The organism is Catenulispora pinistramenti, assembly GCF_018274385.1.
Lineage (GTDB): Bacteria > Actinomycetota > Actinomycetes > Streptomycetales > Catenulisporaceae > Catenulispora > Catenulispora pinistramenti.
In genome coordinates, this window is record NZ_JAAFYZ010000036.1 from 1 (window position 1) to 57,671 (window position 57,671).

Here is a 57,671-nt window from a genome sequence, read left to right on the forward strand (position 1 = left end):
AAGTTCGCGCCATACGAAACCGCCGCCTACCTGCATGTCCGCCGCGCGCGGACTTTACCCCCGGACACCGGTGCTGTACCCCCCGGGCTGACGACGCGACCGAGGGGAACGGACCGCACCACCTCACAGGCCGCCGCCGCTGAGACTGACCCGGCCACCCTGGGGAACCGCGCTAGTTTCCCTGAGGTTGCCGAGGCCCGCCGGAGGCCCGGCTCTTCACCACAGCCCTTGACCTTGACCTTCAGCTCTTGATCTTGCTTGTGGCTCTTGCTCTTGATCTGGCCTGTGCTGTTGATCTTGCTTGTGCCCTTGCTCTGACTTGCTGGAGTTGAAGAGGCCTGAGGTGGGGCGGGGTTGTGAACGCGCGAACCGGCAGCCGACAAACACACCCGCCGACCCGAACCCCGAACCGGCTCAACTATGACCGAAGGCCGTAAAAGGCATTTGAAACCCACAGACCAACCGTAACCCGGCTCGCAAACTGCAACCCCAAGAAAAGACCCGAACCCGAACACCCCAAACCGACCCTCTACCGCACTACCTCATCCCGCCAGCAATCCAGCGAAACCGCCACGCCGACAGCAACCTCCGCCCAGGCCGAGTCATCACCAGGGTAAACGTTGCCTGACACGACAGTAGCTGGTCACCTTCATCCAGCCGCCGGGTGACCTCCTCCACCAGTGTGGCGACCGGGTCGGCGCCGGCTCCGCCGCTCATCCGGGGGGGTGTAGAGCAGTTCCCGGGCCTGCTGGGCCTCGGCGGCGGCCTCGTGCGCGCCGGCCCGGGCCACGAGAGTCTGCGCGATCAGCGGGTTCGCCCCGACCTCGCGGGCGAGGCGGACCGCGGTCTCGGCATGCGTCGCCGCCGTCTCCGGTCTGCCCACTGCCATGTCCGCCTCTACCAGCGCCAGCAGGGAGCGGCAGTGCGCTACGTGATCGTTGGTGACTTCGGCCAGTGTCAGCGCTTCGAGCAGGGCGCGCATCGCCGCTTCGCCGTCCCCGCGGCGCAGGTCCACGGTCGCCAGTCCGATCATGCCGTAGCACTCGCCGACCTGGTCTCCGGTCGTTCGTGTCGCCGTGAGCACATTCGTGTACGCCCGCGCGGCGCGATCGAGTTCCCCGGCCCTGATGCGCAGTTCGCCGATCTGCTTCTGCACCTGTGCGCCGACTCGGTGGTTGCCGGTGCGCTCGCAAATCTCCTCGGCGCGCTCCAGAACGTGGGCGGCCGCGCCGTCGTCTCCGCGGTCCAGGTGCACCTGCGCCAGGCTGTACAGGACATGTGCCTCGGCGATCTGGTCGCTGACGACCTCGAAGACTGCCAGCGCCTCCTCCCAGCGTTCCACCGCCTCGGCCAGCTTGCCACCGCGCCGGTCGAGGACGGCCATGTTGCGCAGAACCAGAGCCGCCCCGTGGTCCTCGTCCAGCTTTCGGTAGAGGGCGAGAGCTTGCTGGAAATGCCGCATCGCAGGGGTATTCTGCTGCTCGAACATGAACAGCGAGCCGAGCGAGTAGCGGATCGCCGCTTCGCCCCGCTGGTCCCGCGCGCGGCATACCGCCCGCAGTGCCGCCTCGTGCGTCTCGCGCCAGTCCGCGAAGTACGAGCGCGTCTCGTAGAGCGCCACGCAGCTGATCGCGAGTTCCCAGGCGTGCTCCGCCAACCCGGCGGCCGCGGCTTGCCGCACCGTTGTGGACAGGCAGTGACGCTCCTGCTCATACCAGGCCAGTGGATCGTGCAGCAGGCGGTCGACCAGTGGGTGGGGCAGCGCCCAGCGCGCGGCGCCACTGGTCGGCAGGAGATAGTCGCCCGAGTATTCGCGGATATGTGCCTCGCGGGCCAGGAAGACCAGTGCCCCGGTCAGCCGCTCCAGCGCCTCATACCGGTCTTCGGGGCCCTCCTCCATCACGAGCCGCTCGCGGGCGAACGGGCGCACGATGTCGTAGAAGCGGTACCTGATTGGTGCCGCGTCGGACGTCCGCTCGGTGTCGATGAGATAGGCCTCGGCCAGCTCTTCCATGAGCTCCTGCGCGTAATGCACGTCCGTTTGCAGCAGCGGGGCGGCGACCCAGGAGGCGAAACTGGGGCTGTCGGAGATGGCCAGGAGCCGGAGAAGGCGACGCGCGTCGGGAGAGAGCGTGTCGTAGGTGAGAGCGATACTCGCGCGCAGGCCCAGTCCACCGTGGTCGAGCTCTTCGAGCCGGCGTGAGCTGTCCCGGAGCCGCTCGACCTGGTCGGCGACGGCCCGGTGCGGGCGGTCGGCCAGCCGGGCGGCGGCGATCCGAAGCGCGAGCGGCAGGTTCTCGCACAGGTCGCACAGCTGGTGGACCGCCTCCGGTTCGGCATCGATCCGCTGTGCACCCAGGATGCGCGTGAGCAGTTCGACCGCCGTGTCCTCGCTCATCGCCGGCACTTCGTGCCGACTGGTCGCGGGAATCCCGGTGAGCCGGCGACGGCTGGTGACCAGCACGGAGCATTTCGGATTGCCGGGCAGCAGTTGCATCACCTGCTGCTCGGACCCGGCGTCGTCGAGCACGATCAGTACCCGGCGGTCGCCGAGCAGGTTGCGGTACAGCTCGGCGCGCTGCTCCAGGTCCTCTGGAATCGAGGAGCTGTCGACCCCGAGCAGGCGCAGGAAGCGCTCGAGGACGTTGGCCGGGTTGACCTGGCGGTTGCCGGAGCGCAGCCGGGCGAACAGCTGTCCGTCCGGGTACGAGGCGGCCAGCTGGTGCGCGGCCTGCACCGCCAGCGCCGTCTTGCCGACGCCGCCGCGCCCGTACACGATGCGCACCGAACTGGCAGGCGGTGTGCCGGTCCCGACCAACGCCTCCAGCAGGATGCGACGACCGGTGAAGTCGGGCACCGCGGCGGGCAGCATCCGTGGCACGGCTACCCCCGGCTGCTCCGGTCGCGAGGCCGCAGGCTGTGGCTGGGTGACGCGCCGGTAGGCGGTGGCGGGCCCGGATAGAGCGGCCGGGTCCCGATGCGCGTTGGATCGCTGCATATGATCGTTGTTCAGGATGGCCAGGTGGAGCCGCTGCAGCTCGGGGCCCGGCTCGATACCGAGCTGATCGATCAGAGTGGCGCGCGTGCCGCGGTAGACCTCCAGCGCCTCGGCCCGGCGGCCCGCGTTGTGCAGGGCGGTGATCAGCAGGGCTTGGAGGTGTTCGCGCAGCGGGTACTCGCGGGTGAGGCTGATCAGTTCGCCGATCGTCTGCTGCCGCGGCTCGGCACGTAGTTCGGCCTCGACGCGCTCCTCGACGGCCGCTATCCGCAGCTCCTCGAGGTTCACCACAGCACGTTGGATCAGCGGGCTGTCGATCCCGGACAGCGCGCTGCCACGCCACATCGCCAGAGCCCTGTCGTACTCCTCGACGGCCCGCGCGTCCTCGCCGACGGCGGCCAGCCGCCGTGCCTGGGCGACGGCGGTCTCGAAGTCGCGAGAGTCGAGCGTGTCCTCGCCCAGCCGCAGGACGTACCCCGGAGACTGGGTGCTGATAAGGTTCCGCCCGCTGGCGGCGGACACCCGGTGCCGGATGGACGAGACGCAGATCTGCACCTGATTACGGGCGGTGCGCGGCGGGTCTTCGTCCCAGAGAGCCTCGAACAGCCGGTTGACCGGGACGATGCTGTCCTGTTCGAGCAACAATGCGGACAACAGGGTTGCCTGCCTCGGGCCGCCGATGTTCACGGGTCGCCCCTCGTGGAGGACTTCGAGAGGGCCGAGTACGCGGAACTCCACCATCGTCAGGCCGATCGAGGTCTGTGGCAGCGGACACGAGTGCGTCGAACCGCGAGTGCTTCCACATGCGCTGCCGGGATGATCAGCCCGAACCGCTCCGGAGCGGACGTTTTCGAAGTCATGCGGTCAGCTTGGCGACGGCCGTTCCCAATCCGACCCCGTTCCGTTCCCGCGCCCTGGTACCTGGCGGAACGCAGCGGGAACGACACATCGGACAACCTGTAGAGGAACTCGCCGAGACTGTCAGGCCTCGTCGATGAGCCGCGCGAGGTCGGCCACGGTCGGGTGGTCGAAGAAGAGGCCGAGCGGAACTTCGACGCCCAGGGCGCTGCGGATACGCGAAATCATCCTGCTGGCCTGGAGTGAGTGGCCACCCAGGTCGAAGAAGTCATCTTCGCGGCCGATGTCCGACACGGCCATCACCTCGCGCCAGATGGCTATGAGGGTCTGCTCAGTCCGGATGCTCTGGCTTGTGTTCGTGTCCCCGAGCTCGGTTGCACGTGCCGTGAGGCCGTCGGTGCCCGTGTGGCCGTCGCCGGCGCCCAGGGCGGCCAGAGCCCGGCGGTCCACCTTGCCGTTCAAGCTGAGCGGAAGGGCTTCGACGATGACGAGACGGTCCGGGATGAGGTGGCTCGGGAGCCGTTGGCGGAGGCGTTCGCGGATTTCGGCGATCTGCGCACGGGGATCAGCCCGCGGGAGGTTGAGGCGGTCGAGGCGGTCGAGGCGGTCGAGGCGGTCGAGGCGGCCGCCGGCCCCGTCGAGCACCACGTAGGCCGCCAACACGGCGTCGTCCGTCGACGTCGCGATGAGGGCGAGCGCCGCCTGGCGCACCACGGGATCCGCGCGCAGAGCCTCCTCGATCTCGCCGGGTTCCACCCGATAGCCGCGCTTCTTGATCTGTCCGTCGAGGCGGCCGAGGAAGTCGATCGACCCGTCCGGCAGGTACATCGCGAGGTCCTGTGTGGCATAGAGCCGGCTGCCGGGAGGCCCCGGAGCCGGGATGGTCCGCTGGGCTGTCAATTTCTTGTCATTGAGGTAGCCGCGGAAGATCCCCGGACCACCGGCATAGAGCATCCCGGGAGTTCCGACGGCTGCGGGGCGCAGGTCCTTGTCGAGGACTTCGACCCGGGTGCCGCGGATCGGTTTGCCGATCGGGATCCGCTCGTGCCCGGTGTCCTCGAGGGTGATGTGATGGCAGGCGGTGAACGTCGTCATTTCCGTCGGCCCGTACCCGTTGATCAGGCGGCAGTGCGGATGGGCCTGGATGAAGCGCCGTGCCTGCCGGGGCGAGACCACGTCTCCGCCGGTGATCAGCTGGGTGAGTCCGCCGAGGTCATCGAGGCATTCATCAACCATGAGGTTGAACAGACCCGAAGTCAGGAAGGCGCAATTGATGCCGTGCCGGACGAGGTATCGGCCCAGTTCGAGCGCGGAGAACGGTCCGGGCGGGCCGATCACCAGCCGACCGCCGTTGGCCAGGGCGCCCCAGATCTCGAAGGTGGCCGCGTCGAAGGACACCGACGCGATGTTCGCCATGACGACATCCGCGTCGAGCTGTACGTAGTCGGGTTCGTGCACCAGGCGGGTGACTCCGGCGTGCCGGATCGCCGCGGCTTTGGGTGTGCCGGTGGAGCCCGAGGTGAACATGATGTAAGCCAGCGAGTCACCGCAGGTGCCCGCCACCGCCGGATGTGGCTCCCGCGCCGACGCCCGGTCCGGGCCCGCCGCGCCGACTCCCCGCGTCGCACAGTCCTGGTCGCGGCAGTCCACGATCTCGACTTCCGCACCGGTGTCCGGCACGCGAGCGGCGAACTCCGAGCTCGTGACGACGGTTTCGACGCCCGCCGCGTCGAGCATCAGACGAAGGCGTGGGTCGGGATAGCTCGGGTCCAGCGGAACGTAGCAGCCGCCCGCCTTCAACACGGCGAGCGCTGACAGGGCGAAGTCCTCTGAGCGCTCCAGAAGCACTCCGACCGCTGTGTCCGGCCCGACACCGCTGCGGACCAGGCGCGTGGCAAGCCGCTCGGCGCGCGCGTCGAGTTCGCCGTAGCTCAAGTCGCCCTGCGGGCCGGTCAGCGCGACCCGATCGGGGAACGCGGTCGCATGGGCCGCGAACATTTCGTGCACGCACGGCTCGACCGAGGACGAGATGCGGTTGCCGGCGGAATTCCGGGGTCTCACCGAGATCCCTCCTTTCAGGGGGCGGTTCGGACGATCGGCGCAGTCGTGGTGATCACGTCGTCGAGGAGGAAGTCCAGCCTGGGATCGGCGCCGAGCCATGCCTTGGTCAGGCCGGCGTGGTCGGGCTCGGAGGCGGGGCTTTCGGCGGGATCGTCTTCTCCTGGCCATGGGCAGCCCGCCACCCATGGAGCGGCGGACAAGCACGCGAGCTGATATCCGAGGTCTGCCAGCCGTCTGCGGGATGCCGCGCATGAGATGTCGGCCAGGGTCAGGACCCACTCGCGGTCTTGCCGGGCAAGCTCCGCCGCGTGGCCCAGTACCACTGACATTCCGAGCAGTTCCCCGCCGATCCGGCCGATCAGGGCGACCAGCCGCTGCTGTCCGAACACCTCCTGCGGCGACCGGTCGCGGGTGACCTCTGCGCAGATCCGGGCCAGCACGCGAGCGCGGCGCTGGAGGTAACGCAGGTGCGCTCGGCAGGCATCGTCCAGCTCGGGTGCCTCGCTGTTCTCCGGCTCGTCCACGGTGTCGGGGCCGAACGGTCGGGCCCCGAAGTGACAGGCGGTCAGTGCCGCCTGCGCCGACCACCGGTCGATCATGAAATCGACTCCGCCGGCGACCCGAAGAGCTCTGGCGTCGCGGAAGAAGCGCTCCACCGGCAATGGCTCCGCTCCGCGCCCTGCCTTGCTTGCGGCGGTCTCATAACCCTCGGCGCCCAGGAGCGAGACGGTTCGGTCCACCGCCCGCCAGCATCCGGCGGACGCCAGATTCTTCGCGGCGGTCAGGTCCGGCTCGTCCTCGGCGTCGCGCCATGCCTGGAGCGCCCAGGTGCTGATGCTGTCGATCGCGAAGACGTCGGCCGCGGTCTCGGCCACGAGTCGCCGGATCTCGTCGTATTCACCGAGCCCTCGGCCGTCGATCACCCGGCGGTTCACGAAGCTGCGGGACCAGTGAAGGCACATCTTCGCGGTGGCGAGCGAACACGAACCGATCACCAGCAGTCGGCCCAGGGAGGCGAGCTGCCCCAGTTCGCGGGGGATGAACGACGCGGCAGCCTCTCCGCCTTGAGCCTCATCGGAGTGGGGCACGGCGCGGTCGGGCCGCATGCGCCAGCCGTCCTCATCGGTGTCCATGAGATGGAAGTCGGGCACGCGGACACGGCCGAGCAGCACTCTTCCGATCGGCGAACCGTGCAGGCCCATGAATTCCTGTCGTTGTACGGTGAATCCCGGCGTGTCGGCCTCGACGAAGAACAGTCGTACGGCTTCGGACCCATCGGGCTCGGCCAGGGTCGCTGAGACATCCATGATGCGCGCGGCCACACCGTTTCCAATGAAGACCTTTTCACCGGTGATCTCGTAGGCGGCACCGTCGTCCACGGGTACTGCCCGGGTCTCGCGGCGCTGGTTCGCAGTCCCGATTGCCTCCGCGTCGGCGCCCGCGGAGACGATGCCCTCGGCTACCCGCCGTCCGATCATGGAACGCAGCGGACCCTCTGGCAGCAGCGGCAGGTAAGTGCCGGAGCCGAAAGCGTTCGTGAGACCCACGTAGTAGGCCAACGCCAGGCTCCGACTCGCCGCCGTCTCGATCACGCGGAACGCGGTCAACGGCTCAAGGCCGAGTCCGCCCGCTGCGCTGTCCACCGTCATCGCCAGTAGTCCGGATGCGCGCAGCCCGTCGGTGAAAGCCGCGGGCAGCGTGCCCTCGCGTTCGAGCGCCTCCGGATCGATGTGCTCCATGACCAGTGCGGCGGTCTGGTTCACCGCCGCGTCGCCCCGTTCGCGTTCGCCTTCGGTCTGCCGCGGGAACGCGCTCAGCCTCGCCCAGGGCACCTCACCTTTGAAGACGGCGTGCAACGCACTGACGGAGGACCTCGGCGAGCGAGGCGAAGAACTCATCGGGTTGCTCCCTGAAGTAGAAGTGGTCTCCCTCGAACATCCGAAACTCGAAAGGACCGGCGGTGTATTCGTTCCAGGCCGCGAGCGAAGCGGGCGGATCGCTGTCCTGCGAGCCGCCGAGGACCGTGACGGGGAGGTTCAGCGGCAGCGGCGGCCGTGCCGGGAAGCTCCTGACCACCTCGAGGTCGGCCCGCAGCGCACCGAACAGCAGAGCCCTGACCTCGGGGTCGGGGTCGATGTGCGATGGGCCGCAGTCGCGCGCTATGGCGGCGGCGAGCGCGTCGTCGTCGAGGTCCGCCGCCGATGCCGGCCGGGTGAGCAGGTGCGGGGCGGGCGAGGCCGAGAGCACGAGGGCTTCGGGTAGTGGCAGTTCGCGTCTGACCAGTTCGGCGGCCGTCTCGTAGGCGAGCAGCGCGCCGAGGCTGTGCCCGAACAGCACAAAGGGCTCCCCGAATTCGACCCCGTCGACGACGGCGCCGACCAGGTCCGGCAACTCGGTGAACGGCGGTTCGGCCAGCCGGCTTCCGCGGCCGGGCAGTTGCACGCCCCACACCTCGGCCTCGGGCAGGCGCTGGGACCACCGCATGTACTCCCCCGGCATGCCCCCGCTGTGGGGGAAGCAGTACATCCTGACCGCGGCGAACGGATTGTGCGTGGCGCACAGCCCCCAGCGGGGCCCGGCCGTGCCGGAGAAGGCCGTCACGTTCCCGCCTCCCGCACCACTCGCGCGAGCCGGGCGACGGTGGGAGCCGCGAGGACCTCGCGCACGCTGATCTGGGCCCCGATGAGCTCACGGGCCGCCACGCACAACCTGTTCGCGGTCAGCGAGTCGCCGCCGAGCTCGAAGAAGTGGTCGTGCCGACCGGCCCGGTCGATGCCGGTCAGCCGGGCGAACAAGCCCGCGAGCGCCTCCTCGGTCTCGCCGACGGGCGCCTCGTAGGTGCCGTCGTCCTCCCGGTGCGCGACGACGAGTGAGGCTGCTTCCTCCATGCCCGCGGCCGTCGTTCCCGCCGCCGAGGGCGGTGACACCATGCCCGATCCGGCGGACTCGGCTCCCTTCGGCAGCCGGAACACCTGCCGCTGGAAGGGATATGTCGGCAGCGGGATCCGCAGCCGCTGCTCGCCGCTGTGCACCGCCGTCCAATCGACGCTGACTCCGTGCTGCCATAGCCTGCCCAGGCCCGTCAACATCGCCGTCGACCCGCCCAGCCCGACGGCGGCGTGTGGCAGGGACTGCACGAGGACCTGGTCCCGCCCGCACATGGGGTTTCGCCGAACCAGCGAGCCGAGCGTGTGGCCCGGGCCGATCTCCAGCAACACGGCACCGTCCTGCGCGGACAGCAGCGTCTCGAGCGCCGCGTCGAAGCGGACGGTGCGGCGCAAATGCCGGGTCCAGTACTGGGGCGAGCAGGCCAGTTCGGCGGTCATCGGCAGGCCGGTGCGGTCCGAGATCCACGGTAGCCGTGGCGCGCGCGGCCCGACCTGCGCGACGGCCTTCTCGAAGCTCCAGAGCCCGGGCTCGACCAGCCGGGAGTGCGCAGCGGTGGTGATACGCAGCAGCCTTACATCGTGGCCCTGAAGGGTGAGCTGGTCGGTGAACCGCCGCACGGCTTCCCGAGGACCGGAGACGACACACTGTCGTGGCCCGTTGACCGCGGCGATGTCGAGTTCCGGTGGGAGCACGGTCGCGAGCTCGTCCTCGGAGAGCTGTACGGCCGCCATCGCGCCGGCCGGCGTGCGTTCGAACAGCGCGCCGCGGGCCGAGACCAGATGAATCGCCTCAGCGGGGTCGAACACGCCGGCCGCGGTCGCGGCCGCGTACGCGCCGAGGCTGTGGCCGAGGACCGCCTTCGGGCTCACGCCCCACGAACGCCACAGCTCAGTGAGCGCGTACTGCACGGCGAACACGGCTATCTGCGCCATGTGCGTGCCGTTGAGCCGCTCGGACGCCGCGGCGTGCTCAGCAGAACCGACGGGAGCAGCCGGGTACAAGGACTCACGAAGGTCGATGCCGGTTTCCTCGAACGCCGCTCGTACGCACTCCCCGAGCGCTCGGCGAAACACCGGTTCGTGCTCGTAAAGGTCCCGTCCCATACCGACGTACTGGCCGCCCTGCCCGGGATAGAGGAAGATCACCGGGCTCGTGCTACCGCCGTGCCGGACGACGGGGAACGCCTCGGGTGCCGCGTCGGTCAGGGCGCTGATCGCCTCCTGCCGGTCGCGCGCGACGACGAAGCCGCGTAGGGGGAACTCGGCGCGCCCGGTCTGCAGCGTCCAAGCCACGTCCTGCAACGGCTCCGCGCTGCCGTCCAAAGCCGTGGCGAGGCCGGTGGCGGCCTCGCCGAGTGCGGCGCGGGTGCGTGCGGACAGGGGAAGCAGCTGGTAGGGCCGGCCGGGATCGTGCGGTGCGGCCGGCGGGGCCTGTTCGAGCACGACATGGGCGTTGGTACCGCCGATGCCGAGCGAGTTCACCGAGGCCCGCCGGGGCTGTGCACCGCGCCGCCAGGGCTGCGCCCGGCCGTCGACGACGAACGGCGTGCGGTCGAGGTCGAGCTCCGGATTGGGCGTGGTGTAGTGCGCGGTGCCGGGGATCAATCCGGTCTCGACGGCGAGTATCGCCTTGATCAGCCCCAGGACTCCGGAGGCCGCGTCGGTGTGCCCGATGTTGCCTTTGACCGAGCCCAGCACGCACGATGCCGGACCGGCCGCGCTGCCGAACACCTTGGCCAGAGCCGCGACCTCGATGGGGTCGCCGACCGCGGTGCCGGTGCCGTGCGCCTCGACGTAACCGATCGAGGCCGGATCGACGCCCGCCACTGACAGCGCAGCTTGCACCGCTGCGCTCTGGCCGCGCACGCTCGGGGTCGTGAAGCCCGCCTTGCCCGATCCGTCGTTGTTGACCGCCGAGCCGCGGATCACCGCGCGTACCCGGTCTCCGTCGGCCACGGCGTCGTCGTAGCGCTTGAGGACGACGATGCCGGCGCCCTCGCTGGAGACGGTCCCGTCGGCTGCCGCGTCGAACGGCCGGCACCGGCCGGACGGCGAGAGCACGCTGTCCTCGCCCTCCGGCGCCGGCTGGATCGTCACCCCGCCGGCCAACGCGAGATCGCATTCGCCGGCGATCAACGCCTGTACGGCGGTGTGGACCGCGACGAGCGAGGTGGAGCACGCGGTCTGTACGGTCACCGCGGGCCCGGTCAGCCCGAGCTTGTAGGAAACCCGGCTCGTAAGGAATGCCGCGCCGGTCGACAAGCGCATTTGCCAGCGGGTGACGCCGGGCAGACGTACCGCGTTCCCCTCCAGAGCCAGCAGGTGGTCGCTGTCGCCGCTGCCACCGAACACGCCGATCGGGCCGGGGTGGCGCGCCGGGTCGTAGCCGGCATTCTCCAGTGCCTCCCACGAGCATTCCAGGAAGACCCGGTGCTGAGGATCGAGCATCACCGCCTCGAGCGGGGAATAGCCGAAGAAGGCCGCATCGAACGCGTCGGCTCCCTGGAGCAGACCACGCGCGCTGCCGGGGCCCTCGTGCGGCGCACGGGTGATCGAGTCGGCCCCGGAGGTCACCAACTTCCAGAAGCCCTCCACGTCCGGCGCGCCGGGGGTCCGCCCGGCCATGCCGATGACGGCGACGAAGCCGCCGGTGTCGGCTGCCTCGTCCTGATGCGAAACACTCTCAGGCTCTGCGATCGTCGTCATGATGCCGGTCCTTCAAGTCGGACTGCGGGCGGGAGCTCGGGCAACGGTGCCTTCGTGAGGGACGGTAGGCCGGAGAAGGCCAGCGGCAGGATCGACACGGCGCACACGGCCGCCGCGACCCACATCACCGCGCGCAGTCCGAGCGGGGCGACCAGCACAGCGCCGAGCGTCGCACCGATCGGCACCGCACCCCAGGAGATGAAGCGCAGCGTCGCGTTCATCCGGCCGAGCAGATGGGCCGCGGTGACGGTCTGGCAGAGCGTGGTCTGCACGACGTTGAACATCACCACGCCGATGTAGACCACGAACAGGCCGATCGCGAACACCGCGCCGTCGCCGGAGATCGGGATGATGACCGCGCCGACGGTGAACAGCGCCACGCCGACCAGTAGCGCCGGGCCGGTGCCCAGCCGCTGCTCGACCTTGGCGCCGGCCATCGCGCCGACGAGGCCGCCGAGGCTGCCGACGGCGAGTACCAGACCGACCGCGGCAGAGCCCAGACGCAGCGTCTGCACCCCGAGAGGAACCTGGAGCGCGAGCACGATCGCGAAGGCGAGGTCCGCAGCGCCCGCACACAGCGCCAACGGACGCAGCAGTGGATGCTGGAACACGAAGTGCACGCCTTCGGCGATGTCCCTGCGCAGGCTCAGCCTTTCGACACGCTTCGCCGGCGCGCCCTGGACCCGGATACGGGACAGGAAGAGCGCGGAAATGATGTACGTCCCGACGTTCACACCGATCGCGGCGGTCGCGGTGGACACCTGGGCCATCAAGCCGCCGAGGCCCGGGCCGGAGAACTGCGCGAACGCCCGTGAGCCCTCGATCTTCCCGTTGCCGTCGGCCAGGTGCTCCCGCCCGATCAGAGCCGGCAGATACGACATCTGCGCCACGTCGAAGAACAGCGTGCCGAGGCCGATGACGAACGCGACGACGAACAGCTGCGGGAGCCCGAGCACTCCGGCCGAGTGTGCGATCGGTATGGACAGCACGGCCAGCGCCCGCACCAGATCGCACGCGAGGAGTGTCCCGCGGCGCGGCAGTCGCTCAACCCAGGCGCCGACGGGCAGGCCCAGCAGCAGGGAAGGCAAGAACTCGGCTGCGGACAGCAGGCTCACCTCCTCGACCGAGGCGTGCAGCACGATCAGGGCGATCAGCGGAAAGGCGAGCACGGTGACCTGAGTGCCGATCAGGCTCACCGTCATGGCCGCCCAGAGCGAGCGGAAGTCCCGGTGCCGCCACAGGCTGTTTTCCGCCATGTCAACTTTGTCATCGAACATGGGGGCCTTCTCCAGATGGCTTCGTCTTCGTGTGTTCTGTCCGGTCGTTCGCGGGTCTGGGTGTTGAGACGGTGCGGCTGTGACGCCTGCGGCTCAGGCGCACCCGGCCGGCCTCGCGCGCGGCGATCTCGGAGGAAGCTCCAGGCGCTGCCGCGACTGGAGCGAAGGCGTCGCCATCCCCGTCGAGGTGCGCGGCCAGTGCCGCCACCGTCGGGTACTCGTACAGCGCGACGAGCGGCAGCCTTCGGCTCAGCGACGCGGCGATCCGTTGATGCACAGCGGCCAGCCCCAGGGACGTGGCGCCGAGATCGAAGAAGTTCTCGTGGATGCCGACCTGCCGGCACGCGAGCACCGAACCCCAGATCTCGACGAGATACCGCTGCGTCGGCGTGCTCGGCGGTGTGCCGGCGGTCGGGGGCTCGGCGGCGGGCGGGTCCGGCAGTGCGCGACGGTCCACTTTCCCGCTCGCCGCGCGGGGGAGTTCCGTGACGGGGACGAAAGCCGAGGGCACGAGATAGGCAGGAAGCCGGGCCGCGAGGTGCGCGCGCAGATCGAGTGGCACCGCACTTCCAGTCCTCGGCACCACATACCCGACGAGCCGCGGCGCGCCGCCCGGCCCCGGCTTGGCGGCGACGACAGCCTGCGCGACGCCGGGGTGCAGGCAGATCGCCGCCTCGACCGCGCCGGGCTCGATCCGATAGCCGCGGATCTTGATCTGGTCGTCGCTGCGGCCGAGCACTTCGATCGTGCCGTCCCGGCCGCGCCGCGCGATGTCCCCGGTGCGGTGCATTCGGGCGCCGGGAACCTGGGCGTAGGGGTCGGGCAGGAACCGCGCCGCCGTCGAATCGGGTCGGCCGAGGTATCCCCGGGCGAGCCCGGCGCCTCCGATGAACAACTCGCCGATCACTCCGGGGGGAGTCTGACCGAGGTGGGTGTCGAGAACGTACGCGCGGACGCCCGGCAGCGGCGTGCCCACCGGAACGAAATCCTGCGCGAAGGCGGTGCCCGCGTCATAGGTCAAGGCGGTGATGGCGGTCTCGGTCAGGCCGTAAGCGTTGATCGCCCGCACCCCGGTGCGAGCGGACCAGCTGGCCAGCGCTCCCGGGTCGACGCGCTCGCTGCCGACCACGAGCAGCCGCAGCGAGTCGGGGACTTCGGCGCCGCTCTCGATGACCCGCACCCACTGCTGCCAGTAACTCGCCGGAAGGTTCACCACGGTGACCGCTGCTGCCTTGAGGACCGCACCCAGCTCCTCCGGGGAGGGCACCGGTTCGGGCGCGAGCACCACACAGCCGCCCGCGGCCCAGGTCGGATACAGCTCCTCGGCCGCGACGTCGAAACCGATGGTGGCGAATTGCAGGACCCGGTCGTCCGGGCCGAGGTCGAAGCGGCCGCGCGCCGCTTCGGCATGGTTGGCGAGCGCGCTGTGCGGCACAGCCACGCCTTTCGGCTCCCCGGTGGACCCCGAGGTGGGGATGACGTACGCGAGATCTTCCGCCGCCGGCCGACCGGACACCGCACTAGCGGGGCCCGGGCGGGTTGTTCCCCGGCTCTCCCGGGGCCCGCGATCGACTGTCAGAACCCTTATATCGCAGGCTTCGGCGAGTCGGGCGGCCGTGCGCGCGTCCGCGAGACCTACGCGCGCTCCCGCCATCTCGATGACCTGAGAGTGCTGCCGCGTCGGATGGTTCGGGTCGAGCGGCAGGTATGCCGCGCCCGCCTTGAGGACGCCGAGCAGGGCGGCGACCAGATCCAGGCCTCGGGGCAGCAGGATCGCGACGGTATCGCCGGGCACGACCCCGGCCTGCGCGAGTTGCGCCGCGACCGTGCTCGCGGCCTCCTCGAGCTCCGCGTAGCAGACGCTGCGTTCCGCCACGAACAGGGCCGGGGCGCTCGGACGGGCGCGCGCGTGTCGGGCCACCCACTCGTGGACGAACACCGGCTTCTCGGTCTTCCCCGCTGATTCCCCTCGTTCGGCGTTCCACCGCTCGACGGCGTCGCATCTCTCGTCCTCGGTGAGCAGCGGGAGGCGGTGCAGGGGCGTGTCGGCGTCCGCGAGACCGGCGGTGAGCAGAGCCTGGAAGCGTTGCGCGAGGCGCGCCACGGTCTCGGCGTCGTACAACGCGGTCGCGTAGGTGATGTGCAGATCGAAGTCGTCCGAGCCGGGCGAGCGCACGATCATGACATCGAGGTCGAACTTGGCGGCGTCCGGGAGCAGCGTCAGCAGCCGAGCTTGCAGGCCTTGCAGCCGCGGTTCGGCCAGCGGCCGCGGCTCGAAGGTCAACATCGTCTGCACCAACGGGGTCGTCGCCGGGTCGTGGTCGATCCCCAGGGCATCGACCAGCGACTCGAAAGGCGTGTCCGCATGCCCGGCGGCGTTCAGAGTCTCCGAGCGCACCCGGTGAAGCAGCTCTCGAAACGACCCCGATCCATCGCATGCGACGCGTAGCGGCACGGTGTTGACGAAGAAGCCGATCAGCGGCTCGTACTCCATGGCTGAGCGCTCGGATACCGGCGTGCCCAGCAACAGCTCATCCATGCCGGCCAGCTTGCCGACCAGCGCCGCGTACGCCGTGGCCATGACCATGAACGGCGTGGCCCTGCTCCGGCGCGCGAGCTCGCCCGCCGCGCGCACAAGCTGAGCCGGGAGGCGGGCGGTATGGGTCGCTCCGGCCCAGGATCGCCGGGCCGGTGCCGGCCGGGTGGGCAGCGTGAGCTTCGTCGGCGCGTCGGCAAGGTGCTCGCGCCACCACGCCACGCCGCGATCGAGTCCGACACGGCTGCTCTGCCGGGCCGCGAAATCCGCGAACTGCGCGGGCAACGCCGGGAGCTCGCCGCCCGCGTACAACGCGGCGAGTTCGTCGAACAGCAGGTGTATCGACGGTCCGTCGCAGATGATGTGGTGCAGGAAGATTCCGAGAATGTGCTCCTGGTCGTCCAGCTTCACGACGCCGGTGCGAAACAGGGGCCCCACTGCCAGATCGAAGGGCTCCTCCGCCCACCCGCGCAACACGCGCATCGCCGCCGGCATCCGGTCCCCTGGCGGCAGAGCGCGAACATCGTGATGCAGCATCGGCACGTCGGCAGCCGTCTGTACAACGGGGCGCGGTATACCGCCAGGGGCCGGGAAAACGGTTCGCAGCACCGCGTGGCGTGCGGCGATACCCGTGAGCGCGCTACGCAGGCGCACCACATCCAGCGGGCCGATCAGGTGCACAGCGAACGGCACGTTGTACAACGAAGAGCCCGGATGTACTCGATCGAGAAGCCACACTGCCCGCTGTGCGGACGTCGCGACCGGCGCCGGGGACTGGACAGGTGCTTCACTTTGCGCGATAACCGACATCTGCTGGCTCCTGATTCGCTGCACAGCCTCAGTGATGGTTAGTCAGGACGGGGTACGAGGTTCGCCGTGTAGACGATGAACGAGCTGGGGGAGATCAGTAGTGACAGGTGCAAGGGCTCTGAGGAGCCCATCACGCTGAGCTCCACGCTCGCGGCTGTAAGGCTCGGTATGACGCCCGCGATCACGTAGTAGGCCGCCAGATCGGCTTCGATCTGGTAGAGACGGGACCACGAGGCCGGCTCTACGACGAATCGCAGGAAGCCGTTGGAGTCGGTGCGCCCCTCGTATGACTCGTCCGGGCAGTTCTCGATCCGGCGCCGGAGGCGGACCCCCAGATCGGCCGCCGGCGTGCACATCGCGCCATCACAAATGTGCACAGAGATCGCCATCTTGCCATGCGAGTCTGGGTCTTTATGGATGGCGTCCCCCTGTCTACGGTAAGGATATCGATGTCCTGGGCGAACAGATTCCTGATCGTTGTGCCCATACTCCTGTCCTGTCATTGGACGCAGTCGCCACCACCGGGACTCGTTGGTGTGGACCCGTGCGCAAGTCGCTGCGCTGACGCTATGCGCGGGTCCTTTTCAAACGATTTTTGTCGGCTTCCGCCGTGCTCAGCGCCGTGTGCGCAGTCACTCTTCGGTGTGAGGAGCGACTGGTCAGTGCCACGGTGCAACGGATCCACGCGACACTGGGCACGGTGTTGAACGCTGTGAGCGTGGGCCGCCGGTGAGCATGAGTAGCTCGCAGCCTGCGGTTTCGGCCGGATCCCCGGCTACGTGTATCCGTGGTAACGCCGGAGGAATGAAAGGGGAGAGGTCTCCAGCAACATCAAACGCAACAGAGCACACACAACCTTCGAACAGGGGAAACTCATGGTGCGTTCGACTGTTTCTGCCGCCCGACTCCTCGCCGCCCTCGCCGCGCTGACGGTCATCGCCGCCACGGCAGTGACCGCCCACGATGTGCCGCCTGTGCACCCGGCCTCCACACACATTGTGATCGCCTCCAATTCCTCGGACGACCCGCCTCCCTCCCGCGTGGCGACGCAGGGTTCCTAAACACCGAACTCCGACACCCGCACGCGGCCTGAACGTAGGAAACAAACCCACATGGTCACCGAGAAGCCAGAAGCCCACGAACTGTGGCTCACCGAATATCCCTCCGCCACACTGAAACCCGAAAACCTCGCCGTGGTGGAAACCCGGATACCAAACCTGGGCCCCGGAATGGCCCTGATCCAAAACCTGTACCTCACACCCGACCCCGAACTCACCGTCCGCCGCGTCCGCACCTGGCCACTGCGCACCGCACTCAAAGCCGGACCGGCCGTCGGCCTGGTCATCGCCTCCCGCGACGCCAAGCTCCCCAAAGGCACACTCGTCCGACACGAAGGAGGCTGGGGCACCTACACAGTCCTAGGCCACGGCCAATACGACCTCTGCACCACCAGCGAACACATCCCACCCCAGGCCTACCTCGGCGTCCTCGGCCAACCCGGACTACTAGCCTGCGCAGGCGTCTGGGAACTCGCCGACGTCAGAGCCGGAGAAACCGTCCTCATCACACCAGCCACCGGCCCATTCGGCACCGCCGCCGCCAGACTGGCAAGACTACGCGGAGCAGCCCGCATCATCGGCTGCCAAAACACGACCACCGGCACCGGCGAACCCGCCGTGGACTTCGACATCGTCATTCACCACCAGCCCGCCGACCTCAGCAAACGCCTACTCGCCGCCGCACCACGCGGCATCCACGCCGCAATCCTCGGCGCAGCACCAAACCTGTTCGTCGATGTACTGGGCGCCATCGCCGAACGGGGCCGAGTGGCCTGGACCGCCGACACCGGGATACCAGCCGAGGCGATGACCGACGGCCACCTGCCCGCCGCCGGCCTCGCGACGATCCTCCAACGCGGCATCCGCGTCATCGGCTACCGGGCCTCCCACTTCCAACATCTACGAGACCGCGTAGAGGGACTACTAGCACCCGAACTCACAGCAGGACGACTGACGACGGGCCCTGCCACCCGCCGACACCTCGCCGACCTCCCCGAGGAACTGGCGAACACCGCCAACGGCTCGCCGCACAGAACCGACATCTACCAAATCGCCGTTCCATAACGCGCCATCGTCAAGCCATCGCCAAGCCGTCGCTGTCATCGTGCGTCTCGCACGGCCGCCGAAACGCGGTACCGGTCGAAGATCGCGTCTGCGGCGGCGCGGTACGTTCGCTCCAAGCCGTGATCGTCGCAGCATGCTGCCAGGGCGACCAGCGCCGTGGCCTCGCCCAGTGCGTATCTGCTGTTATGGGCGAGGTTTCGTGCAGTGGTGTGACATTCCAGAGCTGTGCGCGTCTCGCCCAGATGGCGGTAAACCCTGCCCAGCGTGTTGAGCGCATCAGTCCGTAGCGCCGGAGCAGTCTTGCCCTCGGCTACCGCGGTGCCGGCCTGTTCCGCGTACAGTGCGGCAGTCGCGGCCTGTCCGATCTCCATGTACGCCTCCGCGAGATTCGCCAGGACGAGAGCGGTCCGAGGCGTCACCTCGCGTTGCGTTCCTATGAGGCCGCGGGCCTTGGAGAGTACGGACACGGCCTCTTTGGCACGACCGCAGCCTACGAGCGCTTTGCCGAGGTTCGCCAGCGCCATGATCTGAGGCTCGCTTTCCCGGTCGGTGACGCACAGTTCGGCGGCGCGCGTCGCCTGCGATACCGCCCCTTCGAAGGCGGCGAGAGCCAGGAGCGTGCTGCTCAGGCTGATGCGCGCCGCGATCTCTTCTCGGACCCGGCCCAGCTCGGCCGACAGAGTGATCGCACGGTGCAGATGAGCGGCTGCGGACTCGTTGTCGCCGAGGGTGTGCTGGAAGGCTCCGAGCCGGCCGAGGCAGACCGCCTGGCCGAGCCGGTCGTCGCATTGCTCCGCGAGAGTGAGCGCCTCGGCCAGCAACACCGTTCCCTCCTCCGCCTGACCGTCCTTCCACAGCGCTATGGCCAGGTTGACCAGTGCGTTGCTCAGCAGCGGCAGGCTTCCCAGCGCCCGGCAGGCTTCTTCGGCGAGCTTGGCTGTTTTCAGGAGCAGGGTTCCATGGTCTCGAATGTGCAGATAGTGCGCGAGGTTGCGGGAGATGTGCGCGACGTGCGCGTGCAGTCCACGTTCCGACGCGGTACGGATAAGAGGGTGCGCGTTCCTGTATTCGGCATCGAACCAGGCGATGGCCGCGGCCTGGTCGGCCGGAGCGGGCGCGGGACCGGTGTATACCGGGGCTCGTTCCCGGTATTGGTTCCGGCCGGGAAAAGCGATGTCGGACGCCTGACCCGAGGCCACCGAGAAGTAGGACAGCAGCGACTCCGTGGCTTGGTCTATCTGTTCGGCGTCCGAGACTCCGTCCACGTCCATGTATTGGATGGCGTACGCGCGCACGAGGTCATGGATGCCGAAGCGGCCTCCGGGAAGCACTTCGAGCAGATGGCGGTCGAGCAGGAGTTCCAGGACCTCCTCGGTCTCGATCTCGTTACGGCCGAGCAGTGCGCAGGCCGCGGGCACCCCGACGCTTCCTCCGGGGTACAGGCTGAGCAGCCGCAGAGCCCTGCGATACTCGGGCTTCAAGGCCTGGTCGGAGCTGCGGATACTTGCGGTGACGCTGCGCTCGCCGGTGCTCAGCGTGTCGAGCCTGCGGGTCTCGTCCGCGAGTCGCTGGGTCAGCCACGCGATCGAGCGGTGCTCCCGGTTCACCAGCCGGGCCGCGCTTATGCGCAGGGCCAGGGGCAGATTCCCGCATAATCGGGCGAGCTCCGCGGCCGCTGCCGGCTCCGCGGCGACCCGGTCGCGCCCCAGGACCCGTTCGAGCAGCTCGATGCTCTCGTCAGGCTCGAACACATCGAGCCGGATGCTGGAGGCGCCGTCGAGCCCGGAAATCCGATCGCGGCTGGTGACGAGCACCAGGCTGCCCGGACAGTTGGGGATGAGGGCCGCCGCGTCCTGGCTCAGCGCGGCGTTGTCGATCAGCACCAGCAGCGGGGCCGAGGAGGTGGCCGTGCGCCAGGCGGCGGTACGCGCGGCCTGACTGTCCGGAATGTTCTTCTCCGGGATTCCCAGGGCGTTCAGAGCCACGCCCAGCGCGGTGTGCGCGTCGAGGGGATCGGCACCCGGGGTGTAGCTCTTGAAGTCGATGTAGATCTCACCGCCCTGATAATTTCCACGGAGGCGGTGTGCGGCGTGGATCGCCAACGTGGACTTGCCGCTGCCTCCCATTCCCTCGATCACCAGCACCCGGACAAGGGGCTGAACCGTGTCGCCGGCACCAGACATGGAATATATCTTTTGAAGAGCCGCGGTGCGTCCAGCGAAATCCGGTAGCACGTAAGGAATCGTGTTGGGCACCTGTGCGGCGAGCGTGGGCTGCGCAGACGGCGGGGCGGCGGCGTCGTGTCCGCCCGCGGACATCGTCGGTGTCTCCGTGGCCTGAGGATCATCGAGCAGGATGCGTTGGTAGAGAGAGGCGAGGCTGGGCCCCGGATCGACCCCGTAGGCCTCGCCGAGAAGCCGGCGGATGCTGTGGTACTCGTCGAGTGCTTCAGCGCGGCTGCCGCTGAAGTAGAGGGCGAGCATCAACTGCTCTCGGAGCCGCTCACGCAAGGGGTAGTCCGCCACGCTGTTGCGCAGTTCACCGACCAGACTGTTCAGCCGCCCGAACCCGGCCCCGAGCTGCAGCTCGTAGTACTTCTCCAGGGCTGAGACCCGGAGTTCCTCCAGGGCCGTGCTGGCCGCCGCGATGACCAGCCCGCCGTCGCCGGCGAGCAGTGGCCCGCGCCACAGTCGCAGCGCCCGGTCGAGATGGAACAGGGCCGGGTTGCTCGCGGAGGGCTCGTCCGGCCGTCCGGCCGGCTCCCGGGCCTGCTGCAACTCCGCGTGGAACTCGACCAGGTCCAGCCCGGTGGCGCCGAGCGTCAGCCGGTAGCCGGGGCCGGCGGTGGTCAGCTTCGCGGCCAGCGTGGGGATACGCCTGCGCAGGTCGGAGACCATCTTGCGGACTTGGTGGTGTGCCGTGTCGGGGCCGCCGTCGTCCCAGATCGTCTCGACCAGCCGGGAGACCGGTACGACCCGTTCGTGGTTGAGCAGAAGGTATACGGCAAGTCGCTCCTGAAGCGGCCCCCGCAATGGTATTTCAGCCCCGCGGAACAGACACTCGAACGAGCCGAGGATATTGAAGGCCAACTCTCCGGGGCCGTCACCTGCCGTCATCCTTCCCCCTCGAATTCAGTTGGCCTCGCCTCAGGGTGAGGCGGCATCGATTGTTTTCAGGAGTCGAATAAGCATGGGGAACGGGGCATTGCTCAGAGGACTCCGAGCCGCTGTCTGCCGACGGCGAACAGGTGCGAAGCCGGACGCGGCAAAAGGGGGCCGACGGACCACGTTCGGCTGGTGCAAGTCACAATAAGGGGAGAACGTCGACAGCGGAGTTTCTCATCGGCTGCCAGGGAGCGCCAAGGCGTGGCGTCGTTTGTGCCGACAACATCGGAAGCGGCGCAGCCGAGGTAACCCGATCGGAGATCATGGCAAGACTATCGATGTTTCTCGGGCGGGTCCACATCCCTAAAGATATGGATATTCGCTGGGAACCGTAGTCGGTGCTGCTCAACTGCCCTCCGTTGGCTCATCGTTGTTGAGCCCCAGCTCAGGAACCCGCGGCCGATCGATTGCCGTGGCCCTCAGATCCCCGCGTCCGGTCTCGATCGGTCCTCGGCCCGGCGGCGCGGCCGCGTCTCGCGTCGGAGTCGGAGTCGGAAGGCCCGCGACGCGATGCGGTACCGGCGCGGGCAGGTGTTCTTCCCGTTGCATTCCCGCCGGGCAACAGAGCGCGGGACCGCTACGGAGTCGGAATAGTAACCACCGTCGCCAAGCTGACCCGCATGATCTCGAAAACACAGGTTCCGGAGCGGACCGAGCAGGTGACCCCGGCGGCGCCGGTCAAGCTGGCGGACCCCGCTCCGTCGACACAACGCCGTGAAACGGATCCGGCCCAGCGTTATCTCGCGATTCTGAATGACCCGCTGTATTCCTGTCTGGTCGGCCTGCAGGATCTGGTGAGTTACGAGACGGCGCTGTTCTGGCGCGCGCGACAGGTCCGGACGCTGCATCTGCCCATCACCACCGGCTCGATCTCCTCTCCGATGGGCCTGGGCAGTGACTCGTCGCCCGTGAAGATCGACATGTTCGGGGTGCCCACCTATCTCGCCGACTCCATGCAGTTCATGCTGGAGTACGGGTGCCGCTTGACCGGCGACGGTTGCTACTACGTCATGCCCAGCTTCCGGGGCGAGCAGGCTGACGCCACTCACCTGAGCCAGTTCTTCCACAGCGAGGCCGAGATCCCCGGCGGCCTCGACGAGGTGATCGCGGTGGCCGACGAATACGTCCGCCACCTGGCCGCCGCCGTGCTGGAGCACCTGCCCGCCGAAGTCGCCGCGTCGGCCGGCGGCACCGATCACATCGAGCAGTTCCTCGCCTCCCCGAGCGCGTGCATGACCTTCGAAGAGGCCTTGCACGCTCTGGACGGCGACCCGACGTGCTTTCAGACCCATGAGGGCTGGCGCACGATCACGCGCTCGGGCGAGCGACGCCTCATCGAGCTGTACGGCCCCGGCGTCTGGCTGACCCACCACGACCAGCTTTCGGTGCCCTTCTACCAGGCCGTCGACGACACCGGCGAGCAGGCGCTCAACGCCGACCTGCTGCTCGGGCCGGGGGAGGTGATCGGTTGCGGCGAGCGGCACACGCTGGCCTCGGACGTGCGCACGGCGCTGCGCGCTCATTCGGTGCCCGAGTCCGACTACCAGTGGTACGTCGACATGAAGGACCACCGCCCGTTGCACACCAGCGGCTTCGGCATGGGCGTCGAGCGCTTCCTCATGTGGGTGTTGCGTCGCTCGGACATCAGGGACCTGCAACTGGTCGAGCGCTACAACGGCCAGATCACCGTCCCCTGAGCCGGAAGCGGAGACGGAACCCGTGATCTACATGTCCGATCACGCACCTGTGGGCTCTCCACAGGTGCGCCACATCGAGAAAAAGCCCTATGACGGGGATGACGAGGTGAAACCGGTGCCGGCACCCAGCGATGCCGCGCGCGCGGCCATGTCAGGGCTCGACGACCTGGGACTCGAGCGGCTGCTCGCCCTGCCTGCGGTCCCGCTGCCCAACGCCAGGCGGATGCGCTACCCGGTGACCGTGCGGACCAGCGTGGACGACGGGAGATGGGGCCTGCGTGCCTTCGGGACGGAATTCGACCTGGTCGATCCGTCCCGGCGAGCCTCGACGGGCGGCTGGTACTCGGTCGGGTGGGGGCTGTACGACGGCGAGGAGATCGCCGAACTGCTGCTCGTGCAGGTCCTGCGGGACGACACCGACCTGGCCGGGCTGCGTTCGGCCATCACCGGACTACTGCCTGACGCGCCGACCGACAGCACCATCGCTTCGGGCCGGTACCGGCAGGAGTTGCGATTGTGCGCGGCCATCGACCGAGCGCCCGCGGGGGTGTGAGCGGTGACGACACTTCCTTACGTGCTGGACCTGCAGGCGGCCGGGTTCATCGCCCGTTCGCCGGAGATCAAGGGCATTCCGCTGTGGCGCGGTGCGGGCATCCGCGCCGTGGACCTGCTGGTGGAGCAGTTCCTGACCGCGGTCGCCGGTCACGGCCGGCCGGCCGTGTGGCAGCACGGCTTCCTGGCCGACGCCGGGGCCGCCGACCGGGTCTTCGGCAGCTACGACAACGTCTACAACGTCCTGGACCTGCCCGGTCATCCTGATGTCCAGTTCCGGTCGGACAACATCGTCACGACCGTTGCCCGCCTGCGCCGGGAGGGCTGCCGCGGCCCGGTGGTCACGGTCGGCACGGTGATCAGGGACTCGCCCGGCAAGACGCCCGCGCTGTTCCGCGACCGCGGCATCTGGCCCGTCGTCGAGCTGAACCGCATCGTGGCGCCCGCCGACGCGCCGGCGCTCCTGGCGTCCTACGCGGCAGCGTGCGAACGGTTCCTGTCCGCGATCGGGATTCCGTCGCTCACCGTCCAGACACCGGTGCTGTCCGACTACGGCAAGCTGACGTACCTGGTGGTGGCGGTGCTGCCGAACAAACGGCCGACCGTCCTGGCCACTGTCTACGTGCTCAGCGACAAGCTGCGGACCGCGCTGGGCAGCGACGGCGACGTGCTCGACGTCGGCTTCACCGGCAAGGTCCTGGCCACCGCCGCGATGCTGCACGCTGATGCGCGCGGGCTGGCACTGCCCAGCGCGGTGGCGCCGATCCAGGTCGGCGTCACCGCGGCCGCGGCCGAGGACGTGACCGAGTGGCTGGCGCGGCTGCGGGCCGCCGGTCTGCGCTGCGATCTGGTGATCGCCGGCCGCCCGGCCCGCCGGATCAGCGCGGAGCGGGCCTGGCATCGGCGCGGCGTGCCGCTGGTCATCGGCGTCGGGCCCGGCCGCGGCTCGGTGTCGGCCGGCACCCGCCTGCCGTTGCGCCGCGACGCCCGTCGCGAACTGCCCGAACCCGATGCGGTCCGCGCGCTGCTCGCACAGTCCGACGCCCGGCTGTTCGCCCGTGCCCGGCGAGTATTCGACGCGGGGATGGCTCAGGGCTCCCATCTGCGGTCCATGTGCGGGGACTGTGCCCGCGGCGAGGGTCTGGCCGTGTTCGGCGTGCTGGTGCCCGAGGTGGCTGTCACCTGTGAGTCCTGCGGCAGCGCCGCGGGGGAGCGGCTGTTCATCAGCGACGAGGGGCGGTTCTACTGAGATGGCCACATTCCTGTCGACGACGATTCCCTACGCCAACGCCGGGCCGCATCTGGGACACGCCTTCGAGTTCGTGCAGGCGGACGCGTTCGCCCGCCACCTGTCCCGGCACGACGCCGTCTTCGTCTCCAGCGGTACCGACGAGAACGGGCTGAAGATGGTCCAGTCCGCCGCCGCCTCCGGGGAGACCACGGCGGCGATGGCGCAGCGGAATTCGGCTGAGTTCGCCCGGCTGGCCCGCACGTTGCCCCTGACCGTGGACCGGTTCGTGCGGACCAGCACCGACCTGCGGCACCGCGCTGGCGCGCAGGAACTGTGGCGGCGGATGGCGGACCGGGGCGACATCTACTCGCGCGACTACACCGGCGACTACTGCGTCGGCTGTGAGGCCTTCCTCGCGCCCGACGAACTGGTCCGCGGCCGCTGCGCTGTCCACAAGGTCAAGCCGACCGCGACCCGGGAGCGCAACTGGTTCTTCCGGCTCAGCAGGTACGCCACGGATCTCGGCGCCGCGGTGGCTGATGACCGGATCCGGATCTGGCCGCCGTCGCGGCGCAACGAGATGCTCGGCCTGATCCGCGGCGGCCTCACCGACATCAGCATCTCCCGGTCGACCGACCGGATCCACGGCTGGGGCATTCCCGTACCCGGCGACGACAGTCAGGTCATGTACGTCTGGATCGACGCGCTGACCAACTACGTCAACGCGCTCGGCTGGGCCGATGGCGACCCGGACTACGAGCGCTACTGGGCCGGCGCCCGACGCCGCATCCATGTGCTCGGCAAGGACGTCAGCCGCTTCCACGCCGTGTACTGGCCGGCGATGCTGATGTCGGCCGGGCTGCCGCTGCCGACCGACCTCGTGGTGCACGGCCACGTGCTGCTGTCGGGGCACAAGCTCAGCAAAACGCTGGGCAACGTGATCGACCCGTTCGACCTGATCGGCCGCTACGGGGCCGAGGCCCTGCGCTACCTGATGCTGGCCGAGTTCTCCCCCTGGGCGGACGCCGACTTCACCGACCAGCGGCTCGTCGCCCGCTACAACACCGACCTGGCCGGTGGGCTCGGCAACCTGGTGGAACGGGTGACCGCGATGGTCCGGCTCTACCGCGGCGGCGTCGTGCCCGGCCGCACCGCGCCGGTCGGACCGCTGGAACACGACCTGCTCGCGGACGCCAAGCGATTGTCGGCCGCGTGCGAGCAGGCCCTTGACCGCTTCGACCACCGTGAAGCCGTCTGCCGGCTGCGAGAGCTCGTGCGCGCGGTCAGCGCCTACCTCAGCCGGCGAGCCCCCTGGGCCGAGGCCGAGCCCGCCGCGCTCGACACCGCGCTGCACACGCTCATCGACGTGCTCCGCACGATCGGCGGGCAACTGGCGCCGATTCTGCCGGGCGCGTCCGAGCGGATGACCGACGCGCTCGGACTGCGCGACCGCACGGATATCGCCGGCGCCCGCGTTCAGGCCCGGCCGCGTCTGTTCCCGAGGCTGGAGCTCACCTGGTGACCAGACAACTGCCTTGCGCGCTCGGACCCGATGCCGCGATCGGCCTTTGGACGCCCGCGTCCCCCGGGCCCGCCCTGTTCCCCCGCCGCTACCGGCGCGCGCTGGCCGCCCTCGACCGGCCGGTGGTGACCACGGAGTCGACGGCGGCGAACGACGGCATCGGCGCCGCCGACCCCGGCAAGATCGCGGACGACCTGCACAAACTGCTCGTGGACGAGCGGGTCGGCGCCGTGCTCTGCACCACCGGGGGCTACACCTGCTCGGCTGTCCTGCGGCACATCGACTGGAACCTCGTCCGGGAGGCCGCCCGGCCGATCATCGGCTACAGCGACGCCACCTCAATGCTCTGGTCCACCCTCGCCCGCGCTGACCTGGTGTCCTTTCACGGGCCGATGCTGATCTCCGAGTGGGGGGAGTGGGGCGGCCCCTGGCCGGACACCGTGGCGGGCCTGTCGCGGGCGCTGAGCCCGGAGCCGGGACCGCGGCCGCTTCCGGAGCCGGAAGCCTGGACGGACGAGACCCTGTGGTGGGACCGCGAGGACACCCGCCGCCGGGCCACCCAGGCCGGCCCCTGGCGCTGTCTGCGACCGGGCACGGCCGAAGGCTGGCTGTTGCCGGGTTGTGCCAACACCGCGGCCCACCTGTTCGGTACCCCCTACCTGCCCGAGGTCGACGGGGCGCTGCTCTGCCTGGAATTCAGCGGCACGGGACCGGACCAGGTGTGGGCGTACCTGACCCAGTGGGCCGACAGCGGCCTGCTCGACCGGATCGCCGGGCTCGTGATCGGCCGCTTCAGCGGGCCGCGGGCGGCCGCGGGCGGGTCGGCCGACTATGACCGGGTCCTGCGGGCCGTGCTCGGCGACCGCGACCTTCCCGTGCTCGTCGACGTCGACTTCGGCCACACCGAGCCCATGCTCACGCTTCCGGTCGGTACCCGTGCCCGGCTGGACGCCACCGACCGTCTTCTCACCCTGCTGGAACCGGCCACCATCCCTACCGCGAGGAAGATTTCATGAGTGCTGCACAATTCGTCGACGACGACGGCACCATCGTCGTGCACACCGACCAACACCTGTGCCGACGCTGCGTTCTCCCGGAGAACTTTCCCGATGCCGACTTCGACGGCGCCGGTGTCTGCGGGTACTGCCGGGCCGAGGCCGATCGGGTCGATCATTCCCGGGCCGAGGTCGAGGCCGTTCTCACCGGGAGCCGGCCGCACGCCGCATCCGGCGACTACGACGTCGTGTTGCTCTACAGCGGGGGCAAGGACAGCTCCCTCGCCCTGATCCGACTGGTCGAGGAGCACGGCCTGCGGGTGCTCGCGCTCACTCTCGACAACGGGTTCCTGGCCCAGGTGACCGCGGCCAACATGCGCGCGGTGCTGGACAGCGTCGGCGCCGACCACATCATCGTGCGGCCGCGGCGGCGGGTCATGCACGGCGTCTACCGCTCGGCGTTGACCAGTGCGTTCGGGCCGGAGACCGTGAAGTATTCGACAGCCGCGTGTGGATCGTGCATCGGCATGGTGTTCGCCGCCGGCATGCGCACCGCCGCCTCCTACGGGGTCCCGCTGCTGGCCGGCGGCTGGACTCCGGGTCAGCTCACCAACGCCGCGTTCGTCTCCGCCGGGTTCCTGCGCGAGGTCATCGAGCGCAACCTCGACCCGGTCCGGTCCACGGCGCCGGAATTGTCCGCCGACCTCGACACCTGGACCAGGGACTCCGGCGAGTTGCCGCGCGGCCTGGTCAACCCGCTCTACGCGATCGACTACACCGAGGCCGGAGCCCTCGCGGTACTGGAGAGCCACGGTTGGGTGGCTCCCAAGGACACCGACTCCTGCTCGACCAACTGCCGGCTCAACGGCCTGCTGATCATCGATCACATCCGCAAGTACGGCTACCACCCCTACGTCTACGAGATGGCCCACCACGTCCGCATCGGCGCCATGGCCCGCGACGAGGCCCTGCACAAGCTGAGCAACGTCAACCTCCGCAGCTCGGCTGTGGGCGCGGTCGCCGTCGAACTCGGCATCCGGTCCCCGCTCTCCGTTTCCTGACTCCGCCCCGAATCCTAGGAGCGTTTCATGCATGACGTCCTGTCGGCCCCGGCCGACGCGATCAGCCGGCTCTCCGTGGCCGAGATAGCGACCTTGGACTTCTCCCGTGTCGTGGCTTTGACCAACGAGCCGAACATGCCCTCCGGCGGCGGCGCCACCGTCCGCCGCGTCCTCGAACTCGCCCCCGTCCGCCTGGGCCGTCCGGTGCTCGAAGTGGGCAGCAACACCGGATACACCACCATCGAGATGGCGAGCTGGCTCGACGCCCCGGTGACCGGACTGGACGTCAACCCGGTGTCCAACGTCTTCGCCACTGCCAAGGCCGCCGCCTACGGAATCGGCAACGCGACCTTCGTGCTCGGCGACGGTCAGGGCATGCCCTTCCCGGACGACCACTTCGACCTGGTGTTCTGTAGCAATGTCACGTCGTTCATGGACGACCACGCCAAGGCGATCAACGAGTACTACCGGGTCCTGGCCCCGCTCGGAGTCCTGGCCTCGGTGCCGATCTACTACCTCCGCACGCCGCCGGAGTCGCTGCGCGCCCGGGTCGAGGAAGCCATCGGCGTCCCGCTCCCCGTGACGAGCCGGGACTACTGGGCGGACATGTTCTCCCGGCCCGGGGTGAGCCTGATCGCCGACGAGTCCTACGAGTACGTCAGACAGAGCCCTGAGCGCATCGCCGGCTACACGGCCGCCGTGATGAGCGGGCCGCACCTGCGCGACCTGCCCGCCGACAAGCTGGCGGCGCTGCGGAACCGGCTGGCCCACTTCTACGAGCTGTTCGACGAGAACCTGTCCTACTGCGGCTACTCGATCCTGCTGTTCCGTTCCAGCCACCCGAACCCGGAACCGGTGCTGCACACCACCCGCCCGGCGGCCCGGGACACCGCGTGACCACCCGTTCGATCTCGCCGCTGGAGCGGCTCGTCGACGACACCGTCACGCCCAACCGGCTGCGCGACATGACGTGGCTGGCGAGGTACCTGGACTCGGGGTCTTCCGCGGGCGAGCCGATCATGCTGAGCCTGGGGGAGTCCTGGGGTCAGACGCCCACCGGGCTGCTCGCGGCCCTGCGCGAGGTGCCCGACTGGTCGCACGGTTATCAGCTCTCGATGTACGGCCTGCCAGAACTGCGCCAGACCCTGCGGGACTACGTGGCCGACACCCAGCGCCTTCCCCGCGACCAGTCCTGGGAACTGGCCGTGAGCTGGACCGGCACCCGCAGCGCGATGCGCGACTTCGGGGCCGGGCTGCGCCGCGGGACGATGCTGGCGGTCGCCCCCGCCTGGGACTACGCGGGCGTCTTCGAGCCGATGGGGTTCAGCCCGGCCTACGTCCCGTTCGACCCGGCCGATCACGCCGGGCCGAGCGTGGCCGCGATCGAGGCGGCCGCGGCCGCGGTGGACGACCTCGCCCTGGTCGTGATCAACGCGCAGCACAACCCGACCGGCGCCAACTGGGCGCCGAGCCTGGTCACCGCGCTGATCGACGTCGCGATCGAGCGCGGTGCCGCGATCCTCATCGACGACGCCTACTTCGGGATGTGCCCCCAGCCGGCGACGTCGGCGCTGGAGATCCTGCTCCGCCGGCTCGGCGGCCGGCCGTCCCCGGTGCCATGGCTGGGCGTGCGCTCGCTCGGCAAGCAGTTCCGCTGCAACGGCTGGGGGCTCGGCGCGGTGATAGCCGAGCCGGACCCGCTGGACGATCTGGTCAACGAGGTGCGGCCGCAGCACACATTCAACTACGCCATCCACCTTCAGTGGGCATTGGCGCGATGGCTGGCCGATCGCGCGGACGTGGCCGCCTATCTCACCGATCAGCAGGCTGCGACGACGTTGAAGCGGTCGGCCGTCCTGAGCTGGCTGCCACCGTCGGTACGCCGACGGACGATCGCCGGCCCAGCGGCACCGTACCTGCTCTACCCCGCGCCGCCGGGCCTCACGGTCGAGGAGTACCTGCGGCGCGCGGCGGTCGAGTGCGGTGTCCTGCTCTCCGATGCGTGGCCGCTCGCCCGGGTCGCTGACGCCGAGTCCACCGGCTACGTCCGGCTCTACCTGGGGCCGGCGCTCGCCACGCTCGAGGACGCCAGAGATCGCCTGTCCGCGGCGGGGCTGTGGCCGGCATGAGCGTCGAGGCAAAGGGAAGGTCGCCCGGGTCGCCCGGGTCGGTCCGGGGCGCCCGGCCGCCGGCGGTCTTTCCGGCCCGGCTGGGTGCCGCGGTCCTGGCCGACGGCATCGGCACCGGCATGTTCATGCCCTTCAGCGTCCTGTACTTCGTGCACGTCGTCGGCCTGCCCCTGTCCGACGTCGGAGGCTGCCTGACGGCGGCCGGCCTGCTGGCGCTGCCCGCGTCGATGCTGACCGGTTCGCTGGTCGACCGCAGGGGCTCCCTGCCGTTCGTGGTGGGGGGCGACCTGCTCGGCGCGGCCGCGTTCATCGCCTACCTGTGGGTCCGATCCGCCTGGGAACTGGTACTGGTCGCCTTTGTCGCCGCCCTCGGCCAGGCCACGGTGCGGACCGCCGGCACCGCGCTCATCGCCGCTATGGCCGAGCCCGGGCAGCGGGCCGTTTGGCTCGCCCGGCAGTCGGCCGCTCGCAACGCGGGCTACGGCGTGGGGGTGCTCGCCGGGACCTCGCTGGTAGTCCTCGGCAGTCACACCGCCTACCTGCTGCTCGCGGGCATCAACGCGGCCAGCTACCTGGTGGCGGCGGTGCTCCTGGGCCGACTGCCCGGCGCCGGGACATCGGCGGGGCCGCCGCCGGGCATCCCGTCCGCGACGGAGGAGGAGCCCAGTTACGGCTCGGTGTTGCGCGACCGCCGCCTGCGGCTTCTGAGCCTGGCCGGACTCGGCCTGGTCGTGTGCATGAACGTGCTCCCGGTTCTGCTGACCACATACCTGACTGCTGTCCTGGGGCACTGGGTCTTTCTCGGCGGCCTGGCGATCGCGGGCAACACCGTGATCGTGGTCGCGGCCCAGGCCGCACTGACTCGCCGGGTCCAGAGGTTCCCCGAGGTACGCGTGGTCCAGGCGGCTGCGGCGGCCTGGAGCCTGGGCTTCCTGTGCCTGTGGATACTCAGCGCGGTGCCCTGGTGGGGAGCCGCCCTCGGGCTGCTCGCAGCGGTCGCCTCGCTGACGCTCGCGGAAATGCTGTACGGCCCGACCGTGGGCGCCCTGGCCGCACAGCTCGCCCCGGTCCGGGCGCGAGGCCGCCACCTGGGCGTGTTCTACCTCTCCTGGAGCCTGGGCAGCGCCATCGCCCCCGCGGTGCTGACCTGGCTGCTCTCCGAGGGCCACCAGTGGCCGTGGATCGTCCTCATCGCCGTGTGTGCGGCCTCTGCGACGGCACTCGGCCGGATCCAGGAGCGGACCGCGCCCTTGACGACCTAGAAGTCCGCTCGCCGTACGACCCAGACCACTCACTCCATCGGAAAGGCTGAAATCCATGACCATCGTATGGTCCGACCCCGAGAACCACGACCGGCTCACGCTGCTCGGCTCGCGGGACGCACTGTCATCGGGATGCCGGGACGACGGCATCCCGGAGGCGATCACCGGCATCCTGGCCGGACCTGAGCAGGGCAGGACCGATGCGACCGGGGCGCTCAAGCAGCTCCAGGAACTGCTTGAGCAGATCCGGCACACGCCGGAGGGCGCGGCCCGGGTGGAGCGCATGAACGCCTTCGTCCGCACGCTGGGCCAGGCCGACAACCTCGCTGCCTTCCTGGAGCTGATGCGGGCCTCGATCCGGTCTGCGCGGCCGTCGGATCACGAGATCACGGAGCGGTCCCGGGCCAGCCGCGCGCACTGCATATACGGCTGGTCCGGCCAGTCGCTGCTGCTGGCCTCGGAGATGCACCCGCTCCCGAGCACGTCGCCCGCGGGTGACGGCGTCGAGGAGATCATGGGCTCCGCGCTCGCGGAGTGGGTTGCCAGCATTCACGTCTGGCAGCCGAACCCGGAGGCGCAGGGTTTCGAGTCGGTCAAGCGGTTCGAGCCGAACGCGATCGTCGAACCGCCGCATTCGCACCCGTTCTCGTTCGTCTCCTACGTCTCCGTCGGGGAGATGCGCCAGTCGATCTACGAGGAAGCCGACGGGCCGGCTCCGGCCGGGTCCGCCGATCGCTATCAGGATGTCGATCTCGAGCGGGTGGACGGAGTCTGGCCGCCTCATCAGGAGTATGTGCGCAGCCGTCTGCGGACGACTGAGGACCGCCTCCTGCTGAAGCAGGGGCAGAGCTACTTCATGCCGCCGGACATGATCCACGACGTCGAGGTGGACCGGGCCGCCGCGGTCGACCGTCCGGCGATCACCTTCTTCCTGCGCGCCGAGACAGTCCAGGTCCCGAAGTCCTACATGGTGCCGTCGATGGCGGATTTTCATCGCGACAATCCCGAGCTCACCAGCCGGGCGAAGTCCCTGGCCCCGGAGGAATGGGACGCCATGCTCGAAGCCATGGCCCGCTACCTGCGAGGAGACGCCGACCATCTGCGGCTGGGCGAGGTCTTCGAGTGCGGCAGTTCGTACGCCTTCCTGAACGTATAGCCGCCACCGGCAGGGCGGACGTCGGCCTCCGCCCGGAAATCCACGAATGGAGCGATAAGTGACCGCAGTCGAAAGCGAAGGGTCGGTCGTACTGTGCAAGTGGCAGCCAGAACTCGGCCGGGAGCTCCTTGAGCGTACCCGGGTGCACGTCGTCCTCGACGACTACGACATCGCGCATAACGCGATCGACGATGTCCTGCTGGCCAAGGCCGCCACGGTTCACCGGGTGAGCACGTTCAACGCCCTCGAAGAGCTGGCAACCGTGGCGGTGTCGATTCTGACGCAGGACCCTGAGGTGTCCCGGGTCGTGAGCTTCGCCGAGTTCTCCCAACTGGGCGCGGGCTATCTCGCAGAGCTGCTCGGCGTCGGGCCACCGGCCCTGGCCTCGGTCGCCGGCCGCGACAAGAGGCTGATGAAGCGGTTGGTGGCCGCGGCCGGCGTGCCGACAGCGGACTTTCATTCGCTGCCGGATCCGAAGGACGAGACCGCTGTGGCGGCGTTGGCCGGCCAGCTCGACTTCCCCGTTGTCGTGAAGCCCGCCGCCGGATTCGGGACGATGAGCACGCTCCGGGCAGACGGCGCGGCGCAGTTCCGCGAACTGTGCCGGTCCTTCCCCTACGAACCCGTGCTGGCCTCGCGGCAGCTCATCGTCGAGTCCTTCGTGGACGGCGAGGAGCTGCACGTCGACGCCTACTGGGATGCGGACGGGCCGCACTTCCTGTTCGTCTCCCGCTACTTCGCACCCCGCCTGGCGGTCCAGCGCGGTGAGTGCCCCCTGGACGGGGGAGAGCTGCTCTCGCCCACAGACCACGCCGAGTTGTATGCCGAGTTGGAGGTGCTCACCGCCCGGGTCATGGGCGCCCTCGGGGTGACCGGGACAATGATCCACCTGGAGGTCTTCCGGCAGGCCGACGGCCGGATCGTCTTCTCTGAGATCGCCACGCGGGTCGGCGGCGGCTGGGTTTCCGGCCTCATCAGCCAGGGACTGGGCAGAAGTATCTGGACGGTCCTCGCCGATCTGGCGATCGAGGGCCGAACCGGGCCGCCGCGACCGGTGGCGCCGTACATCGGCGTGGTCCATCTGCGGCCGCAGGCCCCCGGCCGCGTCGTTCAGATCCCCACCGTCGCTGAAGTGATGGCCATTCCCGGGGTGTTCCAAGCCCAGGTCTGGCCCGCGCTCGGTGATGTCCTCGCCATGCGTCACCCGTCGGAGTGGGTGGTGTTCGCCTACATCGGTGCCGACAGCCCGACAGCGCTCGACGCTCTGGTCCGGGAGGTCGCACAGCGCCTCAGTGTGCGCACCGTCCCCGTGGAGTCGTGATGGAGCCTCCCACTCAGGCAATGTGCTCCCACCCGCGCACGGCGTTGCTGCTCTCCGCCGAACTCGCCGGGGGTGTCGCCCGCCTCAGCGCGGCGCTGCGGCGGCGGGGTTGGCGGGTCGTCCTGGTCTCCGAGATGGATGACGACCCCAATGCCGTGCTGTGCGACGGCCACGTCGTCGTCGACTGGAACGCCTCCGATGAGGACGTCATCGCGACAGTGGCGCGGGCCGGCGTCCGGCCGACCGCGGTAGTCAACATGGTGGAGTCGCTGATCCTTCGGCGCGCCGCGCTCCTGGACCACTTCGGCCTGGCAGATCCCAGCAGGGGTCTGGCCCGGCTCATGGACAAGGCCGCCGTCCGCCGAGCTGCCGATGCCGCCCGCGTCTTCCCGCTGCGGTGGACCGACGGCTCGATCGCGGAACTCAGGGCCGCGCCCCCGTCGCGGTATCCGGTCGTGGTCAAGCCGGCTGTGGGCGGCGGCGCCTCGCGCGAGGTCCACCTCGTGCGCTCCCGAGACGAGTTCGACCGGGTCATGGCGGGGTTGCGGGAGGTGCGCGGCTCGGATCGGTTCCTCGTCGAGGAATACCTGACAGGACGGGAGTTCTCCGTCGACGGATATGTCCGCGACGGTGAATTCGTCAGCGTCTTCGTCGCGGACAAGCCCGACCACGACTCGGCCCGGTTGCATGACCGGGGGCTGCGGATATCACCCCCAACCGGCGTGTCGGCCGATTCCATCGCCCGATTCCTGGCGGAACTGCAGATCCTGCTCTCCGCGCTGAGCCTTGACGGGGTGTGGCTGCACATCGAAGGGCGGATGGCCGATCGGAAGCGGGCCGGGCTCATCGAGATCAATCCACGGCCCGGCGGCGGTCTCTACCCCGCCGCGATCCGGCACCGCACCGGCGTCGATCCAGTCGAGGCCGCCCTGGACCTGGCCATCGGGTCCGCGCCGGAGACGGGGCACGGAGGGCTCAGTGCCCCCGTCGCCATCGTTCCCGTCGAGGCTGACGTGCCAGGCATCGTCCACTGCCGCACCACCGTCGCAGACCTGCTGGCACTCGACGGTGTCGTCGACGCCTACATCATCGACGGCTACCGCGTCACATCACTGGCCAAGGAGAACTTCTTCGCCGCGGTCATGGTGACGGGACAGGGCGAGGAGGAACTGCGAAAGCACGCATCCACTGCCCTTTCGGTGCTGGACTACCAGATCCTCCCGCCGTGACCAGCCGTTTCACGCGGCACCGGCTCCGGCGGCGGATATCTGAACAACACTCGAAGGAGATCTGCTCATAATGAGTGCCAACCTAATGATGCGGTCGCAGGTGGCTGCCGACCCCGTCTCGCCGATGACCTGGCTGCGGGTCTTCGAACTCCCTTGTGAAGTAGTGAGCTGCCGGGAGGCCGCAAACGCCAAAGGATTCCCTCTCCGACACGAGCTGAAGTCGCTCATTCTGAAGACGGACGAGGGCTTTGCCGTAGTTCATCTCTCAGGCAGCGAATTCCTTTCCCTGCGCCAGGTGAAGCGCTTCCTGAAATCCGACCAGGCGCGACTCGCCACCCCCCACGAGACTGCCTCCCTCGGGGCCCGGCCCGGCGCCGTCTCACCCTTCTTGCCGAACCTGTGGAGGCTCCCCCATCTCATAGACACCGATCTCCTCACCCTGACCTGGGTGTCTACCAACAACGGCACGCTGAACAGCTACATCGTGTTTGATCCCATCCTTCTGTCTCGGGCTGAAACGTCGTCTACCGGGCAATTTCGCAGAATCGAATGAGGCGCGGCGCCAGCCTCGAACCTGAGGGTGCCGAGAAGTCCGTCCATGCAGGTCAGGCGATCAGGCGGTATTCGTGACGGGGCGACCGTGATGCCGAGGCCGGCCAGTTCCCCGGCGATCCGGCGGTAGCCCCAGGCTTCGTTGCCGCGGGCCATTCTCAGCACCAGGGCTTTGATGCTCCGGCAGGTCGCGGGCCCGGCCCCTGGGCTTGGATCTCGCGGCCCATCGTCGGCGTAGGATGTCGCGGCGCCAGCTCAGGAAAGTGCTGGGGTGACGATTAGCCGTAGCCGGTCGTGCCGCGCCTTGGGTATCAGGCCGAGCAGGGACGCGATCAGGGCCCGGTCGGCGCTTCGTAGCGCAAGCGGATGACCAGGCTGGACGGACTTCTCGGCACCCTCAGCCGGATGGCGGCGTACCGCGAACGCCGACGGGATGCCAAACGGGCCGCCTGATCTGGATGCTTGCCCCATGCCGTCGCATGCTGCCGCAGTCACCGGCTTCAGTACCAACGTCATGGGGCACTTGTGGCTGTCACGGACTTTGCCTGCCGCGGACCTTGCCTGAGGTTGATCAGAGCTCGATACCGTAAAGCGCCGCCGCGTTGCCGTAGCTGAACTTCCGCCGGTCCTCCTCCGAGGTGAAGTGTCCGACGAAGGCGGTGATTTCGTCGTGGGTCGGGTGCTGGAACGGGTAGTCAGTCGAGAAGATCAGTCGGTCGACGGTGGTGACCGTCAGGGCGTGCCGCAACAGTGCCGGGTTCAGCATGCCGGAGGCGGTGATGTAGAAGTTCGACCGGATGTAGTCCGACACCGAGCGCTGGAGGCCGGCGATGCGAGACAGGCTGTTGGCCCGGTCCAGCCAGAACAGCAGCATCTCGCCCCAGTGCCCGAGCACCACCTGAAGCTTCGGGTGCCGGTCGAACGTGCCGCGCAGGATCAGGCGCAGCGCCGCGGTGCCGGCGTCCATGTGCCAGCCCCAGCCGAACGTGGCCAGCGCCAGATCGGTCATGGCGTCGAAGCCGCGGTAGGAGGCGTCGCGCAGCGCGTCGGAGGGGATCTGCGGGTGGATGAACACCGGCTGTCCCAGCTCCGCCGCGGCGGCGAAGAAGTCCTCGTACGCCGGGTCGTCCAGGAAGCGGTCGCCGGAGCGGCCGTAGACCATGGTGCCGACGTGCCCGGCTCCCGCGGCCCGGGCGAGCTCGTCGGCGACGTGCTCCGGTGAGGACATGGGCAACGTCGACAGCGCGCGGAACCGGCTCGGCTGGCCGGCCACAGCCGCGGCGGCCAGGTCGTTCGCGGCACGGCTGAGCCGCACGGCCTGCTCCGGGGGCAACGGCTGGGTGCCGGGAGGCGTCAGAGCGAGAACCGACACGTCGATCCCCTGGGCGTCCATGGCGGCGATCCGCCCGGCGCCCAGGTCTTCCAGGCGCTGAAGGTTATCGCCCATCTCGTTGAAAACGAGACTTTCGTCCGGGCGCGGCACAGCTTTGAGGGCGGCGGTCAGATCGGGGGTGATCCAGTGCTCTTCGATGGCGATGAGCGTCATGTCGCAATCCTTGTCCAGAAGTTGTCGGAAACCAGGTACTACCAGGGCACTGTATGACCCGAGCGGTGCGGGTGCGGCGGTGCGGGCCGTGCGCTGCCGTGCGCTGCCGTGGGTATGACGGTGGCCGGCTGGTCTTCGGACCGGCCGGCCACCGGCTTGGCTTGATGACCTTGAACATCAAGCCGAGTGCTGTCAGATCGTGCGTGCCCGTCAGGGCGATCACCGCATGGGGAACGTGGCTGCCGTCGTTTCAGGACCGGGACGCCAGCGCCTGATCGAGCCACGCGAAGGCGATCTGCCCGGCACCGGGTTCTCCCATGTGCGGGCGCCCGCCTCGCACGACCAGGTCCGTATGCGTGGCGTCGCCGCGGGTACCGGCGAGGAAGCAGTCCTCGATCGGGAAGATCGTGTCCTCCGTCCCGTTGATGATCAGCAGCCGGCAGGCCGGTGCGTCCAGCACGCCGGAGTCGACGAGGCTGAACCGGTGGGCGTCGGCAGTGTAGGCGGCCACCGCCGCCGCCGGGTCGGCGTCGCGATAGCCGAACTTGTAGGCCAGCGCCTCGGCCAGATCGAAGGGGTACTCCATCTGGTTCTGCGCGCCGATCCATTCGGCGTCGAACATGCGGTGGCCCCCGCCGCCCTGTGCCACCGCCGCGAACAGCTGGTCGGCGTGGGTGTGCGCGGCGCGCTGCACGTAGTACCCGCCGGTGCTGACCCCCCAGGCGAGGATCGTGGCGGGGTCGAAGCCGGACTCGGGGGCGCTGTCGGCGACCCAGTCGAGGATGCTGCTCATCAGGCGGTCGGCGGAGGCCGGGTCGCTCGGCGCCGCGGGGCAGTCCCCGGTGCCGGGGATCTCGAAGGCCAGCGTCGCGAAGCCGTGGTCTATGAGTGCCTGGACGCGCGGCCCCTGGTCGGTCCGGTAGCCGTCCAGACCGCAGATGTACAGCACCACGGGCCACCCGGCCTCGGGCCGCGGTCCGTGGGGCACCCGCAGGTAGACGGGGATGTCGGTGTCGTAGTCGCCGGCGGCGAAGTCGGCGTGCTTGAACGGGATGGCGACGGGCACGACCGGCGATTCCATCAGTCGGCCGCCCTGCTCGTAGGCGGCCTTGCCCTTCTCCCATGCCTCCTGGCCCAGCGGCGAGCGGACCACGGGGAACCTTGCGGTCCGGTAGACGGCGGCCGCGCGCAGGAACAACTCCCGCGCCCGGTCGGTCTCGCCCCGCTCCGCCGCTGCCCGCGCCTCGTCGGCGAGGCGGTCGCCGGCCGGGAGGAACGGCCGGGCGAAGTCGTCCTGGCGGGACAGGAAGGCCGGGTCGTCGCCGGAGACCGCGATCAGTTCGGCGAAGATCGGCTCGAAGTCCGCCAGCCGTCCGTCTTCGAACGGGTAGACCTCGGCGGCGCACGGCCCCCGCCACTTCTGCTCCCACAGCGCCGATACCGACTCGTGGTGCGGGAAGTAGGGGAAGCCGTCGCGGAGAGTCTCGGTGCTGGACTGGACGTGGAATGGCGTGGACATGGCTGTTCTCCCGGTCGAAGGGCTCAGGGCGCTGGGAGTTCCGAGATGTGCTTAGAACTCGAAGCAAGTCCCACCATAGCTTGCTTTGAATCCGAAGCAATAGCGGGTGCCGAAGTGACGTACGTCATAGTGATGCTTTGAATTCGAAGCGATATGCTGGCCGGATGACCGAGAGCCGTCCCGACCCCGAAGCCCGGCCCGGTGGCGACGAGCCGCTGAACCCGGCCGAGCTGAAGACGCTGATCGCGCTCATAGAGTCGGTCACCGTGCTCCAGTACCGGCTGGAGCAGCAGTTGCGGGAGATCGCCGGCGTCAGTTTCGTGCAGTTCCAGCTCCTGGTCCGGCTGCGCGACGCGGGCGGGACGCAGACCATGACCCAGATGGCGGACGGCGTGGTCTACAGCCGCAGCGGGATCACGTATCAGGCCGGGCTGCTGGAGAAGGCCGGGCTGATCACCCGCGGCCCGGACCCGGACGACGACCGCGTGAGGGCCGTCGCCCTCACCGACGCCGGCCGCGCGCTGCTGGACGAGGTCCTGCCCCCGCACGTGGGGCTGGCCCGCCGCCTGCTCTTCGATTCGCTGACCGGCGACGACCTGCCGCGGCTGGCCGAGATCATGGCGAGGGTCCGCGACCACATGCAGGCCCAGCCCTCCCGCTCGGCCACGACGGTACGGCGCCGCCGCGACGACGCCGGAGCGTGACGCTGTCGCCGAAACCGTCAAGAAGCTATCGGATCGGGAGGAACTCCGAAAGGGAAAGCGACAGCGTCAGAGCTCCGTTTCGGCTGCGTCAGGGCTCTGCGTGATCGTGTCAGTACTCTGTGGCCCGCCGCACCTCGCGCAACACCATCCCGGCGACGGCAGTGCGTGAGGAGACTTCAAGCTTGGCGAATATATGGGACAGGTGAGTCTCGATCGTCTTCTCGGCGAGTCGCAGGCGCCTGGCGATCTGCCGGTTGGTCAGGCCGTCGCTGACCAGCACGGCTACCTCCTTCTCGCGCCCCGTCAGGGCGGCTATCGCCGATTCCGGTTCGGATTCGGGTCCGGGGCCGGATTCCGGCTTGGCGGGGGCCGCGGCCCCCGGTCCCGGCTCCCGGCGGGTCCGGGTGGTGTGGTCGGCCAGACGGAGGGCTCCATAGGCTTGCGCGTCTTGCCGGACGCTCTGGAGTTCCGCGGCGGCACGTTCGGCGTCGCCACTGGCGGCCAGTGCCGACCCGACGAGGATGCGCGCGCGGAGCTCGTCGATCACCATCCCCGACTCCTGGAACATGCGCAGCGCGGCTCGGGCCGGCTCCAATGCGGCGGCGGGAGCGCGTTGTGCTGCTACCTGCGCCTGCGCGAGCAGGGCCAGGCCGCAGCGTCCGGGCAGGCCCAGGTCCGCCGCGCTGCTCAGCGCCCGGTCCGCCCACGACTGCGCCTCCTCTACGTGCCCCGCGCAAAGGGCGACGCGGGTGAGGAGTTCGTACCACTCCACGCGTGACCAGGGGGCGATGCGCTCCAGTTCGGGGAGGCCGCCGGCGCGGATCGCCGCCAGGCAGGCTTCGGTGTCGCCGGATTCCAGGCAGTGCTCGGCCCGGATGAACGTCAGGACGGACTCGAACCAGTCCTCGACGACGCTCTGGCCGGGTTCGGCGGGGCGGGATGCCGGATCGGGCTTCCGGGTCCAGGCGCGAGCCCACCGATAGAGCACGAGCGCCCCGGCCCGCTGCTCGCCGCTGCCGGAGAGCTGCGCGAGGTCGACGGCGTCCTCGGCGCAGCTCGTCGCCTCTGCCAGGCGGCCGACGGAGCGCAGGATCAGGAAGCGGGCCACCAGCGGATGGGGCAGTGCCAGGAACTGCTCCCGGGCGTGAGCCAGGGCCAGCGCGCGATCTATGTGGCGCAGCGCGTCGTGCGGGCGTTCCAACAGCAGCTCGCCCCAGCCCACCCAGACCGCCGCGTCGAGGCGCTCGGCCAGTTCGGAGTCCAGCAGGCCGTCGACGATCGCCGCGCCTTCCTCCAGGTACTTCGCCGTGTCCCGCACGTCGCCCCGCAGGCACGCCGCCACCGCCTGCAGCCCGAGCGCCGCGGCCTGCAGGCCCGGGAGGCCGTGCTTGCCGGCGGTGCCCTGTGCGCGGCGGGCGAGGTCGCGGGCCGCGGCGATGCCGCCGGCCATCAGCTCGCTGCTCGCGCGCTCGAACTCCAGCATCGCCAGCTCCGCGGTGTCCGAACCGGCGTGCGCGGATATCTCCCGGTCCAGCAGCGCGTTGGCCTCGGTGTGCCGACGGAGCAGCCGGTTCATCATGGCGCAGAAGGCGACCGCCTCGGCCCGGGGGCCGCGCGGTTCGTCGGGGAGATGGCACAGGACCTCGCGCAGGACATCGCGGCTCGCCGCCGGGTGTCCGGAGACTCCGAGCGCCGTACCCAGCCGCAGCGAGAGCTCCAGCCGGCGCGGTGAGCGCTGGTAGTTGTCGGGGACCAGCCGCAGCGCCGCGGTCAGCCACCGGGCGGCGGTGGCCGGTGCCTGCCAGCGCACCGCTTCGGCGGCTTCGGCCAGGACCTCCAGCGCGGCGAGGTCGCCGGGCCCTGCGATCCGCTCGACGTGATGGGCACGCACGACGGCGCTGTGCCCCTCCAGTTCCATCACGACGGCCGCCCGGGCGTGGGCTCCCAGCAGCCAGCCGGGTTTGGCGCTGTCGTAGACCACGCGGTGCACCAGCGTGTGCCGGAACGCCAGCTCGTGCGTACCCGCCGCCGGGCGCACCAGGTCCCTGGCGGCGAGTTCGTCGATGGCCGGCAGGGCGCGAGTTTCCTTGAGCCCGGCGATGGCCGCGGCGAGCTTGGGGGAGAAGGACTCGCCCAGGACGGCGCCGCTGCGCGCCATCAGTTGCGCCGCGTCCGTCAGCGCGTCGAACTCCGCCAGCAGGACGGCCTCCACCGAGTGCGGCAGCTTGTCCCGGGACCAGCCGGAGCCGGCCGCCGGGACCTGCGGGTCGCAGGAGGACAGGGCCTTGAGATAGAAGGGGTTGCCCTGGCTCTCCCGGTACAGCGTGCGCCGCCAGCCCGCGGTCCCGCGCTCGCCGAGCAGGCGCTCCATGTCGCGTTCGGCCAGCGGCCCGAGGTGCAGCCGTTCGTGCGTCCAGGCCGTCCCGACCAGCGCGGCGCGCAGCCGGGCCGAGATCTGGCGCGGCCGGTAGGCCAGGACCAACAGCAGCGGAATCGGAACCGGGCGGCGCACCAGCTGGGCGATGATCTCCAGGGACTCCTCGTCGGCGTGGTGCAGGTCGTCCAGCGCGAGAACGAGTGTCGGCCGGGCCTTGGCCCGCAGCAGTTCCTGCATCGCGCGGTACACACGGTGCAGATCCGGCGGCGGTACGCACTCCTGGGCCGGCCCCCGCGCCGCGGCCGGCGCCGCCAGGGACGGGAACACGGTCCCCAGCAGCCGCAGGGCGCCGTCGCTGATCCCGGTGCCCAGATCGTCGACGTCGAGGCCGGCCAGCGGGTCGTCGAGGGCGTCGACGAGCAGTGCGAAGGGCCGGTCGCGGGCCGGTTCGCTGGCGGTTCCGCCGAAGACGGCCGCGCCCCGCTCGGCGGCGCGGCGCCGGACCTCGGCGAGCATCCGGGACTTGCCGATGCCCGGCTCGCCGGTCACCTCGATCACCCGGGCCAGGCCGTCCTGGAGCTGCCCGAGCATCCGGGTCAGCACGTCGAGTTCGGCCTCCCGGCCGACGAAGAGCCCGTCCGCGCCCGCGGCCGATGTCAGTGCCCTGTCGGCTCGATCCCGATCGGTCGTAACGTCCACCATGGTCCCCTCTTGTCGCGCTCCGGGGGAATGCCACGGCCCGGGTACCGGCTCAACGGTTTACGTATTTCCTCTAGTCTTGTTCTTTAAGCTCGGGATGGCTGCTTCGCTCCGGGGTTTCTCAGCCCTTTGATACAAGGGTGGCGACATATCAGCGGATCACGGCCCGGCTGTCGGCGGCGATCTCCTCGAGCACGCCGCGTACCCGCTGCTCCCATTCGGGTTTGGCGTGGACGGTGTCGCCGATGAACGCGACGTCCAGCTGCGAGGACACGAAAGTGTGGTAGGCCTCCGCGCCGTCCCGCGCCGTCGGCTGCCCCTTGACGTTCAACGACGTGTTCATCACCACCGGGACCCCGGTCAGGTGCTCGAAGCAGTCGATGATCTGCCACAGGCCCGGGACCTCCTCGGCGTGCACGCTCTGCACCCGCGCGCTCCCGTCGTCGTGGACGACGGCGGGGATCAAGTGCCGCCGCTCGGGGCGCACCGGCACGGTCACCGTCATGTGCCGCAGGTTCGCCGAGCCGGGCACGGCGAACCAGTCCGCCGCCGATTCGGCCTTGACCGCCGGGGCCAGCGGCCGGAATCCCTCACGGAACTTCACCGCCGCGTTCACCCGGTCGCGCGTCTCCCGCAGCCGCGGATCAGCCAGGATGCTGCGATGTCCCAGCGCCCGCGGCCCGAACTCCAGCCGGCCCTCGGCCCAGCCCACGATGGCGCCCGCCGCGAGCAGCGCCGCGGCGGCCCGCGGTCCCAGGCCTGAGGGCACCGGCGCGTTCCAGTACGCGGACCCGGACGGCTCGCCGGTGGCGGACACGTCCGGTCCGAGGAACGTCATGGCCGGGTACCGCTCGGCGGCCCGGCCCGGATCGGCGAACGCCAGGGCCGCGCCGACGGCGGTCCCCTCGTCCCCGGCGGCCGGCTGCACGTAGACACCGTCGACGAGCCCTGACTCACACAGCCGTCCCACGGCCACGCAGTTCAGCGCCACGCCGCCGGCCAACGCCACCGCGCGCAGCCCGGTCCGGGCGGTCCAGTGCTTGATCAGGTGCAGGAACGCCTCCTCGAGGCGTTCCTGGCCGGCCGCGGCGACGTCGAGGTGGACCTGCTCCGGCCGGGCGCCGGGCGCCAGCGCCGGGCAGCCCATGTCCCGCAGCCGCTCGCGCGAGGCGGCGAAGGTCTCCCGCGCGCGCGGGTCCCGGTTCAGGCTCAGCAGCGGGACCGAGAACGTCCCGTCCGGCCCGAGTACCACCGCCTCGGACATCGCCGCCCGGAACCGCGCCGGGTCCCCGGACGAGGCCAGGGCCATGACCTTGTACTCGTCGCTGTTCGGCCAGAACCCGAGGTGCATCGTCATGAGCGAGTAGAACAGGCCCAGGCTGCTGCGGTAGTCCAGAGCCGCCAGCCGGGACAGCTCGCCGTCCCGCCAGGCGTAGACGGTGACGGCGTGCAGTTCGCCCATGCCGTCCAGGACGACCACGAGCGCGTCCTGGAAGCCGGACGGGATCGCCGCGCTGAGGGCGTGGGCCCGGTGGTGCGCGACCGGCTGGACCGTCAACCGGCCGGCGGTCCGCGGGAAGTGCCGGTGCAGCAGTCGGGTCTGGAGCTCGGGGGCGTAGACGGTCTCGTAGCGGGTGCGGCTGTACTCCTCACCCTGCGACAGGACGCGCAGGCGTCCGTAGTCGAAGTTGTGCGCCACGGCGTCGACGTCGGCGAACTCGATCCCGGCGTGGGCCAGACAGTATTCGATCGCCTCCCGGGGGAAGGCGTGGTCGAACTTGGTCCCGGAGAAGCGCTCCTGTTGCACGGCGGCCACCAGGCGGTCGTCGACCAGCAGCGCCGCCGCTGAATCAAGTCCCTGATACAGGCGGCGCTCGCGCTCGTCCAGATCGGGGAACCGGCTGAGCTTGAGCTCCTTGGAGCCGTCCAGGCCGCTGTAGCCCAGGACGACTCGGTGCGGCCGGACAGGTCGGGTCACGATGGCTCCTCGGGGTTCGGCGCTTGGGCCGCGGACTTGGACGGGGACGAGGACGGGGACGAGGACGGGGATCGCCGGGGAGCGTCCGCGACGGCCCGGGACAGTTCGCCCACCGCGGCCTCGCTCAGCACCGCGGCCCAGGGACGAGGGGCGCTTGCGGACGGGGTCGGCGCCTGCGCCGCGAAGGACACCGCGGCGACGACGGCCCGGGACGCTGCGACCGCCTCGAGGAGCCGCTCCCGGGACCCGGGCTCGGACCGGGCGCGCAGCAGCAGCTCGACGCTGTCCAGCGCACACCGGACCGCCCAGGTGAGGGCGTCGACCGGCAGGTCCGTCACGGCCGCGCGCAGCGCTCGGGTCAACTCGGCGGCGTCGGTGTCGGTGTCGGTGTCGGCTTCGAGGGTGTCGGCTTCGAGGGTGTCGGCTTCGGCGGCGGCCGGGGAACTCGGCGCGACGTCCGGCCCGCGCGGGGCCGGCGGCAGGTCCACCCAGCCCGTGGCCACGGCTGCCACCAGGGTGTCCTTGTGCGTGATCGAGACGCGGACGTCGACGACCCCGTCGGCCCTGGCGGCGCGCAGCGCGGTACCGGACAAGGTCACCGCGGGCGCTCCGCCGGGTTCGCGCAGCACCGCGATGTCCCGGGGAAACACTCCGTCGAACAACCCGTGTCCCAGCAGTTTGAGGATCGCCTCCTTGGCGGCGAAGCGGCCGGCCAGGAACTCCCGGGCGCGGTCGGCTCCCAGCGTTGCCGCTTCGGCGCGTTCGGCCGCCGCGAACATGTGGTGCTGGAACCAGGGACGCGGCCAGAGGCGGTCGAGCTCGTCGGCCCACAGGATGTCGACGCCGAGCCGCGCCGGGCCGGCCTGCCGCATCCCGGGCGCCCGCGGACCGGCCGGCGCCTCGGCGGTCGCGGCAGCCTGAGATCGTGCCATATCAGGCACCTGCGTTCTCGGTCGCGGCGGCGGGGGAGAGCGGGGCGAGGAAGTCGCCCTTGATCAGCCCCTGGAAGACCGACAACCGGTGGATACCGCCGGTGCCCTCCATGAACTCGAAAGCCCTGGCGTCCCGGTAGACCTTCTCCAGCCAGGGGTGCTCCACCAACGACGCGGGCCCGAGCAGGTCGGCGGCGAGCATGGTCGCCTCCTCGCCGAGCTCGGCCGCCCGCAGCTTCACCGCCCCGATGCGATGGACGTTCACCACCGCGCGGTCCACGTCGGCCGCGGCGCGGTGCACGAGCCGGCGCAGGACCGCGATGCGCTCGTCGACCTCGTCGAGCCGCCACCGGGCCTGGCCCGGCAGGTTCGGCCGGTTCTGCCGGACGTAGTCGGCCGCGGCTTGGGCGATACCCATCGCCATCGCGGCCAGCCCGAGCCGCCCGCGATGCAGGACGTGCAGCGCCCCGTACAGGCCGCGGCGGCTCGGCGGCCGCTGCCGGCCCAGGATCTGCGCGGGCTCCACCGGCACGCCGGCCAGCCGGATCCGGCTGATCCGGGCCCCGCGCAGTCCGACCATCGGCAGCAGCTCGGCTTCGAACCCGGGGCTGGAGGTGTCCAGCAGCACGGCCTCGATGCCCCACGGCCCCGGCGCGCGCCGGCAGAAGACGACGCCGATCTGGGCGCGGGCGGCCGTGCCGACGTAGCGCTTCTCGCCGGTCAGGACGAAGCCGCCGTCCGCGTCGGGCGTCAGGGCCGTCTCCAGCTCGATCGCCGCCGATCCCTTGCGCGGCTCGGTCAGCCCGAAGAAGGTCCACGTCGGTCCGGCGGCGATCCGTTCGTAGTAGCGGCGCCGCTGCTCGGCGTCGGCGAGGGCCTGGACGGCCAGCCCGGACAGCGTCGGCCCGGGGGCGGCCAGCAGGACGCCCGGATCGCCGTAGCCGAACCGCTCGCCGGTGATCACCCGGCCGAGCTGGCTCGCGCCGGCGGCGAGGATCCCGGCCGGATGCCCGTTCGGCGTGCGGTACTGCGGCGGCAGGGTGCACTGGGTCTCGAAATCGATGACCGGCAGGCCCAGGTGGTCGGTGATGGCGTCAGGGTTCTGATCGACGGCTCGACCGGCCTCGCGCAGGCCGTCGGTCAGTTCCCAGCAGTAGCGGTCCAGCGGCCGCAGCCGATCGTCCAGATCGGTTCCGGCCGGCGGGCGGCCGGCCATGGACGCCCAGCCGTCGTCAGCCATGGAGGAACTCCGTTCCCGGGTGCAGGTAGACGTTTCCGACGGCTTCGGCGGCGTACAGCTCGCCCCCGGGGCCGTCGGCGAGGAATCCGCTGGCCCCGAACAGCTTCGCCAGGACGCGTCCGGCGGCGAGAAGCCGGCGGTGGGAACGCCACCGGGCGGCCGGGCCGCCTTCCTCGTCGTAAGCGTCGACGTGCTCTGCCATAGCGGTCTGCTCGGCCAGGGTGATGGCCACGTCGGCCAGGCAGGACTGGACGAGCTGCTTGGCCAGCAGGTCGCTGCCTCCTGATGTCCGCGCGCCCAGATGCGTGATCGCGAGGTCCAGCAGGCGGCGCATGCTCTGGCAGTGCAGGACCAGCAGCCCGGCGGCGAACGGGGTCGCGGTGGCCGGCGACGCCGACAGTTCGTCCTGGCTCGCCGGCCGGTGGGCGAGCCCGAACCGGGCGAACGGGTGGCCGGCGACCGACGGGAGTGCCCGGACCGAGGCCAGGACCAGGCCGGTGGGCGAGGCCACCAGGGCGCCGGGCGCGATCTGTTCGTGCAGCTCGTCGAGCCGGCGCGGATACCATAGGCCGGTCGTGGCCGCCTCGGCGATCGGCGCGGTGGTGGTGTACGCACTCATCGGGTCCTGCTTCCGCGAAGGTGGTCGGCGGCGGGGTCCGGGCCGGCGTCCGCGTGCCGGCTCAGCCAGGCCACGCAGCTACGGCCGCTGTCAGGGTCGGTGTCGCACAGGACGACGGCGTCGTATTCGGCCGACCAGGCCGGCCAGTGCCGTGCCAGGTCGAGCCACACGCTGGTGCAGTAGGAGCCGGGGCCGACGCGGACCGACGGCAGTGCGCACGCCTCGATTCGCGCCGGGTCCGTCCGGGGCCCCGCCACGAGGAGCACCCGGTCCTCCGGCAGGCCCGCGACGGCCTGCCGGATCACCGTGCCGAGCCGGTCCGCCCGCACCGGTGCCGCCGCCCGCGCCGCCCACGCCCCGCCGGAGCCCAGCACGAGCAGGACGCCCGAATCCACCTCGGGCATGTGCGTCATCGCCGGGGCCGCGTAGGGCAGGGTCGTCTGTTCCAGGATGAACAGTGCCAGCCGCGTGGCGCGCCCGGACCGGGCATAGGCCGAGGCCAGGCGCAGGGCGGTGAACGGCGACCGCAAGCCTTGTCCGGACACGGCCAGGGACCGGGCGCGCCCGCCGAGCAGATGGTTGGCGTGCGCGGACACCGTGGTCAGCGGGTGGTAGTCCGGGAGGGCGTGCGCCAGGATCAGCAGATCCGGTCGCGCCCGCGGCTCCAGGGCCGCCTGCGCGATCAGCTGCTCGGCGAGTTCGGTGAACGAGACGTTGCGGCCGTCGGCCAGCAGGTCCTCGCGCACCGGGATCCCGTACGGGGCCAGCAGATCCCGGTGGTAGTCCAGCAGCTCGCGGTCGTAGCCCGGGGGATTGCCCGCGTCGGCCGTGACGTGGATGGCACAGTCCAGCGACAGGCCCATGTCAGTCGCGCAGGGCGAGGTTCCGGTCGACGTAGTCGGCCAGGGACCCGATGGTCCGGAAGTCGTCCATGTCCAGGTTCTCCGGGTCGATCTCCAGCCCGACGTTGTCCTCCAGCACCATCAGCAGCTCCAGCACCGAGGTGGAGTCCAGGTGCAGGTCGTCGAACAGCCGGACGTCCTCGCCGAGGTCGGTCACCTCGTGCTTGAGGACCTCGGCCAGACACTTGCCGATGGCCTCGACGGTCTCAGGACGGTTCATGGGGCACTCCTATGCGGGGATGCGGGTGTGTGGATGAGGGGGAGAGAACAGGGGGCTGCGAAACCTCACACGAGGATGAGGTGCTGGGGGTCGAGCAGGTCCTGGACCGTGTCGCGCCGCCGGACCAGGTGCGCCTGGCCGTCCAGCACCAGGACCTCGGCCGGGTGGCCGTGGCTGAGGAACAGGACCGGGGAGGCGCTGGGCCCGTAGGCGCCGGAGCGTTCGACGCCGAGCAGGTCGCCGGGCCGCACCTCGGGCAGGACGACTGCCTTGCCGACGACGTCGTTCGGGGTGCACAGCGGGCCGGTGACCGTGTAGGGCCGCAGGTCCGGCTCGTCCGGGCGGCTCAGGGAGCGGATGGGGAAGTTGCGTTTGACGAAGCTGCCGATCCCGACCGCGGCCATGTGGTGGTTCGTGCCGCCGTCGGCGACCGCGAACCACTCCCCGCGCGACTGCTTCACGTAGCGGGCCCGCACCACGTACAGCCCGCACCAGCCGACCAGGTAGCGGCCCAGCTCGGTGATCACGCGGCAGCCGGGCAGGTCCGCCAGGAACTGTGCGACGAGGTCGTTCACGCCCGCGGCGACGGCTGCCACGTCGAGGTCCTTCTCGCCCTCGAAGTACGGCACGCCGAACCCGCCGCCGATGTCCACGGTGTTCAGCGGGAATCCCAGCGCCGCGGACAGCCGCCGGGCGGTGTCCAGGATGCCCCTGGTGTTGTCGATGACAGCCTGCTGATCCAGGATCCGGGTGCCCATGTAGGCGTGGACGCCTTCGACCCGGACCCGGCGCAGCCCCTGGAAGAACTCCTGGGACTCCAGTAGCGTCTCCTCGTCGATGCCGAACTGACGCGGCTTGCCGCCCATCGCGAGCCGGGAGCCCTTGGCCTGGAACGCCGGGTTGACCCGCAGCAGCACCCGCACGCCTTCCGGCGGCGCGATGGATTCCAGCTGGGCGATCTCGGCGAGGGATTCGCACACCACGGCGTGGATGTCGGCGGCCAGGCAGGCCTGGAGCTCCTGGGCGGACTTGGCCGGCCCGAGGAAGATGATGTCCCGCGGATCCGCGCCCGCCCGCAGCGCGGTGACCAGTTCCACGTGGGAGGAGACTTCCATCCCCGCGCCGAGCGAGCGCAGTACCGCGCACACGCTGACGTTCGGATTGGCCTTCGCGGAGTAGAAGACGTCGATCCGCGGGTCGAGCAGATCGCGCAGCGTCCGGTAGGTCTCGCGCAGCCGGTCGCCGTCGTAGAGGTACATGGGGGTGCCGAACTGTTCGGCCAGCTCGCTGATGCGAAGTCCCTGGACGGTGTACTCGGCCGGACTCGTGCCGGTCATCACTGCTCCTTCCGGTTGAGCGCCGTCGTCTCACTGGTGGGCCGGACGTCGGACAGTTGGGACAGCGCGGCCTGGACCGTCGTGTCGAGGGCGGCCAGGCCGGCTCGGTCCGGCGCGATCAGCAGGGTGTGCAGGCGCCCCTGGAACGACGACGCGTTCGCGGCGGCGGTGTCGGCTGCGGCGTTCACGGTGCCGAAGCACGTGATGACGAGCCGCCGGCCGTCGGCGGGGCCGGGGCCGTCCAGGTCCGCGACCGGGCCCAGGGCGGAACGGACCGCCTCGAAGGTGAGGGGAGCGGTGAGCGCCAGTGTGTAGTGCTTGGCGAGCGCGGTGCTCTCCGGAGGAAGGAAGCGCTCTGTCACACTGCCCTGATACGTCGACATGTTCAGCCGGGCGTTGATCTCCAGGACCGGGTACAGCAGGCCGTTCGCGCCGAGGATGGCGTCGATGCCGGCGACCCCGGTGAATCCGTCGGCGTACAGCGCGGCGCCGACGGCCTGGGCGGCCTGGCCGATCTCGGCGAGGTGGCCGGCGTCGAGGTCGGGGGGCATGACGTGGCCGCGGTGCACGCCGTTCTCGGTCAGGGCCCCTTTGACGAAGTCCAGTTCCACGCGGCCGTCGCGGTCCACGACCACCTGGTAGTTCAGGTCGAAGGCCTTGGGCAGCCAGTCCTCGACCACGACTTCCAGCCGATCATCGCCCCGGCGCTCGGCGCGCCGCTGGACCATGGTGAGCAGCCGCCGGGCGCGCACGGGTGATTCCAGCAGCACCAGCCCCTTGCCGGAGACCCCGAACGCGTCCTTGACGACCACCGGGCTGCCGGCTTCCAGGGCGGCGGCGCGGCGGGTGAGTGCCGCCGCGAACTCCGCGACGGTCTCGCAGCACTGCCCGGGGACCGGACGGAGCCCGGCCGCCTCGACGAGCCGGCGGCCGTAGATCTTGCTGTTGACCCGCTCGCAGGTCGCCGCGTCCGGGACCGCCAGCGGCAGGCCGCAGACCTCTGCGACGCGCTGCTCCAGTGCGGAGACCCCCATCGGCAGCAGGCGGGCGCCTTCACGGCCGAGCTCAGACAGGCGCCGCAGCAGCTGCGGGGAGGCCAGGACGGCTTCGGCGGTGGACTGGGCCTCGGCGCCGTTCTCCGGGACCAGCTGTGTCGGCAGGGCCGTTCCCGCCGATTCGGCGTAGGCGCGGTAGCCCGGATCCAGCGGGGTGCGCAGGATCAGGAAGTCGTCGGGACCGGCGAGCAGCGCGCCCAGTTCCTCCATCCGCTGCACCAGCGGCGCGGAGACGGCGAATCCGGGATCGGGCAGCCCGATGTGGCCGCGCGCCCACTGCTGTTCGACCTCGAAGTTGCACAGCAGCACCAGGCGGGTGTCGGGGTCGCCGGTGAGCGCCGTCTTGATCGCCCGCAGGTAGCGGGTGTCTGTGTTCGCCGCCGTCGTCGTCACTGGCGAGCCTGGCATGAGGCCTCCTCGTTCGTGGCCGGTTCGACCACCATGTCGATCACCATCGCCGCGTAGGTGGCGCCCAGGCCCACCGCGGTCAGCAGGTAGCGCCCGCCCGCGGCGAGCCGGCCCTGCTCGCGCAGCGTGACGAGATTGAGGAACGGGTCCACGCAGAAGCAGTGGCTGTAGCGCGGGATGTTGTCCAGGTAGACCAACTGCTTGTCCACCCCGAGTTCCTTGATGACCCGCAGCCATGAGGAGCGGTTCACGTTGTGCGGGATGACGGCGGTCAGCTCGGACAGGTCGGTGGCCGCCTCGGCCAGCGCCTCTTGGATGACGGCGGCCAGATCGGCGGGGTAGCTCTCCCCGAAGTCCCGGACGGCTTGCGGGGTCATCCGGATGCCGTGGCTGAACCGGCCGTCGGTGCGCACCGCGTAGCCGCGCACGACCGCCGGGCCGCCGCCGATGCCCACCAGGCACGCGGCCGAGGCCTCGCCCATGATCGCGGTGTTGTCGATGAGCCGGGCCAGCTTGGAGAACGCCTTCTCGCCGGTGACGACGAGCGCCTTGGCCGCCGGGTCGCCGTCGGCGCGCAGCAGCTCGCCGGCCGCGTCGACCGCGGCCAGACCGCCGGCGCAGCCCTGCTGGGTGAGGGAGAACGCCTCGGCGTCCGGCAGGCCCAGCAGCTCGGCGATCCGCGTCGCCGGGTCCAGCCCGGCCGGCGTCACCTGCTGGATGGTGTGCGCGTAGATCAGGTAGCGGATGTCCTCGTGGTCCGCGACCCGTTCCACGACCGTCCTGGCCGGGGCGCACAGGAGGTCGAACAGGTGTTGGTCGGGGTCCTGGCGCAGGCGGTCCAGGCCGTGCACGCGGTGGAACAGCCGGCCCTGGCTGCGCGACAGGCCCAGGTCGGCGGCGACGTCCAGCACGTCGGCCGACTCCTGCGGCGCGTAGGCCGCGAGGTCGTGGAGCGTGGTGAGCTGAGCGAGCATCGGATCCCGCCTGACGGAGGTGGTGGGACGCGGCGGCGTCCTGCGAACCCGATGCTAGGAACGAATCAGGGCTCGTATCCATCATGGAAATCCACGGCCCGGCCCGCCGCGCCCGGTATCAGGGTTCTGCGGGATTTCCATGATATCCGGCACCGGGAGCGCCTTCATAGCATCGGTCCCGCGCCGTGATCGGCTCACCCGGCACGCAGCAGCCCTCAAGGAGGTTCCGTGGAACTATCGGCTCCGCCGCGGGTGTACACCGTGGACTTCACCGGCGGGCGCTCCGGCACCGGCCCGGCGACCCATGCCCAGCGCAACCTCCTGCGGTGGATCGACCAGCCGGACGACGCCGGCTCGGCCACCATCCCGCTGTTCCTGGACCTGCCCGCCGGCACCGGCGTCGCCGACGTCGCCGAGGTGCTCGCGGCGTTGCTGGCCCGCCACGACGCCCTGCGGACCACCTTCGCCGCCGGAGCCGACGGCACGGTGCTCCAGCACGTCGCCGCCACCGGGCGCCTCGAGGTGGAGATCCACGAGCTGCCGCCGGGACCGCCGGCCCGGGGCCTGGAGCGCAGGCTCCGCCGGCAGCCGTTCGACCCGGCGCTCGACCTGCCGCTGCGCGCGGCCGTCGTGACCCACGGCGGGCAGCCCCATCTGGCCGTCCTGGTCATCTCGCACCTGGCGGCGGACGTCGGGTGCGCCCGGATCCTCGCCGACCAGTTCACCGCGCTGATCAACGGGGCTGAGCCCTGGAGCGCCGGACCGCTGGGGCCCTCGCCCCTGGACGACGCCGCGGCGGAGCAGTCCGCGGCCGGCCGGCGGCGAGCCGAGGCGGCGCTGCGGTACTGGGACGGTGTGCTCACAGCCGTGCCGCAAGCCATGTTCTCGATCCCGGTGCCGAACCAGGCGCCCCAGCGCCGGCGCCGGGCGACGATGCGCTCCAGGGCCGCCGCCCTGGCCCTGGCCCGGATCGCGGCCCGGACCGGCTGCAGCCACTCCACCGTGACGCTCGCCGCGGTCGCGCTGTGCCTGGCGCGGCGCACCGGGAATCAGAGCACTGGGATGACCTTGCTGGCCGGCAACCGGTTCGGCGCGGCGATGCACGACTACGTCGGCAGTCTGGCTCAGGACGCGCCGTTCCACGTCGATCCCTGGGCGGCCACGTTCGACGAGGTGGTCCGCCGGACCGGGACGGCCGCGTTGCGGGCGTACGGCTGCGGGCGGTTCGACCCCGCGCAGATGTGGCAGACCATTGACACGGTAGGCCGGGAGCGCGGCACCCATTTCCACCGCGACTGCGTCTACAACGACACTTCCAGGTTCCGCGGCCAGGCTCCGCCGAGCGAGCCGACCGGCTCGGCGGCGGACATCGGCCAGGCCCTGGAGCAGACCCGGATCACCATGATGCCGGACGAGGCGTACCCGGCGGCCTTCTTCCTGAGCGTGCGCGCCGTGTGGGAAGAGCTGGTGCTGATGCTGTGGGCCGACCCGCGCTACCTTCCGCGCGCCGACGTCAACGACTTCCTCCTGGCCGTGGAGAGGGTGCTGGTCACCTGTGCGCCGCACGACGTGCCCGTCCCGGATCTCCTGGCGGCCACCGGCCTGGCCGGCCCGGAGCGCGGCCCCGGCTGGATCCGTTCGGCGGGTTGCTGGGTCGATCTGGCCTGCGCGACCGAGGTGTTCGACGCCGGGCTGGCCGCCCTGGGCTCGCCCGGCGGCGCGCTGTTCGCCGAACCGGCCGGGACCGGGGCCGGAACACAGACCGGGACCGGGGCCGCGGGACAGGAGGTCGAGCTTGTGGGCTACGCCGCCTGGCCGGACCGGGACACTGCCCGGCCCAGCCCCGCCGAACTGCACGAGGCCTGCCGTCCGCACCTCGCCGGACGTTTCAGCGCCCTGACACCGCAGCGCTACGTCGTGTGCGCCGGCCTGCCGGCTGATCCGCGCGATCCGGCCTCGTGGCGGGCCGCCGGGGTTCTCGCCGAGGGCTCCGGCCGACCAGAGAGGCGGTGAGCCGTGGCCATCATCGAGGCGCGCGGACTGGCCCGGACCTTCCGCGGCCAGGGCGGCACCGTCGAGGCCGTGCGCGGCGTCGACCTGGACGTCCAGGCCGGTGAGATCGTCGGCTTCCTCGGGACGAACGGCGCGGGCAAGACCACCACGCTGCGGATGCTGACGACCCTGCTGGCACCCACCGGCGGTTCGGCGACCGTCGCCGGCGCCGACCTGATCCGCGAGCCCGGGGCGGTCCGCAGGCGCATCGGCTACGTCGCCCAGAGCACCGGTGCGCACCCCGACTTCACCGTGTTCGAGGAGCTCCTGACGCAGGGCCGGCTCTACCGGATGCGGCCGGCCGAGGCCCGCCGCCGGGCCGTCGAGGCCTCCCGCCGCCTGGACCTGCAGGAACTGCACGGCCGCCAGGTCCGAAGCCTTTCCGGCGGGCAGCGCCGCCGGCTGGACGTGGCCCTGGGCCTGGTCCACGGTCCGCCGCTGATCTTCCTGGACGAGCCGTCGACCGGGCTGGACCCGCAAAGCCGCCGCACGCTGTGGGATCTGGTGGCCCGGCTGCGCGCCGAATCGGGCACCACCATCTTCCTGACGACGCACTATCTGCAGGAGGCCGACGCGCTGTGCGACCGGATCCTGGTCATGGACCGCGGCCGGATCGTGGCCGCCGGCACCCCCGAGGAGTTGAAGCAGCGGCTGTCCGGCGACGTGATCACGGTCGCGCTGGTGCGTGAGGACCCGGCCGCGCACGCGGCGATCCGCGCTCTGCCCGGGGTCTCGCACGTCACCCGGGACGATCGCACCCTGCGGCTCACGGCGGGCAACGGCGCGCAGGTGCTCTTCGCGGTGATCCGCGCGCTGGGCGACGCCGGGGTCGCCGTGCAGGGGGTCCAGATCGAGCGCCCGACCCTGGACGACGTGTTCCACGCGCTGACCGGCCAGCCGCGGGAAGGAGGTGCCGACCATGACCGAACCGTCGACCGGAGCCAGGCGCAGGGAGTCCGTGATGGAGTTCGTCTCTGACGTGGTCCTGATCTGCCGTCGCCAGCTGCGCCTGGACGCGCGCAACCCGGTGTGGCTGGTGGTGAACCTCCTTCAACCGACGCTCTACCTGGCCTTCTTCGGCCCCTTACTTCCCCACGTCATCCCGGTGTCGGCCCAGAAGTCGGCCGGCGGCGCGTGGCAGGTCTACGTTCCGGGACTGCTCGTCCAGCTGTGTCTGTTCGGCGCGGCCTTCGTCGGCTTCACGGTCATCGCGGACTGGCGCTTGGGCGTCATGGAGCGGATGCGCGTCACCCCGATCAGCAGGTTCGCCCTGCTGTTCGGCCGGGTCCTGCACGACGTCGTCGTCCTGCTGGGCCAGAGCCTGGTCCTGCTGGCAGCGGCCACGGTGGCCGGGCTCCGGATCCCCCTCGTGGCCGTTCCGGTCGCCCTGTTCTTCATCAGCCTGCTGACTGTCAGCCTGTCATCCCTGTCCTACGGCCTGGGCCTGGTAGTCAAGAACGAGTCGACGTTCGCTCCGGTCCTGAACACCACAACCGTCATGATGCTGCTCCTGTCCGGCATCCTCCTGCCCATGTCGCTGGCCCCCGGCTGGCTGAACGACGTCTCCCACCTGACACCGTTCCGCTACGTCGTGGACGCCGTCCGCGACGTCTTCGCGGGCCACTACACCACGGCGCCGGTCGCCGAAGGCGCGACCGTGGCGCTTGTCCTGGCCGCCGCGTCCCTGGGGCTGGGCACCTACGTGTTCCGGCGAGAGAGCTCCTGAACGGGAGTGTTCTGCCCTGCCATGCCCCTGACCATCCGATGACACCGAACGGGAGTCTTCCTTGAGTTCGAAACGCCCGGCGATCCTCGGCGGCGCCCCGGCCCTGATCGACCCGGTCCCGCTGACCCGGCCGACGCAGACGGTGAACACCGCGCTGCTGTCCACCTTCTCCGACATCGTGAAATCGGGAAACCTCACCAAGGGAGACGAACTGGCCGCCCTGGAGCGCGCCGTCTGCGAATTCCTCGGAGTCCAGAACGCGATCGCCGTGTCCAGCTGCACCAGCGGTCTCATGCTCACGCTGTGCTGTCTCGGTCTGCGCGGCGAGATAGTGCTTCCCAGCTTCACGTTCATGGCGACCGGACACGCGGCGCTGTGGAACGGGCTGACACCGGTGTTCGCGGACATCGACCCGGATACCTTCGCCGTGGACCCCGACCGGGTGGCCGAGGCGCTGACCCCGCGGACGGCGGCGGTGTTCGGGGCGCACACCTTCGGCGCACCCTGCGATGTCGGGGCGCTGGCCAAGCTCGCCGCCGAGGGCGCCGTCCCGTTGGTACTCGACGCGGCGCCCGCGTTCGGCGGCACATATCCCGGCGGCGCGATGATCGGCACCGGCGGGACGGTGGAGGTGTTCAGCCTCAGCCCGACCAAGCCGTTCACCACCGGTGAGGGCGGCATCATCGCCACCGATGACGCCGCGCTGGCCCGCGAGCTGCGCATCGGCCGCGAATACGGCAACGCCGGCGGCTACGACAGCGCCTTCGCCGGCCTGAACGCCCGGATGCCCGAGTTGTCCGCGGCGCTGGGCCGCCACAACCTGCCGCACCTGCCCGAACTGCTGGAGCGCCGAGGGCACCTGGCCGACCGCTACCGGGCGGGACTGGCGGACGTGGCCGGCGTGCGGTTCCAGCGGTTCGATCCGTCGGCGCGGCCCACGTACAAGGACGTCGGCCTCAGGGTCAGCCCCGAGGAGTTCGGCATCGACCGGGACACCCTGGCCTCGGCGCTTCGGGCCGAACACATCGCGACCCGGAACTACTACGATCCGCCGCTGCACCGCCAGAAGGCGTACCGGAGGTTCGACACCGGGAGCTGGTCGCTCCCGCACACCGAGGAGCTGTCCCGGACCGCGATCACCGTGCCCCTGTGGTCGGACATGCCCGAACACCTCGTCGACCAGATCTGCGACGTCATTCGCGTCATCCACGAACACGCACCGGAAATCGCCGACAGAATCCACCTGAATGAGGCA

The 57,671-nt window shown here is 70.3% G+C and carries 41 protein-coding genes (1 of these 41 running past the window's edge); 19 read left to right on the forward strand and 22 right to left on the reverse strand.

Translation table 11 applies throughout. From position 1 onward, the window contains the following. Positions 1 to 649 precede the first annotated feature (649 nt). The 8 genes from KGQ19_RS13260 to KGQ19_RS13300 all read right to left on the reverse strand — a co-directional run bounded on the left by KGQ19_RS13260 (position 650) and on the right by KGQ19_RS13300 (position 16,637). Positions 650 to 3,685, reverse strand: coding sequence for an AfsR/SARP family transcriptional regulator (locus KGQ19_RS13260; protein WP_212009416.1), 3,036 nt, complete (start codon positions 3,683 to 3,685; stop codon positions 650 to 652). Between the two features lie 294 nt (positions 3,686 to 3,979). Then, positions 3,980 to 6,016, reverse strand: coding sequence for an amino acid adenylation domain-containing protein (locus KGQ19_RS13265; protein WP_307856411.1), 2,037 nt, complete (start codon positions 6,014 to 6,016; stop codon positions 3,980 to 3,982). Continuing rightward, positions 5,932 to 7,815, reverse strand: a complete 1,884-nt coding sequence (locus KGQ19_RS49540) for an acyl-CoA dehydrogenase family protein (RefSeq protein WP_230418589.1) — start codon at positions 7,813 to 7,815, stop codon at positions 5,932 to 5,934. The genes KGQ19_RS13265 and KGQ19_RS49540 overlap by 85 nt, the downstream gene beginning before the upstream one ends. Beyond that, positions 7,751 to 8,518 carry a thioesterase II family protein gene (locus KGQ19_RS13280; protein WP_212009418.1) on the reverse strand — a complete coding sequence of 256 codons (768 nt, stop codon included), beginning with the start codon at positions 8,516 to 8,518 and terminating at the stop codon, positions 7,751 to 7,753. Before KGQ19_RS13280 ends, KGQ19_RS49540 begins: the two co-directional genes overlap by 65 nt. After that, entirely contained in the window at positions 8,515 to 11,511 is a 2,997-nt protein-coding gene (locus KGQ19_RS13285; RefSeq protein WP_212009419.1) for a type I polyketide synthase, read from the reverse strand. Before KGQ19_RS13285 ends, KGQ19_RS13280 begins: the two co-directional genes overlap by 4 nt. Next, a complete protein-coding gene (locus tag KGQ19_RS13290) occupies positions 11,508 to 12,767 on the reverse strand; it encodes an MFS transporter (protein WP_212009420.1) in 1,260 nt (419 codons plus the stop codon). Before KGQ19_RS13290 ends, KGQ19_RS13285 begins: the two co-directional genes overlap by 4 nt. A gap of 10 nt (positions 12,768 to 12,777) precedes the next feature. After that, positions 12,778 to 16,134 (reverse strand): non-ribosomal peptide synthetase, encoded by a 3,357-nt coding sequence (locus KGQ19_RS13295; RefSeq protein ID WP_212009421.1) that lies wholly within the window; start codon positions 16,132 to 16,134, stop codon positions 12,778 to 12,780. 38 nt (positions 16,135 to 16,172) lie between these two features. Next, positions 16,173 to 16,637, reverse strand: coding sequence for a hydroxyisourate hydrolase (locus KGQ19_RS13300; protein WP_307856410.1), 465 nt, complete (start codon positions 16,635 to 16,637; stop codon positions 16,173 to 16,175). Between the two features lie 609 nt (positions 16,638 to 17,246). On the opposite strand from KGQ19_RS13300, the gene KGQ19_RS13305 reads away from it, so the two are divergent. Further along, on the forward strand, positions 17,247 to 18,257 hold the full coding sequence (locus KGQ19_RS13305; RefSeq protein WP_212009423.1) for an MDR/zinc-dependent alcohol dehydrogenase-like family protein: 1,011 nt from the start codon (positions 17,247 to 17,249) through the stop codon (positions 18,255 to 18,257). A gap of 35 nt (positions 18,258 to 18,292) precedes the next feature. On the opposite strand, the gene KGQ19_RS13310 is transcribed toward KGQ19_RS13305, so the two are convergent. Next, the gene (locus tag KGQ19_RS13310; protein WP_212009424.1) at positions 18,293 to 21,373 is read right to left on the reverse strand and encodes an AfsR/SARP family transcriptional regulator; all 3,081 of its coding nucleotides are present in this window, start codon (positions 21,371 to 21,373) and stop codon (positions 18,293 to 18,295) included. Between the two features lie 707 nt (positions 21,374 to 22,080). Between KGQ19_RS13310 and KGQ19_RS13315 the strand changes: the two genes are divergently transcribed. From KGQ19_RS13315 to KGQ19_RS13375, 13 genes are all read left to right on the forward strand, one after another. Continuing rightward, positions 22,081 to 23,118, forward strand: coding sequence for an amino acid--tRNA ligase-related protein (locus tag KGQ19_RS13315; protein ID WP_212009425.1), 1,038 nt, complete (start codon positions 22,081 to 22,083; stop codon positions 23,116 to 23,118). Positions 23,119 to 23,233: 115 nt separating this feature from the next. Next, positions 23,234 to 23,671: a hypothetical protein gene (locus KGQ19_RS13320; RefSeq protein ID WP_212009426.1), complete on the forward strand. Its 438-nt coding sequence runs from the start codon at positions 23,234 to 23,236 to the stop codon at positions 23,669 to 23,671. 3 nt (positions 23,672 to 23,674) lie between these two features. Beyond that, on the forward strand, positions 23,675 to 24,919 hold the full coding sequence (locus KGQ19_RS13325) for a hypothetical protein (RefSeq protein ID WP_212009427.1): 1,245 nt from the start codon (positions 23,675 to 23,677) through the stop codon (positions 24,917 to 24,919). 1 nt (position 24,920) lies between these two features. Beyond that, positions 24,921 to 26,423 carry a methionine--tRNA ligase gene (locus tag KGQ19_RS13330; RefSeq protein ID WP_212009428.1) on the forward strand — a complete coding sequence of 501 codons (1,503 nt, stop codon included), beginning with the start codon at positions 24,921 to 24,923 and terminating at the stop codon, positions 26,421 to 26,423. Continuing rightward, positions 26,420 to 27,439 carry a S66 peptidase family protein gene (locus tag KGQ19_RS13335; RefSeq protein WP_212009429.1) on the forward strand — a complete coding sequence of 340 codons (1,020 nt, stop codon included), beginning with the start codon at positions 26,420 to 26,422 and terminating at the stop codon, positions 27,437 to 27,439. The genes KGQ19_RS13330 and KGQ19_RS13335 overlap by 4 nt, the downstream gene beginning before the upstream one ends. Then, positions 27,436 to 28,479, forward strand: coding sequence for an adenine nucleotide alpha hydrolase family protein (locus KGQ19_RS13340; RefSeq protein ID WP_212009430.1), 1,044 nt, complete (start codon positions 27,436 to 27,438; stop codon positions 28,477 to 28,479). The genes KGQ19_RS13335 and KGQ19_RS13340 overlap by 4 nt, the downstream gene beginning before the upstream one ends. 27 nt (positions 28,480 to 28,506) lie before the next feature. Then, a complete protein-coding gene (locus KGQ19_RS13345) occupies positions 28,507 to 29,376 on the forward strand; it encodes a class I SAM-dependent methyltransferase (RefSeq protein ID WP_212009431.1) in 870 nt (289 codons plus the stop codon). Then, entirely contained in the window at positions 29,373 to 30,608 is a 1,236-nt protein-coding gene (locus tag KGQ19_RS13350) for a pyridoxal phosphate-dependent aminotransferase (RefSeq protein ID WP_212009432.1), read from the forward strand. Before KGQ19_RS13345 ends, KGQ19_RS13350 begins: the two co-directional genes overlap by 4 nt. Next, positions 30,605 to 31,870, forward strand: coding sequence for an MFS transporter (locus KGQ19_RS13355; RefSeq protein WP_212009433.1), 1,266 nt, complete (start codon positions 30,605 to 30,607; stop codon positions 31,868 to 31,870). Before KGQ19_RS13350 ends, KGQ19_RS13355 begins: the two co-directional genes overlap by 4 nt. A 55-nt stretch (positions 31,871 to 31,925) precedes the next feature. Next, a complete protein-coding gene (locus tag KGQ19_RS13360; RefSeq protein WP_212009434.1) occupies positions 31,926 to 33,026 on the forward strand; it encodes a cupin domain-containing protein in 1,101 nt (366 codons plus the stop codon). A 58-nt stretch (positions 33,027 to 33,084) separates the two neighbouring features. After that, complete coding sequence (locus tag KGQ19_RS13365) at positions 33,085 to 34,347, forward strand: ATP-grasp domain-containing protein (protein WP_212009435.1); 1,263 nt, start codon at positions 33,085 to 33,087, stop codon at positions 34,345 to 34,347. Continuing rightward, positions 34,347 to 35,576, forward strand: coding sequence for an ATP-grasp domain-containing protein (locus KGQ19_RS13370; protein ID WP_212009436.1), 1,230 nt, complete (start codon positions 34,347 to 34,349; stop codon positions 35,574 to 35,576). Before KGQ19_RS13365 ends, KGQ19_RS13370 begins: the two co-directional genes overlap by 1 nt. A 70-nt stretch (positions 35,577 to 35,646) precedes the next feature. Then, positions 35,647 to 36,129, forward strand: a complete 483-nt coding sequence (locus KGQ19_RS13375) for an aminoacyl-tRNA deacylase (protein ID WP_212009437.1) — start codon at positions 35,647 to 35,649, stop codon at positions 36,127 to 36,129. 254 nt (positions 36,130 to 36,383) lie between these two features. On the opposite strand, the gene KGQ19_RS13380 is transcribed toward KGQ19_RS13375, so the two are convergent. From KGQ19_RS13380 to KGQ19_RS13390, 3 genes are all read right to left on the reverse strand, one after another. Beyond that, on the reverse strand, positions 36,384 to 36,644 hold the full coding sequence (locus KGQ19_RS13380) for a hypothetical protein (protein WP_212009438.1): 261 nt from the start codon (positions 36,642 to 36,644) through the stop codon (positions 36,384 to 36,386). 55 nt (positions 36,645 to 36,699) lie between these two features. Then, positions 36,700 to 37,674 (reverse strand): amidohydrolase family protein, encoded by a 975-nt coding sequence (locus KGQ19_RS13385; protein WP_212009439.1) that lies wholly within the window; start codon positions 37,672 to 37,674, stop codon positions 36,700 to 36,702. Between the two features lie 250 nt (positions 37,675 to 37,924). After that, positions 37,925 to 39,193: an alpha/beta hydrolase family protein gene (locus tag KGQ19_RS13390; protein WP_212009440.1), complete on the reverse strand. Its 1,269-nt coding sequence runs from the start codon at positions 39,191 to 39,193 to the stop codon at positions 37,925 to 37,927. 164 nt (positions 39,194 to 39,357) lie between these two features. Here KGQ19_RS13390 and KGQ19_RS13395 point away from each other — a divergent pair, with 164 nt between their 5' ends. After that, a complete protein-coding gene (locus KGQ19_RS13395; protein ID WP_212009441.1) occupies positions 39,358 to 39,897 on the forward strand; it encodes a MarR family winged helix-turn-helix transcriptional regulator in 540 nt (179 codons plus the stop codon). A gap of 109 nt (positions 39,898 to 40,006) precedes the next feature. Here the strand turns inward: KGQ19_RS13395 and KGQ19_RS13400 are convergent, their stop codons facing one another. From KGQ19_RS13400 to KGQ19_RS13445, 10 genes are all read right to left on the reverse strand, one after another. Beyond that, a complete protein-coding gene (locus tag KGQ19_RS13400; protein ID WP_212009442.1) occupies positions 40,007 to 42,976 on the reverse strand; it encodes a helix-turn-helix transcriptional regulator in 2,970 nt (989 codons plus the stop codon). A 148-nt stretch (positions 42,977 to 43,124) separates the two neighbouring features. After that, entirely contained in the window at positions 43,125 to 44,951 is a 1,827-nt protein-coding gene (locus tag KGQ19_RS13405; RefSeq protein ID WP_212009443.1) for a carbamoyltransferase family protein, read from the reverse strand. Next, complete coding sequence (locus KGQ19_RS13410; protein ID WP_212009444.1) at positions 44,948 to 45,883, reverse strand: holo-ACP synthase; 936 nt, start codon at positions 45,881 to 45,883, stop codon at positions 44,948 to 44,950. The genes KGQ19_RS13405 and KGQ19_RS13410 overlap by 4 nt, the downstream gene beginning before the upstream one ends. Before the next feature lies 1 nt (position 45,884). Continuing rightward, the gene (locus tag KGQ19_RS13415) at positions 45,885 to 47,123 is read right to left on the reverse strand and encodes an acyl-CoA dehydrogenase family protein (protein ID WP_212009445.1); all 1,239 of its coding nucleotides are present in this window, start codon (positions 47,121 to 47,123) and stop codon (positions 45,885 to 45,887) included. Beyond that, complete coding sequence (locus tag KGQ19_RS13420; protein ID WP_212009446.1) at positions 47,116 to 47,742, reverse strand: acyl-CoA dehydrogenase family protein; 627 nt, start codon at positions 47,740 to 47,742, stop codon at positions 47,116 to 47,118. The genes KGQ19_RS13415 and KGQ19_RS13420 overlap by 8 nt, the downstream gene beginning before the upstream one ends. Next, positions 47,739 to 48,605, reverse strand: coding sequence for a hypothetical protein (locus KGQ19_RS13425; protein WP_212009447.1), 867 nt, complete (start codon positions 48,603 to 48,605; stop codon positions 47,739 to 47,741). The genes KGQ19_RS13420 and KGQ19_RS13425 overlap by 4 nt, the downstream gene beginning before the upstream one ends. Before the next feature lies 1 nt (position 48,606). Then, positions 48,607 to 48,864: an acyl carrier protein gene (locus KGQ19_RS13430; protein WP_212009448.1), complete on the reverse strand. Its 258-nt coding sequence runs from the start codon at positions 48,862 to 48,864 to the stop codon at positions 48,607 to 48,609. Positions 48,865 to 48,929: 65 nt separating this feature from the next. Beyond that, positions 48,930 to 50,201, reverse strand: coding sequence for a type III PLP-dependent enzyme (locus tag KGQ19_RS13435; protein WP_212009449.1), 1,272 nt, complete (start codon positions 50,199 to 50,201; stop codon positions 48,930 to 48,932). Beyond that, positions 50,201 to 51,664: a preATP grasp domain-containing protein gene (locus tag KGQ19_RS13440; RefSeq protein ID WP_212009450.1), complete on the reverse strand. Its 1,464-nt coding sequence runs from the start codon at positions 51,662 to 51,664 to the stop codon at positions 50,201 to 50,203. Before KGQ19_RS13440 ends, KGQ19_RS13435 begins: the two co-directional genes overlap by 1 nt. Next, complete coding sequence (locus KGQ19_RS13445; protein WP_212009451.1) at positions 51,646 to 52,638, reverse strand: ketoacyl-ACP synthase III family protein; 993 nt, start codon at positions 52,636 to 52,638, stop codon at positions 51,646 to 51,648. The genes KGQ19_RS13440 and KGQ19_RS13445 overlap by 19 nt, the downstream gene beginning before the upstream one ends. A gap of 228 nt (positions 52,639 to 52,866) precedes the next feature. Here KGQ19_RS13445 and KGQ19_RS13450 point away from each other — a divergent pair, with 228 nt between their 5' ends. The 4 genes from KGQ19_RS13450 to KGQ19_RS13465 form a co-directional block, all read left to right on the forward strand. Next, on the forward strand, positions 52,867 to 54,651 hold the full coding sequence (locus KGQ19_RS13450; protein ID WP_212009452.1) for a condensation domain-containing protein: 1,785 nt from the start codon (positions 52,867 to 52,869) through the stop codon (positions 54,649 to 54,651). A 3-nt stretch (positions 54,652 to 54,654) separates the two neighbouring features. After that, a complete protein-coding gene (locus tag KGQ19_RS13455) occupies positions 54,655 to 55,668 on the forward strand; it encodes an ATP-binding cassette domain-containing protein (protein WP_212009453.1) in 1,014 nt (337 codons plus the stop codon). Beyond that, positions 55,652 to 56,416 carry an ABC transporter permease gene (locus KGQ19_RS13460; protein ID WP_212009454.1) on the forward strand — a complete coding sequence of 255 codons (765 nt, stop codon included), beginning with the start codon at positions 55,652 to 55,654 and terminating at the stop codon, positions 56,414 to 56,416. The genes KGQ19_RS13455 and KGQ19_RS13460 overlap by 17 nt, the downstream gene beginning before the upstream one ends. 61 nt (positions 56,417 to 56,477) lie before the next feature. Continuing rightward, on the forward strand, positions 56,478 to 57,671 hold the 5' portion of the coding sequence (locus KGQ19_RS13465; RefSeq protein WP_212009455.1) for a DegT/DnrJ/EryC1/StrS family aminotransferase. Its footprint extends 9 nt past the window's final position; the window shows 1,194 of its 1,203 coding nt (coding positions 1-1,194); the start codon lies at positions 56,478 to 56,480; the stop codon falls past the right edge of the window.

Excerpts from the sequence above, each read along its gene's own strand:
- KGQ19_RS13265 (WP_307856411.1), bottom strand. The coding sequence starts at position 6,016 with ATGGCTCGGCGCCGATCCCAGGCTGGACTTCCTCCTCGACGACGTGAT.
- KGQ19_RS49540 (WP_230418589.1), bottom strand. The coding sequence starts at position 7,815 with ATGAGTTCTTCGCCTCGCTCGCCGAGGTCCTCCGTCAGTGCGTTGCAC.
- KGQ19_RS13285 (WP_212009419.1), bottom strand. The coding sequence starts at position 11,511 with ATGACGACGATCGCAGAGCCTGAGAGTGTTTCGCATCAGGACGAGGCA.
- KGQ19_RS13290 (WP_212009420.1), bottom strand. The coding sequence starts at position 12,767 with ATGGCGGAAAACAGCCTGTGGCGGCACCGGGACTTCCGCTCGCTCTGG.
- KGQ19_RS13295 (WP_212009421.1), bottom strand. The coding sequence starts at position 16,134 with ATGTCGGTTATCGCGCAAAGTGAAGCACCTGTCCAGTCCCCGGCGCCG.
- KGQ19_RS13300 (WP_307856410.1), bottom strand. The coding sequence starts at position 16,637 with ATGACAGGACAGGAGTATGGGCACAACGATCAGGAATCTGTTCGCCCA.
- KGQ19_RS13305 (WP_212009423.1), top strand. The coding sequence starts at position 17,247 with ATGGTCACCGAGAAGCCAGAAGCCCACGAACTGTGGCTCACCGAATAT.
- KGQ19_RS13310 (WP_212009424.1), bottom strand. The coding sequence starts at position 21,373 with ATGACGGCAGGTGACGGCCCCGGAGAGTTGGCCTTCAATATCCTCGGC.
- KGQ19_RS13330 (WP_212009428.1), top strand. The coding sequence starts at position 24,921 with ATGGCCACATTCCTGTCGACGACGATTCCCTACGCCAACGCCGGGCCG.
- KGQ19_RS13340 (WP_212009430.1), top strand. The coding sequence starts at position 27,436 with ATGAGTGCTGCACAATTCGTCGACGACGACGGCACCATCGTCGTGCAC.
- KGQ19_RS13345 (WP_212009431.1), top strand. The coding sequence starts at position 28,507 with ATGCATGACGTCCTGTCGGCCCCGGCCGACGCGATCAGCCGGCTCTCC.
- KGQ19_RS13355 (WP_212009433.1), top strand. The coding sequence starts at position 30,605 with ATGAGCGTCGAGGCAAAGGGAAGGTCGCCCGGGTCGCCCGGGTCGGTC.
- KGQ19_RS13360 (WP_212009434.1), top strand. The coding sequence starts at position 31,926 with ATGACCATCGTATGGTCCGACCCCGAGAACCACGACCGGCTCACGCTG.
- KGQ19_RS13370 (WP_212009436.1), top strand. The coding sequence starts at position 34,347 with ATGGAGCCTCCCACTCAGGCAATGTGCTCCCACCCGCGCACGGCGTTG.
- KGQ19_RS13375 (WP_212009437.1), top strand. The coding sequence starts at position 35,647 with ATGAGTGCCAACCTAATGATGCGGTCGCAGGTGGCTGCCGACCCCGTC.
- KGQ19_RS13380 (WP_212009438.1), bottom strand. The coding sequence starts at position 36,644 with ATGACGTTGGTACTGAAGCCGGTGACTGCGGCAGCATGCGACGGCATG.
- KGQ19_RS13385 (WP_212009439.1), bottom strand. The coding sequence starts at position 37,674 with ATGACGCTCATCGCCATCGAAGAGCACTGGATCACCCCCGATCTGACC.
- KGQ19_RS13390 (WP_212009440.1), bottom strand. The coding sequence starts at position 39,193 with ATGTCCACGCCATTCCACGTCCAGTCCAGCACCGAGACTCTCCGCGAC.
- KGQ19_RS13395 (WP_212009441.1), top strand. The coding sequence starts at position 39,358 with ATGACCGAGAGCCGTCCCGACCCCGAAGCCCGGCCCGGTGGCGACGAG.
- KGQ19_RS13400 (WP_212009442.1), bottom strand. The coding sequence starts at position 42,976 with ATGGTGGACGTTACGACCGATCGGGATCGAGCCGACAGGGCACTGACA.
- KGQ19_RS13410 (WP_212009444.1), bottom strand. The coding sequence starts at position 45,883 with ATGGCACGATCTCAGGCTGCCGCGACCGCCGAGGCGCCGGCCGGTCCG.
- KGQ19_RS13415 (WP_212009445.1), bottom strand. The coding sequence starts at position 47,123 with ATGGCTGACGACGGCTGGGCGTCCATGGCCGGCCGCCCGCCGGCCGGA.
- KGQ19_RS13420 (WP_212009446.1), bottom strand. The coding sequence starts at position 47,742 with ATGAGTGCGTACACCACCACCGCGCCGATCGCCGAGGCGGCCACGACC.
- KGQ19_RS13425 (WP_212009447.1), bottom strand. The coding sequence starts at position 48,605 with ATGGGCCTGTCGCTGGACTGTGCCATCCACGTCACGGCCGACGCGGGC.
- KGQ19_RS13430 (WP_212009448.1), bottom strand. The coding sequence starts at position 48,864 with ATGAACCGTCCTGAGACCGTCGAGGCCATCGGCAAGTGTCTGGCCGAG.
- KGQ19_RS13435 (WP_212009449.1), bottom strand. The coding sequence starts at position 50,201 with ATGACCGGCACGAGTCCGGCCGAGTACACCGTCCAGGGACTTCGCATC.
- KGQ19_RS13440 (WP_212009450.1), bottom strand. The coding sequence starts at position 51,664 with ATGCCAGGCTCGCCAGTGACGACGACGGCGGCGAACACAGACACCCGC.
- KGQ19_RS13445 (WP_212009451.1), bottom strand. The coding sequence starts at position 52,638 with ATGCTCGCTCAGCTCACCACGCTCCACGACCTCGCGGCCTACGCGCCG.
- KGQ19_RS13460 (WP_212009454.1), top strand. The coding sequence starts at position 55,652 with ATGGAGTTCGTCTCTGACGTGGTCCTGATCTGCCGTCGCCAGCTGCGC.